49 protein-coding genes, 1 pseudogene and 1 riboswitch (1 of these 51 running past the window's edge) are annotated in these 56,858 nt (G+C 71.8%); of the genes and pseudogenes, 13 read left to right on the top strand and 37 right to left on the bottom strand.

The genetic code is table 11. The features are described from left to right. Positions 1–338, bottom strand: partial view of a proline--tRNA ligase gene (locus AB0F70_RS19140; RefSeq protein ID WP_357451625.1) — the start only. Its footprint begins 1,489 nt before the window's first position; the window shows 338 of its 1,827 coding nt (coding positions 1–338); it begins with the start codon at positions 336–338; its stop codon lies off the left edge, out of view. A gap of 101 nt (positions 339–439) precedes the next feature. Between AB0F70_RS19140 and AB0F70_RS19135 the strand changes: the two genes are divergently transcribed. Next, on the top strand, positions 440–1,378 hold the full coding sequence (locus AB0F70_RS19135) for a DNA-formamidopyrimidine glycosylase family protein (RefSeq protein ID WP_357451622.1): 939 nt from the start codon (positions 440–442) through the stop codon (positions 1,376–1,378). A 99-nt stretch (positions 1,379–1,477) separates the two neighbouring features. Here AB0F70_RS19135 and AB0F70_RS19130 read toward each other — a convergent pair whose 3' ends face one another. The 3 genes from AB0F70_RS19130 to AB0F70_RS19120 all read right to left on the bottom strand — a co-directional run bounded on the left by AB0F70_RS19130 (position 1,478) and on the right by AB0F70_RS19120 (position 4,998). Continuing rightward, positions 1,478–2,437, bottom strand: coding sequence for a GNAT family N-acetyltransferase (locus AB0F70_RS19130; protein ID WP_357451619.1), 960 nt, complete (start codon positions 2,435–2,437; stop codon positions 1,478–1,480). Between the two features lie 26 nt (positions 2,438–2,463). Beyond that, a complete protein-coding gene (gene ispG / locus AB0F70_RS19125) occupies positions 2,464–3,606 on the bottom strand; it encodes a flavodoxin-dependent (E)-4-hydroxy-3-methylbut-2-enyl-diphosphate synthase (protein WP_357451790.1) in 1,143 nt (380 codons plus the stop codon). Between the two features lie 72 nt (positions 3,607–3,678). Beyond that, entirely contained in the window at positions 3,679–4,998 is a 1,320-nt protein-coding gene (locus tag AB0F70_RS19120) for a site-2 protease family protein (RefSeq protein WP_357451616.1), read from the bottom strand. A 137-nt stretch (positions 4,999–5,135) separates the two neighbouring features. On the opposite strand from AB0F70_RS19120, the gene AB0F70_RS19115 reads away from it, so the two are divergent. The 3 genes from AB0F70_RS19115 to thiD all read left to right on the top strand — a co-directional run bounded on the left by AB0F70_RS19115 (position 5,136) and on the right by thiD (position 10,047). Continuing rightward, positions 5,136–7,442 (top strand): hypothetical protein, encoded by a 2,307-nt coding sequence (locus tag AB0F70_RS19115; RefSeq protein ID WP_357451613.1) that lies wholly within the window; start codon positions 5,136–5,138, stop codon positions 7,440–7,442. 105 nt (positions 7,443–7,547) lie between these two features. Then, a complete protein-coding gene (locus AB0F70_RS19110; protein ID WP_357451610.1) occupies positions 7,548–8,957 on the top strand; it encodes an aspartate aminotransferase family protein in 1,410 nt (469 codons plus the stop codon). A gap of 107 nt (positions 8,958–9,064) precedes the next feature. Continuing rightward, positions 9,065–9,161: riboswitch (TPP riboswitch) on the top strand. Continuing rightward, positions 9,151–10,047 carry a bifunctional hydroxymethylpyrimidine kinase/phosphomethylpyrimidine kinase gene (gene thiD / locus AB0F70_RS19105; RefSeq protein WP_357451607.1) on the top strand — a complete coding sequence of 299 codons (897 nt, stop codon included), beginning with the start codon at positions 9,151–9,153 and terminating at the stop codon, positions 10,045–10,047. (Overlaps the previous riboswitch by 11 nt.) 105 nt (positions 10,048–10,152) lie before the next feature. Here the strand turns inward: thiD and dxr are convergent, their stop codons facing one another. Then, a complete protein-coding gene (gene dxr, locus AB0F70_RS19100; RefSeq protein WP_357451604.1) occupies positions 10,153–11,322 on the bottom strand; it encodes a 1-deoxy-D-xylulose-5-phosphate reductoisomerase in 1,170 nt (389 codons plus the stop codon). A 13-nt stretch (positions 11,323–11,335) separates the two neighbouring features. Further along, a complete protein-coding gene (locus AB0F70_RS19095; protein ID WP_357451601.1) occupies positions 11,336–13,135 on the bottom strand; it encodes a RyR domain-containing protein in 1,800 nt (599 codons plus the stop codon). 163 nt (positions 13,136–13,298) lie between these two features. Between AB0F70_RS19095 and AB0F70_RS19090 the strand changes: the two genes are divergently transcribed. After that, positions 13,299–16,331, top strand: coding sequence for a hypothetical protein (locus tag AB0F70_RS19090; protein WP_357451598.1), 3,033 nt, complete (start codon positions 13,299–13,301; stop codon positions 16,329–16,331). Positions 16,332–16,409: 78 nt separating this feature from the next. On the opposite strand, the gene AB0F70_RS19085 is transcribed toward AB0F70_RS19090, so the two are convergent. Beyond that, a complete protein-coding gene (locus AB0F70_RS19085) occupies positions 16,410–17,090 on the bottom strand; it encodes a hypothetical protein (RefSeq protein ID WP_357451595.1) in 681 nt (226 codons plus the stop codon). A 128-nt stretch (positions 17,091–17,218) separates the two neighbouring features. Between AB0F70_RS19085 and AB0F70_RS19080 the strand changes: the two genes are divergently transcribed. Both AB0F70_RS19080 and AB0F70_RS19075 read left to right on the top strand, forming a co-directional pair. Continuing rightward, positions 17,219–19,369 (top strand): SNF2-related protein, encoded by a 2,151-nt coding sequence (locus tag AB0F70_RS19080; RefSeq protein WP_357451592.1) that lies wholly within the window; start codon positions 17,219–17,221, stop codon positions 19,367–19,369. Between the two features lie 55 nt (positions 19,370–19,424). Then, a complete protein-coding gene (locus AB0F70_RS19075; RefSeq protein ID WP_357451590.1) occupies positions 19,425–20,720 on the top strand; it encodes a DUF418 domain-containing protein in 1,296 nt (431 codons plus the stop codon). 22 nt (positions 20,721–20,742) lie between these two features. Here AB0F70_RS19075 and AB0F70_RS19070 read toward each other — a convergent pair whose 3' ends face one another. Next, positions 20,743–21,036 carry a hypothetical protein gene (locus AB0F70_RS19070; RefSeq protein ID WP_357451588.1) on the bottom strand — a complete coding sequence of 98 codons (294 nt, stop codon included), beginning with the start codon at positions 21,034–21,036 and terminating at the stop codon, positions 20,743–20,745. A gap of 128 nt (positions 21,037–21,164) precedes the next feature. On the opposite strand from AB0F70_RS19070, the gene AB0F70_RS19065 reads away from it, so the two are divergent. Together AB0F70_RS19065 and AB0F70_RS19060 are read left to right on the top strand one after the other, a co-directional pair. Continuing rightward, positions 21,165–22,505, top strand: coding sequence for a hypothetical protein (locus tag AB0F70_RS19065; RefSeq protein WP_357451586.1), 1,341 nt, complete (start codon positions 21,165–21,167; stop codon positions 22,503–22,505). A gap of 140 nt (positions 22,506–22,645) precedes the next feature. After that, the gene (locus tag AB0F70_RS19060) at positions 22,646–23,440 is read left to right on the top strand and encodes a hypothetical protein (protein WP_357451583.1); all 795 of its coding nucleotides are present in this window, start codon (positions 22,646–22,648) and stop codon (positions 23,438–23,440) included. A 10-nt stretch (positions 23,441–23,450) separates the two neighbouring features. On the opposite strand, the gene AB0F70_RS19055 is transcribed toward AB0F70_RS19060, so the two are convergent. Further along, positions 23,451–24,260, bottom strand: a complete 810-nt coding sequence (locus AB0F70_RS19055; protein ID WP_357451580.1) for a class I SAM-dependent methyltransferase — start codon at positions 24,258–24,260, stop codon at positions 23,451–23,453. Positions 24,261–24,508: 248 nt separating this feature from the next. Then, positions 24,509–25,807: an MFS transporter gene (locus AB0F70_RS19050; RefSeq protein WP_357451577.1), complete on the bottom strand. Its 1,299-nt coding sequence runs from the start codon at positions 25,805–25,807 to the stop codon at positions 24,509–24,511. 58 nt (positions 25,808–25,865) lie between these two features. Here AB0F70_RS19050 and AB0F70_RS19045 point away from each other — a divergent pair, with 58 nt between their 5' ends. Then, complete coding sequence (locus AB0F70_RS19045) at positions 25,866–26,261, top strand: MerR family transcriptional regulator (protein WP_357451574.1); 396 nt, start codon at positions 25,866–25,868, stop codon at positions 26,259–26,261. Positions 26,262–26,362: 101 nt separating this feature from the next. On the opposite strand, the gene AB0F70_RS19040 is transcribed toward AB0F70_RS19045, so the two are convergent. From AB0F70_RS19040 to rpsB, 7 genes are all read right to left on the bottom strand, one after another. Beyond that, entirely contained in the window at positions 26,363–26,905 is a 543-nt protein-coding gene (locus AB0F70_RS19040) for a DivIVA domain-containing protein (protein WP_357451787.1), read from the bottom strand. A gap of 5 nt (positions 26,906–26,910) precedes the next feature. Then, positions 26,911–28,071 carry a 23S rRNA (adenine(2503)-C(2))-methyltransferase RlmN gene (gene rlmN, locus AB0F70_RS19035; protein ID WP_357451571.1) on the bottom strand — a complete coding sequence of 387 codons (1,161 nt, stop codon included), beginning with the start codon at positions 28,069–28,071 and terminating at the stop codon, positions 26,911–26,913. Continuing rightward, the gene (locus tag AB0F70_RS19030) at positions 28,071–28,913 is read right to left on the bottom strand and encodes a phosphatidate cytidylyltransferase (protein WP_357451568.1); all 843 of its coding nucleotides are present in this window, start codon (positions 28,911–28,913) and stop codon (positions 28,071–28,073) included. The genes rlmN and AB0F70_RS19030 overlap by 1 nt, the downstream gene beginning before the upstream one ends. Before the next feature lie 50 nt (positions 28,914–28,963). Continuing rightward, positions 28,964–29,521 carry a ribosome recycling factor gene (gene frr, locus AB0F70_RS19025; protein ID WP_357451565.1) on the bottom strand — a complete coding sequence of 186 codons (558 nt, stop codon included), beginning with the start codon at positions 29,519–29,521 and terminating at the stop codon, positions 28,964–28,966. Between the two features lie 133 nt (positions 29,522–29,654). Then, entirely contained in the window at positions 29,655–30,374 is a 720-nt protein-coding gene (gene pyrH, locus AB0F70_RS19020) for a UMP kinase (protein ID WP_116677620.1), read from the bottom strand. A 187-nt stretch (positions 30,375–30,561) separates the two neighbouring features. Then, positions 30,562–31,401 carry a translation elongation factor Ts gene (gene tsf / locus AB0F70_RS19015; protein WP_357451562.1) on the bottom strand — a complete coding sequence of 280 codons (840 nt, stop codon included), beginning with the start codon at positions 31,399–31,401 and terminating at the stop codon, positions 30,562–30,564. A 105-nt stretch (positions 31,402–31,506) separates the two neighbouring features. After that, positions 31,507–32,526: a 30S ribosomal protein S2 gene (gene rpsB, locus AB0F70_RS19010; protein ID WP_357451559.1), complete on the bottom strand. Its 1,020-nt coding sequence runs from the start codon at positions 32,524–32,526 to the stop codon at positions 31,507–31,509. 445 nt (positions 32,527–32,971) lie between these two features. Between rpsB and AB0F70_RS19005 the strand changes: the two genes are divergently transcribed. Further along, on the top strand, positions 32,972–33,601 hold the full coding sequence (locus AB0F70_RS19005) for a M23 family metallopeptidase (RefSeq protein WP_357451556.1): 630 nt from the start codon (positions 32,972–32,974) through the stop codon (positions 33,599–33,601). Positions 33,602–33,638: 37 nt separating this feature from the next. Here the strand turns inward: AB0F70_RS19005 and AB0F70_RS19000 are convergent, their stop codons facing one another. Continuing rightward, positions 33,639–34,547 carry a tyrosine recombinase XerC gene (locus tag AB0F70_RS19000; RefSeq protein ID WP_357451784.1) on the bottom strand — a complete coding sequence of 303 codons (909 nt, stop codon included), beginning with the start codon at positions 34,545–34,547 and terminating at the stop codon, positions 33,639–33,641. A gap of 160 nt (positions 34,548–34,707) precedes the next feature. On the opposite strand from AB0F70_RS19000, the gene AB0F70_RS18995 reads away from it, so the two are divergent. Further along, positions 34,708–35,664, top strand: coding sequence for an NADPH:quinone oxidoreductase family protein (locus AB0F70_RS18995; RefSeq protein ID WP_357451553.1), 957 nt, complete (start codon positions 34,708–34,710; stop codon positions 35,662–35,664). Between the two features lie 88 nt (positions 35,665–35,752). Here the strand turns inward: AB0F70_RS18995 and dprA are convergent, their stop codons facing one another. The 19 genes from dprA to smc all read right to left on the bottom strand — a co-directional run bounded on the left by dprA (position 35,753) and on the right by smc (position 56,654). Then, positions 35,753–37,090 (bottom strand): DNA-processing protein DprA, encoded by a 1,338-nt coding sequence (dprA, locus tag AB0F70_RS18990; RefSeq protein ID WP_357451550.1) that lies wholly within the window; start codon positions 37,088–37,090, stop codon positions 35,753–35,755. Then, positions 37,083–38,630: a YifB family Mg chelatase-like AAA ATPase gene (locus tag AB0F70_RS18985; protein WP_357451547.1), complete on the bottom strand. Its 1,548-nt coding sequence runs from the start codon at positions 38,628–38,630 to the stop codon at positions 37,083–37,085. Before AB0F70_RS18985 ends, dprA begins: the two co-directional genes overlap by 8 nt. Further along, positions 38,630–39,061: a YraN family protein gene (locus AB0F70_RS18980; RefSeq protein WP_357451544.1), complete on the bottom strand. Its 432-nt coding sequence runs from the start codon at positions 39,059–39,061 to the stop codon at positions 38,630–38,632. The genes AB0F70_RS18985 and AB0F70_RS18980 overlap by 1 nt, the downstream gene beginning before the upstream one ends. A gap of 204 nt (positions 39,062–39,265) precedes the next feature. After that, entirely contained in the window at positions 39,266–39,565 is a 300-nt protein-coding gene (locus AB0F70_RS18975; RefSeq protein WP_116674488.1) for a DUF2469 domain-containing protein, read from the bottom strand. A gap of 7 nt (positions 39,566–39,572) precedes the next feature. After that, the gene (locus AB0F70_RS18970; protein ID WP_357451540.1) at positions 39,573–40,265 is read right to left on the bottom strand and encodes a ribonuclease HII; all 693 of its coding nucleotides are present in this window, start codon (positions 40,263–40,265) and stop codon (positions 39,573–39,575) included. Beyond that, a complete protein-coding gene (gene lepB, locus AB0F70_RS18965) occupies positions 40,266–40,934 on the bottom strand; it encodes a signal peptidase I (protein WP_357451781.1) in 669 nt (222 codons plus the stop codon). It abuts the gene before it with no gap. A 301-nt stretch (positions 40,935–41,235) separates the two neighbouring features. Next, the gene (gene rplS, locus AB0F70_RS18960) at positions 41,236–41,583 is read right to left on the bottom strand and encodes a 50S ribosomal protein L19 (RefSeq protein WP_116674485.1); all 348 of its coding nucleotides are present in this window, start codon (positions 41,581–41,583) and stop codon (positions 41,236–41,238) included. Between the two features lie 253 nt (positions 41,584–41,836). Further along, complete coding sequence (trmD, locus tag AB0F70_RS18955) at positions 41,837–42,628, bottom strand: tRNA (guanosine(37)-N1)-methyltransferase TrmD (protein ID WP_357451536.1); 792 nt, start codon at positions 42,626–42,628, stop codon at positions 41,837–41,839. A 1-nt stretch (position 42,629) separates the two neighbouring features. Next, positions 42,630–43,205 carry a ribosome maturation factor RimM gene (gene rimM, locus AB0F70_RS18950; RefSeq protein WP_357451534.1) on the bottom strand — a complete coding sequence of 192 codons (576 nt, stop codon included), beginning with the start codon at positions 43,203–43,205 and terminating at the stop codon, positions 42,630–42,632. A gap of 121 nt (positions 43,206–43,326) precedes the next feature. Beyond that, the gene (locus tag AB0F70_RS18945) at positions 43,327–43,566 is read right to left on the bottom strand and encodes an RNA-binding protein (protein WP_116674482.1); all 240 of its coding nucleotides are present in this window, start codon (positions 43,564–43,566) and stop codon (positions 43,327–43,329) included. After that, positions 43,566–43,991, bottom strand: coding sequence for a 30S ribosomal protein S16 (rpsP, locus tag AB0F70_RS18940; protein WP_357451530.1), 426 nt, complete (start codon positions 43,989–43,991; stop codon positions 43,566–43,568). The genes AB0F70_RS18945 and rpsP overlap by 1 nt, the downstream gene beginning before the upstream one ends. A 177-nt stretch (positions 43,992–44,168) precedes the next feature. Further along, positions 44,169–45,290 carry an amidohydrolase family protein gene (locus AB0F70_RS18935; RefSeq protein ID WP_357451527.1) on the bottom strand — a complete coding sequence of 374 codons (1,122 nt, stop codon included), beginning with the start codon at positions 45,288–45,290 and terminating at the stop codon, positions 44,169–44,171. Positions 45,291–45,370: 80 nt separating this feature from the next. Beyond that, positions 45,371–47,008, bottom strand: coding sequence for a signal recognition particle protein (ffh, locus tag AB0F70_RS18930; RefSeq protein WP_357451524.1), 1,638 nt, complete (start codon positions 47,006–47,008; stop codon positions 45,371–45,373). 34 nt (positions 47,009–47,042) lie between these two features. Beyond that, positions 47,043–48,860: an HD domain-containing protein gene (locus AB0F70_RS18925; protein ID WP_357451521.1), complete on the bottom strand. Its 1,818-nt coding sequence runs from the start codon at positions 48,858–48,860 to the stop codon at positions 47,043–47,045. A 19-nt stretch (positions 48,861–48,879) separates the two neighbouring features. Further along, a complete protein-coding gene (locus tag AB0F70_RS18920) occupies positions 48,880–49,218 on the bottom strand; it encodes a P-II family nitrogen regulator (protein ID WP_116674478.1) in 339 nt (112 codons plus the stop codon). 43 nt (positions 49,219–49,261) lie between these two features. After that, positions 49,262–50,578 (bottom strand): ammonium transporter, encoded by a 1,317-nt coding sequence (locus tag AB0F70_RS18915; protein ID WP_357451518.1) that lies wholly within the window; start codon positions 50,576–50,578, stop codon positions 49,262–49,264. A 285-nt stretch (positions 50,579–50,863) separates the two neighbouring features. Continuing rightward, positions 50,864–52,030, bottom strand: a complete 1,167-nt coding sequence (gene ftsY, locus AB0F70_RS18910) for a signal recognition particle-docking protein FtsY (RefSeq protein ID WP_357451516.1) — start codon at positions 52,028–52,030, stop codon at positions 50,864–50,866. A 51-nt stretch (positions 52,031–52,081) separates the two neighbouring features. Further along, a complete protein-coding gene (locus AB0F70_RS18905) occupies positions 52,082–52,621 on the bottom strand; it encodes a hypothetical protein (RefSeq protein ID WP_357451514.1) in 540 nt (179 codons plus the stop codon). 199 nt (positions 52,622–52,820) lie between these two features. Then, a complete protein-coding gene (smc, locus tag AB0F70_RS18900; RefSeq protein ID WP_357451512.1) occupies positions 52,821–56,654 on the bottom strand; it encodes a chromosome segregation protein SMC in 3,834 nt (1,277 codons plus the stop codon). 109 nt (positions 56,655–56,763) lie between these two features. On the opposite strand from smc, the pseudogene AB0F70_RS18895 reads away from it, so the two are divergent. Next, a pseudogene (locus AB0F70_RS18895) lies at positions 56,764–56,858 on the top strand (globin); the annotation flags it as partial.

Genomic DNA, 56,858 nt, shown 5'->3' with positions numbered 1-56,858 from the left:
CCGCCCTTGCGGTCCTTGAGGCGGAACAGGCCGGCGCCGTACTCCTCCCAGCGGCCGGTGGCCTCGTAGGGCTCCCGCGGCAGCAACGCCGGGAAGTGCACCTCCTGGCCGCCGATGGCGACCATCTCCTCGCGGACTATCGCCTCGATCTTGGCCAGCACACGCAGGCCGAGCGGCAGCCACGAGTAGATGCCCGGGGCGGCGCGGCGGATGTACCCGGCCCGCACGAGGAGCTTGTGGCTGGCGACCTCGGCCTCGGCCGGGTCCTCGCGCAGGGTACGGACGAAGAGGGACGACATGCGGAGCACGTCGCCCTGGATGAGGCGTGCGGAAGACATGGGGCACAGCCTATCCGCGCGGGCCGCTGCGGCTCGCCGGAAATTAGGTACCGCAGCGGACAGGCCTTGCCGACGTCCGGGAAGTCTCGGAGGATTGGCCCATGCCGGAGCTGCCCGAGGTCGCCGCGCTCGCCGAGTTCCTGCGCGCCCGGGCGTCCGGGCGCACGGTCGCCGGGGTGGAGGTCGGCTCGATCGCCGCACTCAAGACGTACGATCCGCCGGTCGACGCGCTCGCCGGGGGCGAGGTGGCGGACGTCGCGCGGCACGGCAAGTGGCTGGACGTCGTGGTCTCGCCCGCCCCCGGCAGCACAGCCGGCAGCACATCGCCCGACGGCGCCCCGCTCCACCTGGTCTTCCACCTCTCGCGAGGCGGGTGGGTGCGCTGGACGGACGTGTTGTCGACCAAGCCGGTCCGGCCGTCGCTCGGCGGTTCCGGCCGTGGCGCGGTCCTCGCGCTGCGTGTGCGGCTCGACGACGGTTCCGGGTTCGACCTCACCGAGGCCGGCACCCGTAAGCGCCTTGCGGTGCACGTGGTCCGCGACCCCGCCGAGATCGAGATGATCGCGTCCCTTGGCGTGGAACCCCTCTCCCCGGAGTTCACCACCGACGTGCTGGCCGCCCTGCTCTCGGCGAAGAACCAGCAGGTCAAGGGGCTGCTCCGGGACCAGCGCGCCATCGCGGGCATCGGCAACGCCTACAGCGACGAGATCCTGCACGCGAGCCGGTTCAGCCCCTACAAGCTGACGGGGTCGTTCACGCCGGAGGAGACCGCCCGGCTGCACACCGCGATCGGTGAGGTGCTCGCGGAGGCGATCGCGGCGGCGTCGGGCAAACCGGCCAAGGAGCTCAAGGACGCCAAGCGCGCCGGGATGCGGGTGCACGGCCGCGCCGGGCTGCCCTGCCCGGGCTGGGACGGGACGCCGTGCGGCGACACGGTGCAGGAGGTCTCGTTCGCCGACCGCAGCATGCAGTACTGCCCGACCTGCCAGACGGGCGGCAAGCCGCTCGCGGACCGCCGGATGTCCAAGCTCCTCCGCTGACGCGCAACGGCCTCCCGCACCCACTTCGAGGTCTAAGCCACTCCCTTCTGAATCGATTCAGAGCGGAGTGGCTTAGACCTCGAAGGAGAGAAGAACAGTTCAGAAGAGCACTGTCGCGAACGTGCCCACCTGCTCGAAGCCCACCCGCCGGTAGGCCGCGACCGCCCGTTCGTTGTAGGCGTTCACGTAGAGCGACACCACCGGCGCGATGGACGCGCGCGTCGCCGCGACGACCGCCGCCATCCCCGACTCGGACCAGCCACGACCGCGGAACGCCGGCTCCACCCAGACGCCCTGGACCTGGGCGACTCCCCCGGCGACCGCACCGAGCTCTGCCTTGAAGCCGACGGCGGGCCGCCCACCGTCGTCGGACACCACACGGACGAACGAGCGCCCCTCCGTGATGAGGGCCCGCACCCGCTCGGCGTAGGCCGACCCGCCCGAGGCGACCGGCGAGTAGCCGACCTCCTCCGTGAACATCCGCACGCACGCGGGCAGCACGAGACCCAGCTCGGCGGGCACCGAGCGGCGGACAGTGGGCTCGGGTGCGAGCGACGGCGCCGTCCCGATGGCCATGGACGGCTGGTCGGCGCGCACGTCGCGGGCCGGGGGCCAGTGGAGCGACAGGTGCTCCCAGAGCCCCAGCGCCGCCCACTGCTCCCCCACTATCGACGACGACCGGCGCCCGTGCACACGCGCCAGCTCGGCGAAGGCGGCGACCGCCTGGGCCCGCCGGGCCGGATCGGCGAACGGGATCACCGGCACCAGGTTGGCGCCGGCCCAGCACACCGCCTCGAGCTTTCCGACGGCGGGGAAACCCCACGCCTGACCCGAGGCGGCGCCGAAACCGGCGCGCGCCGCGATCTCCAGGCGGGCGGTGGCGAGAACCGACGAGACCGGGTCGACCGCGCAGACCCGCAGGGCCTGCGCCAGGTCCCCGCGAGTCAGCGGGCGGGCGACATCAGGCCGGTCACGGTGCGGCAGAATGTCCTGTTCGCCCGGTTGAGCAGGCCCGTCGGGGCGCGCTCCGGCGGGTACCGGGGTGCGCCAGCGAGCCATGCTCCGCTCCGTCCTAGATCAGATTCTCAGCCGACCGAGACGACGGGCGGGCCGGCCTGCACATCATTCTCCGGCGTAGGCATCGCATCCGCGATCCGCATCGCCTCTTCGATGAGTGTCTCGACGATCATCGACTCCGGGACGGTCTTGACGACCTCACCCTTGACGAAGATCTGGCCCTTGCCGTTGCCGGACGCCACACCGAGGTCTGCCTCGCGTGCCTCGCCCGGCCCGTTCACCACACAGCCCATGACGGCGACGCGCAGCGGGACGGTCATCCCCTCGAGGCCGGCAGTGACCTTCTCGGCGAGCGTGTACACGTCCACCTGGGCACGGCCGCAGGACGGGCAGGACACGATCTCGAGCTTGCGGGGACGCAGGTTGAGCGACTGCAGGATCTGGTTGCCGACCTTGACCTCCTCGACCGGCGGGGCCGAGAGGGAGACACGGATCGTGTCGCCGATGCCCTTGCTGAGCAGCGCGCCGAACGCCGTGGCCGACTTGATGGTGCCCTGGAACGCCGGGCCCGCCTCGGTAACACCGAGGTGCAGGGGCCAGTCGCCGCGCTCGGAGAGCAGCTCGTAGGCGCGGACCATGATCACCGGGTCGTTGTGCTTGACCGAGATCTTGAAGTCGTGGAAGTCGTGCTCCTCGAAGAGGCTCGCCTCCCAGACGGCGGACTCGACCAGGGCCTCGGGGGTGGCCTTGCCGTACTTGGCCAGGATGCGCTTGTCGAGCGAGCCCGCGTTGACGCCGATGCGGATCGAGACGTCGGCGGCCTTGGCGGCCTCGGCGATCTGCTTGACCTGGTCGTCGAACTTACGGATGTTGCCCGGGTTGACCCGGACGGCCGCGCAGCCGGCGTCGATCGCCTGGAAGACGTACTTCGGCTGGAAGTGGATGTCCGCGATCACGGGGATCTGGGACTTCTTCGCGATGATCGACAGGACCTCGGCGTCGTCGGAGGTCGGGACGGCGACACGCACGATGTCGCAGCCTGCCGTCGTGAGCTCCGCGATCTGCTGGAGGGTGGCGTTGATGTCGGTGGTGGGCGTGGTGGTCATGGACTGCACGCTCACGGGTGCGTCACCACCCACCTCCACCTTGCCGACCTTGATCTTTCGAGTCTTGCGGCGGGGGGCGAGTACCGGCGGGGGTGCTGCCGGCATGCCGAGGCTGATTGCGCTCACGAGATCAGTATCCCTGCTTCAGAAGGTGCGAAACGTACATCGTGTCTGGCATCACGTGATCCGCACCGGATCCACCAGGTCCGCCACGATGAGGACGCCACCCACCCCGAGCAGGATGAGGAAGACCACATAGGCCACCGGCGTCATGCGCGCGACGTCCGCCGGGCCGGGCAGGACCGCACCGCGCGCCCTGGCGAGGGTCCGCTTGCCGCCCTCGTAGAGGGCGTTGATCAGGTGCCCGCCGTCGAGCGGCAGGAGCGGGATCATGTTGAAGGCGAACAGCGCGATGTTGAGGCTCGCGAGCAGGCTCAGGAAGAACATCACGCGGTCGAGGATCGCCTCGTCCAGCGCCCAGATCTCGCCGCTGATCCGCGCGACGCCGACCACCGACTGGACGGAGTCCTGCGCGCGCTCCTCGGCCGTGAAGGCCTGGGTCGCGGCGTCGGCCACGCGGACCGGGAGGGTGGCGACCATGGTGAGCGTCTGCCAGGTCTGCTCGCCCACCGCGGGCAGGACGCTGGAGAGCGGCTGCGGCTCGCGCACCTGGAGCGGGGAGAAGCCCACGAAACCGCCGGGCTGGACGACTGCCTTGCCGTCGGCCCCGATGACCGCTGCGCCCTGCTCGTCCACCACCGGGCGGTCGGTCCTGGCCGGGGTCACCTCGAGCGTGACCCGCTCGCCGTCGCGCAGGACCGCGACCTGGGACGCCTGCCCGGCGGAGTCGTTGATGAGGCCGACCAGCTGCTGCCAGCTGTGCACCTCGGCGCCGCCGAACGCGACGATCTCGTCGCCCGGCTCCAGGCCGGCCGCGGCGGCCGGTGCGGCGGGCTGCCCCTCGCACTCGTCGCCGGACGCGTCGGAGGTGACCGACGCCGGCACGCACTCCGAGAGCTGGGCGACAGTCGTGGAGGTGACCATCGTGCCGTAGCCGACCAGGATGATCCCGATCAGGACGGTCGCGATCACGAGGTTCACGAACGGCCCGCCGAACATCACTATCAGCTTCTTGGGCGTCGAGAGGTTGTAGAACGCGCGGTGCTCCTCGCCGGGACGTACCTCCGCGACGGACGCGTCGCGGGCGTCGGCGACGAGCTCGCTCCAGAACCCGGTGCCGCGGCGCGCGCCGGCCGGCGCGGGCGGCATCATGCCGACGAGCCGCACGAACCCGCCGAGCGGGATCGCCTTGATGCCGTACTCCGTCTCGCCCTTGGTCCGCGACCAGACGGTAGGCCCGAAGCCCACGAAGTACTGGCTCACGCGGACGCCGAACTTCTTGGCCGGGATCATGTGCCCCAGCTCGTGCAGACCGACAGAGACGATGATGCCGAGCAGCAGGACGAGCCAGCCGACCACGTGCGGAACGATGCTCACGGACCGAGACTACGGCACCTGCTGACGCCCTCGAAAGGCGGTGCACGTCTCCCCCACGACGACCACCTGACGCTCACTTTCTTCAGTTTTCATGGTGATTCGTTGAAACATTGGTTACTGATCATTAACCTAACGACATGTCGGTTTCGTCCATCCCTGAGTTCCGGGAGCTGCACGCGCACGGTCCTGGTTCCCTCACGGAGAGCCTCACGTCGATGTTCCAGACGGAGGCCTGGCACGCCGCGGACGGCGACTCCCGGGTCGCCAGGCAGCTCCGCGAGATCGGCGTCGACGTCAGCGCGATCTGGGCAGCCTCCCGCTGGAACATGGGCGGCGACGGCGAGGCGCCGAACCGCCGCCACCCGCTGCCCGGCGACCCGCGCGGCCCGCAGACCGCCGCCGCGCTGACCGCCGTCGTCGGGCAGCCGCGGGCCGCCGCCCTGCTCGGCGTCTACCTGTGGTCGCAGGCGAGCGACGCCCTGCAGTACACCTTCCGGCACGGACGGATCATCGTCCCGCTGCGCGCCTTCGTCGAGACCTGGGCGACATGCCGCGACAGCGCACCCGACGACGTCTGCCGGGCGGAGGGCGACGCCGTCGCCGTGCTGCTGCGCACCCTCATCACCCAGATGCACACCTCGGCCGCCCGCAGCGCGGGCAGCCTGGCCCGGCTGGCCGACGCCGCCGCGCAGGCCGGCGACCGGTGCGGCGACCTGCTCCGGGCCGCCCGCGCCATCCCGGACCCGAGGTCCCCGTTCCGGCGTGCGCTCGTGCCGCAGGCGGTGACCCGCATCCGGTACTTCCGCGCGCTGGCGGAGGCCGCCGGGGCGGCCGACGACGCGATGTCCGGCAAGCCCGCACGGCTCGCCCCCGCGCTCGAGGGGCTGCGGGCCGCCGAGACCGACCGGCACCTCAACTACATACTGGCCAGCGAGCTGCGCGCCTACCGGATGCACCTGACGGAGCTGCATCGCAACCTCGACTCCCCCTGGCTCACGCTCGACCGGCTGCGGACCGTCTACATCTACCCGTTCGGCCTGCGGGACGTCAGCCCCACCGCCGCCGTGGCGGCGATCCGGGAGCTCGCCGACCGCGACGAACGGCCCGAGCTGCTCGGCGTCCAGGCCTTCGCGGTACGGGGTCGCCTCAAGATGGACGACGTCTGGGCGAGCGTCGACCGGGCCGCCCGCCCGTACGGCGGCGTGTCGCTGTCGATGCCGAACGTGCGCCTGGAACAGCCCGACGGTTCGTTCATCGCCGAGCTGTCCTGCGACGTGCGGTTCACCGAGTTCGGCAACCACTACGTCCGGTTCCGCTACTCGGCGCGCGAGCAGTCGCCGCAGCAGGTCCGGGATGCCCGGTTCCGGCTGTCCAACCTGCACGCCGACATCCGGGTGCGCTGGGTCTCGCCGGACGGCGCGCCCGTCGACGTCGACCACGCGGGCAGCCCACCGCCCGAGCGCCTGTTCGACCTCGCCGACCTGCTCCAGCGCGCCACCACCGACCTGGTCCGCGAGGGCACCGAGATCGCCCAGGGGCGTGCGCACGTGGTCACCACCGTCTACGAGGCGAGCCGCGGCCTGGGACCCGCCGCGCCCCGGGCGGAGCGCACGCCGGTCGACATGGGCGACGAGCTGCTCGCCGCGTTCGGCTCGCAGGTGCTGCTCCAGCCGGTCTCGTACGGCACCGCCACGCTGTGCGACTGGACCCTGCGCCAGCGCAACCCCGTGCTGCTGGAGGGGGTGCGGCACCTGGGCGACGTCGTCGCGGTGGCCACCAACTCGACGACCGTCGCCCTGGTCGGCACCGCACACTTCAAGATCTCCCAGTACGGCTCGCTCGCTGAGTTCGTCGCCAGCCTGAACGGGCTGTTCAGCGCGTGGAACGCCACTCTTGCCGACCACCTGCGGATCGTCGCGACGATGCTCGCCGACCACGACGTCAACAACGGCGCCGACCTCGCCGAGCGCAAGGAACGGCTCACCCGCGAACAGCTGCGCCTGCACGAGTTCGCCTCGGAGGTGCGGGCCACGCTGACCACCATCACCTCGCCCACGTTCCTCGCCTCCGCCCTGGAGTCCAGGATGCTGAACCAGCTGCTGCAGGCGGCACACTTCGAGCAGCAGGCTGCGGTGGTCACCGAGCGGCTCCGCGAGCTGCTCCAGGAGCCGATCGCCGCGCGGCTCGCGGCCCTCGAACGCCTGCACGGCGACCGGGAGCGGGCCGCCGAGGCCAAACGCGAGCGCGGGCGCCGTCGGCTGATGGACGGCACACTGTCCGCCATCACCGTGTTCGCCGGTGTCTACGCCCTGATCGGGACCGTCCAGGTCGCGCTGGACGCCGACCTGATCGGCCCGCTGCAGGCGGTCACGGCCACCGCGCTGGTCACCATCGGCGCACTGGTGACGGGCGTGGCGGTATTCAACTGGACGAGGGGGCGCTGACGCACTCCGGCATGCCAGACAGAGCGCTCGGGTAGCCTGCCCGTCTGACGCGTTATGGCCTGCTGGCCAGTCGGCCGCGACGCCACTCCACGACAGGGGAGAACGATGACCGAAGTCCCCGCGCCCACCTCGAGCGCACCGAACATCACGCCGCGCGGAACGGTGCGGGACGACGCCGCCCGTCGTCACCTCTGGGGGCACTTCACGCGGCAGTCCGCGTGGGACTCCGGTGTACCCACGCTGGTCCGCGGCGAGGGCCACCACGTATGGGACGCGCAGGGCCGCAAGTACATCGACGGGCTGTCGGGACTGTTCGTGGTCCAGGCCGGGCACGGCCGCCGGACGCTCGCCGAGGCCGCGGCCAAGCAGGCGGGCGAGCTCGCCTACTTCCCGCTGTGGTCCTACGCGCATCCCCCGGCGATCGACCTGGCCGAGCGCCTCGCCCATCACGCCCCGGGCGACCTGAACCGCGTGTTCTTCACGACGGGCGGCTCGGAGGCGGTGGAGACGGCGTTCAAGCTGGCCAAGCAGTACTGGAAGCTGCAGGGCAAGCCCGGCAAGCACAAGGTGATCTCCCGGTCCGTCGCCTACCACGGCACCACCCACGGTGCGCTGTCGGTGACGGGTCTGCCGGGCCTCAAGGAGCCGTTCGAGCCCCTGGTCCCGGGCGCGCACAAGGTGCCCAACACCAATATCTACCGAGCGGCCGAGGGACTGCGCGACGATCCGAAGGCGTTCGGCCGGTGGGCCGCCGACCAGATCGAGACGCTCATCGAGATGGAGGGGCCCGGCTCGGTGGCCGCCGTCTTCCTGGAGCCCGTGCAGAACGCCGGCGGCTGCTTCCCGCCGCCGCCCGGATACTTCGAGCGGGTGCGCGAGATCTGCGACAAGTACGACGTCCTGCTGGTCTCGGACGAGGTCATCTGCGCGTTCGGCCGCATCGGATCGATCTTCGCGTGCGACGACTTCGGCTACGTGCCGGACATGATCACCTGCGCCAAGGGCATGTCGTCGGGCTACTCCCCGATCGGCGCGTGCCTGGTCTCCGACCGCGTGTTCGAGCCGTTCGCCACCGGGTCCACGAGCTTCGGCCACGGATATACGTTCGGCGGGCACCCGGTCTCGGCCGCGGTCGCCATGGCCAACCTCGACCTCTTCGAGGCGGAGGACCTGACCGGGCGGGTCAAGCGGAACGCTCGGGCGTTCCGGACCACCCTGGAGCGGCTGCACGACCTACCGATCGTGGGCGATGTGCGCGGCGCCGGGTACTTCTACGCGATCGAGCTGGTCAAGGACAAGGACACCCGGGAGACCTTCGCCGGCGACGAGGCCGACCGCCTGCTGCGCGAGTACGTCACTCCGGCCCTCCTCGAGGCAGGCCTGTACTGCCGCGCCGACAACCGCGGCGACCCGGTGGTGCAGCTCGCGCCGCCGCTGACCGTCGGGCAGACCGAGTTCGACGAGATCGAGGAGATCCTGCGGGGCGTGCTGAGCGAGGCCTGGTCCAAGCTGTGACCTGGTCGGGCGGCCGCGCGCTGCTCCGCCGGCCGACGGCGCATGATCGACCTGCTCGTGGACGGACCGCAGCACAGGGCCGGACGGACCGCTGGGTAGGGTGGGGCCGAAATGGCGCGGGGCGCCGGGCACCAGCCCGGCTGAGACGTACCCGTGGAACCTGATCTAGGTAGTGCTAGCGAAGGGACGCCTCATGGGCTCACTCCTGCCCGACGACGCCGTCGTCCGGACCCGGCCGCCCGGACACCCCGCCGTGGCGCTGACGATCGCCGGCTCGGATCCCTCCGGCGGCGCGGGGATCCAGGCCGACCTGAAGACGTTCGCCGCGCTCGGCGGCTACGGCTGCGCGGTACTCACCGGGCTGACCGCCCAGTCCACGACCGGCGTGACCAGAGTGCTGCCCGTGCCAGCCGACATGGTGACCGCGCAGCTCGAGACCCTGTTCGCCGACGTAGCGGTGGACGCCGTGAAGATCGGCATGACGACGGACGCCGCCGTCGCCCGGGCCGTCGCGGCGGCGCTGCGGCACCTGCGGGGCGCCGGGCGCGCGCCCTACGTGGTGCTCGACCCGGTGATGGTCTCGACGTCGGGCCACCGCCTGCTCGCGCCCGACGCCGAGGCCGTGCTGCGCGACGAGCTGCTGCCGCTGGCCGACCTGGTCACGCCGAACCTGCCGGAGGCAGCCGTGCTGCTCGGCGCCGAACAGGCCCGGGACGACGGTGAGGCGGCCGACCAGGCGCGTGCGCTGCTCAAGCTCGGGGCACGGTTCGCCCTGGTCAAGGGCGGGCACCTGGTATCGGCGGAGTCGGTAGACCACCTCGCGGGTCCGGACGGCGTCGTCGCCCTGACCGCCCAGCGGATTCCCACGCGGAACACCCACGGGACGGGCTGCACGCTCAGCTCGGCGTGCGCCGTCCTGCGCCCCCGGCACGACGGGTGGGAGCCCGCCGTACGCATGGCGAAGGACTACCTGACGGAAGCCCTGCGCGCCGCGGACGACCTGCTCATCGGCGGCACCGGCACGACGCCCGGCCCCTGGCACGGCCACGGCCCGGTCGACCACAGCTTCGCCACCCGCACCCTCGGCTGATGGGTCGGTCGATCCACCCCTTCGAGGTCTAGGTTGCTCCGCTCTGAATCGTCTCAGAGCGGAGCAACTTAGGCCTCGAAGGAGAGGGACCGGGAGACGGCAGCGTCAGGCCGACTTGAGGAGCTCCGCCGCCCGGGCGCGGGCCCAGGCGTCGGCCTCCAGGACGCCCTCGACCGAAGCCGCGTCGCCGGCGTCCGTCGTCGCGTGCGCCTCCACCACCGCGGCCACCGTGTCGACGATGTCGAGGAAGCCGATGGCGCCGTCGTGGAACGCGTCGACGCACACCTCGTTCGCCGCGTTGTAGACCGCCGGGTGCGTGCCGCCGGCCTCGCCGACCTGCCGGGCCAGGCGGACGGCGGGGAAGGCGTCGTCGTCCAGGGGGGCGAACTCCCAGGTGGACGCCTGCGTCCAGTCGATGGGCACATCGACGTCGGGCAGGCGGTCGGGCCAGGACAGGCCCAGTGCGATCGGCACGAGCATCCGCGGCGGACCGGCCTGGGCGATGGTGGAGCCGTCGGCGAACTCGACCATCGAGTGGATCATCTGCTGCGGGTGCACCACGACGTCGATCGCGCTGAACGGCAGGTCGAACAGCAGGTGCGCCTCGATCACCTCGAGGCCCTTGTTCACCAGGGTCGCGGAGTTCGTGGTGACCACGCGCCCCATCGAGAAGTTGGGGTGCCGCAAGGCCTGCGCGGGGGTCACGTCGCGCAGCTCGGCGCGCGTGCGACCGCGGAACGGCCCGCCGCTCGCGGTCACGACGAGCTTGCGCACCTCCGACGCCGCGCCCGAGCGCAGCGACTGCGCGATGGCGGAGTGCTCGGAGTCCACCGGCACGATCTGACCTTCGCGCCGTACGGCGGCCTTGACCAGCGCGCCCCCGACGACCAGCGACTCCTTGTTCGCGAGCGCCAGCGTCGAGCCGGCGGCGAGCGCGGCGAGGGTGGGGCGCAGGCCCACGGATCCGGTGATGCCGTTGAGCACGACGTCGCTCCCCCGGCCGGCCAGCTCGGTCGCGGCGCCCGGTCCGGCGAGCACCTCGACGCCGTCGGCACCGGCCTCCGCGAGGAGGGTGGTCAGCGCGGCGCGTGCGGCGTCGTCGGCCACCGCGACGGCGCGCACGCCGAGCGACGCGGCCTGCCGGGCGAGGAGCGGCAGGTCGGAACCGCCGGCGGACAGCGCGTCCACGCGGAATCGCTCGGGGTTGCGCCCGATGACGTCGATGGCCTGCGTGCCGATGGAACCGGTGGAGCCGAGGAGGGTGACGCTTCGCATAGGCCCCATCCTGTCAGTCCTCGGCGGCCTGCTCGGCACGGCCGCGGCCGAACATCCGCCAGCCCTTGACCACGCCGCGGGGGTCCGGGGCGGGCTCGCCGGCGGCCTCCCAGCCGGCGTCGTCGGCGAGCGGGACCACGTGGAGGCCGAAGTCCGCGAGGATCACCGGGATCGCGCGGATGGCGGCGCGGTCCTTCTCGCGGTCCGCCTCCGACAGCTCGGCCCAGGGGCGCAGGTCCGGGTGCAGACGCCGGGCGTCGTCCCGCTGCGGCCCGTAGGTCCAGCCGGCGGCGGTCTTCTCGGCCATCCACCGCTCGTGCTCGTCGACGGCGCGGGCGTCGACCACGGGTTCGGGGATCCGGCCGTGCTCGCCGTCGCCTGCGGGTGCGACGGTGCAGCCCATCTGGCGGAGCCGGTCCGGGATGGCGCGCACCTGGGCCCGGTTCGCCGCTCGGAGGTCGTCGGACAGGTCGACCCACGAGACCATCGCCGGGGTGCTCTCCCAGGCCACGCCGCGGGAGCGCTGGTTGCGCAGGTAGGTCAGGTGGGCGGAGACGGCCATCAGGTCGTAGACGTCGTCGTGCACGAGCACGCCGGGCGCGGTCGCCCTGCGCAGCAGCGTGCCCGGTTCGACGACGTCGAGCCGCCCGCCGAGGTCGTCGAGGATCGCGCCGTCGTGGGTGCCGAACAGGCCTCCGAGGCCCGCGAGGCGGTTGAGGCGGAGCACGACGGCGCCCTCGCCGGCGCGCCAGAGGTCGCTGTCCCGCAGCGCGTGCCGGAGCGCGTCCACGTCGTCGTCATGGCACACGTAGACCCGCTGGGGCGTGCCGATCGCGCGTACCTCGGCGAACGTCTCGACCGGGACGAGCCTGCAGGCCGCCCGCACGCTGGGCCAGCGTGCCCGCAACGCCTGCGCGGCGGCGCGCGCACCGGGGCCGACAAGGGTCACGGTGAGCGGTTCGCCGCCGGACGCGATCTCGACGCTCCGCAGCCGCGCGAATGCGACGACGAGCGCCCTGCCGAACGTGCCGTGCCCGACCACCGAGATGTGCGGCGCGGCGCCGCGGGCGACGGTCCGGTCACGCCGGGCGAGGGACCGGGCGACGAGCTCGCCGAGCGTGAAGAAGTCCACGCCGGGCTGCGGATGGCTCAGGTGCCGGGCCTGCAGGGCCAGCGCGAACTCGGGGTCGCTGACGTGCGCGTTCAGCCGCAGACCGGGCAGGTCGGGATACCGGTCCGCGCGGTTGGCCACGGCCACGGTGAGGACGTTGACGCCGGGCTCGTCAGCCTCGGCCTCGCAGGCGTAGAGGACGGCGGCCCCAGCCACCCCGGCGTTGCGCAGCGAGTCGGCATCGCCCGCCGTGGTCCGCGCGACGGGCGCGCCCCGGGCCGCGAGCGCCTCGGCGATGAGGTCGGCGACCGGCGTGCGCCCGACGACCACCGCGTGCCCCCGCATCCGGCGGGTGCGCATGAGCACGAACTGGTCGGCGAACAGGGAGCGCACCGCCTCGAACACGGCGTAGCCGGTGGCGACCGGGGCGAGGAACCGTGCGGCCTGGAGCTGCCAGGGCAGGTCGCCGCCGTCGTTCGTGGCCTCCGCGCCGAGCACGAAGAGCTGGACGGAGTAGTAGACGACGTCCCACCCGGTGGTGCCCCAGACGAAGTCCGGGGAGGTCCGGTAGATGGAGAAGCCCCACAGGCCCAGTGCGAAGGCCACGCCGAACAGCGCGGTGAAGCCCGCACGCACCCACGACCGGCGCACGCGCAGCCGACTGGGTCCGTCGCTCGGGACGACCAGCTCCGGTGTCGCCATCTCATGCCTTCCTCACCCTGTGCCGCCCGGCCCGGGACCGGTCCCGGGCCGCGCATTTCACCATAAAGGTGACTAGCGTCATGACCAGCGGCGACACTACACACCGGGGACTCATTTCTCCCGGTCCGCGACATTCGCCGAGGAAAGGCTGTGGGGGGCAAGGATGACCGACCGGAGAGGCCGCTTCCTTCGCACCAAACGCGCGCGCCCCGCGCCCCGCACCGACGGGTACGACGCCTTCCTGTCCTACAGCCGCGACTCCGACGGCGAGTTCGCCCCCGCGTTCCACTCGCAGCTCCTCGACTTCGACGACCGCGACGACGTCCGCGACCTGCGCATCTTCCTGGACCGGACCGGCCTGGCGAACAACCCCAGCCTCTGGGGCTCCATCAAGCACAAGCTGGAGCACTCCGACTACCTCATCCTGCTCGCCTCCGAGGGTGCCGCGAGCTCCCACTTCGTGGCCGAGGAGGTGGCCTGGTGGCTCGAGCACCGGGAGCCCGAGACCCTCCTGGTCGCGGTGACCAGCGGCAAGATCGTCTGGGACCGGTCAGCGAACAAGATAGACAAGATCAGCACCACCGCGTTGCCCGCGCCGCTCGCCGAGCGGATCGACAGCGAACCCAAGTGGACCGACCTGACCCGGCTGCGCCAGCGGCGCAGGTTCTGGCGGCGCCACCCGGACCGGGCGACGGCGCTCGCAGAGCTCGTCGCCCCGCTGCGCGGCCCGGACGTCAGCACCGAGGAGATCCTCAGCGCTCACATCGCTCGCCAGGGCTCGACCAACCTGTGGAGCCGCCTCGCGATCGCGGGCCTGCTCGTCATGCTCGCCGTGACCGGCGTCGCGTTCGGATACGCCCTGCGGGAGGCGTCCCGGGCGAACGAGGCGGTGAACGCCAACGCCGCCCACCTGCTCGGCGCGACGTCGCACGTGGTGCACCAGGACGATCCCGCGGTGGCGCAGCTGCTCGCGGTGGAGGCGGTCGAACGCCTCCGGGACGGGCAGACCCGCACCGCGCTGTTCAACGCGGTGACGGCGAACGAGCCCGCCGACCCGTACCTGCTGCGAACCGTCGACGTACCGGAGGAGACGGAGCTCGCCGACGTCGCACCGACCGGCACGGGCATCGTCGGGCGTACCGACAGGGGTGACCTCGTGCGCTGGAACCCGGACGACGGCGAACCCGCCGTCCTGCGCGGTGACCGCACGCCGTTCGGCACGGTGACCGGATCCGGGCGGGCCGGCCCCTTCGTCGCCGGGAGCGCGGACGGCACTGTCGTCGCCGCGGTGGACGACCTCGGCGTGACCGTGGGCCGCTTCGGACCCCTCCCCGAGGGCAGCACGAGCCGCCAGACGCACCTCGACCTGCCGGGCGCGACGGCGGTGGCCATCACCCCGGAGGGCGACACGCTCCTCATCGCGTGGCACGACGCCACCAGCGGCAGGAACCGGATCGGCAGCATCAACCTCGCGGGTCGCGACCTGGCTGTCCTGGAGTCGGACGCCGGTTCCCGGCGGCCGCACGAGCAGCGCCTGGCGTTCAGCGGCAAGGTGGAGACGGAGCTGGCGGTCACGTCCCTCGCCGTCGGCTCCAGTCGCACCCTTGCGGTGGCCGACGCCGCGGCGGACACCCTCGAGGTCCGCAGCGTCGACACCTTGGAGCTGACCCACGCCGGCCCCGTAGACCTGCCCGACGGCGCGGTCCCGTCCCCCTCGCTGAACGACTGGGCGACGCTGCACTCCGACGAGAACGGCACGACGGTCACCGTGCACCACTGGGCCGACGGCTCAGTACGTTCGGCGGACTGCCCGGTGCCCCGCGTCTGGTCCGACCCGCAGGTGGTCGCGATGGACGACGCGACCACGCGGGCGCTGATCGCCACCGACCGCGGGCTCGTCGCGTGCGAGATCGCCGGGGACGCCGACCTGCGGCGGACCTGGCACCTGTCCGGCGTCCAGCGGACCGGCCCGCCGGTCCTGGTCGGGACCGACCGGGTCGCGGCGGCGTCGGACGGCCGGATCGCGCTGTGGTCCACCGCCGACGCCCACGGTGACGTGCCGCTGCCGGACTCGGCGGGTGCGGCGGCGACCGCGGCGGCAGCGGCGGACGCCGGAGATCCGGGCGCGGACGAGGGCCCGGCCGGCCCGACCGCGGTCCTCGCCACGTACCGGGACGAGTCGACGGGGCCGGCGAGCACCGCGGCGTCCTGGTCGGACGGCACCGTGACCATCCACGGGCGCGGGACCGTGACGCTGCCCGCCGACAGCCCGGACGCCGGCCGGCCGCTGCTGCCCGTCTGGCTAGACCGGGACAGCCTCCTGCTCGTCACCCCGGAGGGCGACGCCTACCGGACCGGTGGTGGCACCACCGCCGGCTACGAGGCGGGGTTCCGCGACCTGGTCGCGCCGGGCCTCGACGGGGGCGACCCGGCCTGCGCGACCGTCGTCAGCGCCCAGCGCACACGCGACGACATCCTGCTGGTCGACGCGTGCTCCGGGCTGCACCTGCTCGACGCCGGACTCCAGGAGCGCGCCGTCCACGTGCCGGGCCCCCTGGGCACCACACCGCGGCTCGAACCCGGATGGACGGCGCCCGGCCGGGTCGCCGTCGCCGACGACGGGGGCGAGGTGGCCGTCGCGCCGCGCGACTTCTCGCTACGGGTGGCCGACCTCGACGCCGCGGCCCGGGGCGAGACGGATGTGTGGACGGTGCGCGGCAGCAGCGTGGCGCAGGTGCACATGATCGGCGGCACCGACGGGGCGGACCTGCCGGACCAGCTGGTCACGCTGGGCCTGGACGCGGCGGTGCGCCTGCGTCCGGTCACCGGCTCCGGCGGTCCCGAGGCGCTCGACCTCGCCGGCACCTACGGCGACGTCATGGCGGTGCTGCCCGGGCCGAACCTCGTGGCGCGCAACCGGGGCCCGGCACTGGCGTTCTTCGACATCGAGACCGGCCAGAAGATGGGTGAGCTCGCCACCAGCCTGTACTCACCGGGCGGCAAGGTGGCGCCGGGTGCCGTGCACGCGGCCGACGGACAGCTCCTCGTGGTCCAGGACCACGGTGTCACGACCGGCTGGACCTTCTCGGACGACCAGATGATCGCCCGGGCGTGCGCCATGGCGGGCCGCACCCCCACGCCGAAAGACATGCCGGACGGCGTCACCCTGGCGCCCAACCCGGCCTGCTCGGCCTGAGCCCCCGTTGAGTGCTGGATATTCGCCCCTCCATGACGCACAAGGGGGCGAATGTCCAGCACTCAACGAGGTGTGCGGTCAGGACTCTAGGCGTTTCGCCTCGGTCTCCGTCTCGTCCGCCTCTTCGTCGCGGCCTTCCTTGCGCAGCACGCTGGTGAGCGAGCGCATGGAGGCGGCGGCGTCCGACTTCGCGAGGTCCGAGGACGTCCCGCGCAGCTTGCCCCACAGGTTCATCGCCTCCTCGGCGACCTCCAGCACCTGCGAGCGCTCCTTGCCACCGATCGTCGACGTCGTGAACGTCTCCAGCGCGTGCTCGAGCACCGCGCGCTGCTTGGTCGGGTCGTCGTCGTCCAGGCTCTTGTACAGCTGGACGGCCTCGCCGACGAGCTTCGTCGTCGGCTTGTCCTGCTCCTTCGCCGCGGCCTGGCTGCCGAACGACAGCAGCGCCACGGCGATCTTCGACACGGTGCTGCCGGTCTCGCCGGGCAGCTTCTCCGCGCCCGAGACCACCAGATCGTGCAGCCTGGCGGCCGTGCGGGTCTCGAGGTTGTCCTCGCGCTCCGGTGCGTCTTCCTGCTCCGGGGCCTGCTCCGGTGCCTTGACCTGCTCAGACCCGGCGACCTGCTCCGGGGCCTTGCCACTCTCGGTACCACTCTCGACGGCGACCGGCGCCACCTGCGGCGTCACCTCGGCCGTCGTCTCCCCTGCTGCGGTGACCTGCGCCGCCTGTGCCTGCTGCGGCAGTGCTTCCGTGCTCACTCGTTCCTCCTGTCCACGGTGCGACGAAACTACCAGAACGGGCGTTCAGTCCCGGTATGCACCGCAACAGGGCACGACGGCGTGTGCGGGTACCTCCCAGCGGCACGCACCCAGTACCGTCAGCCGCCATGGAGACCTGGTCACGCGCCGCTTCCCGCGAGCTGCTCGAGGAAGCCCGCACCCGGCACGCCCTGGGCGCGGACACGCTGACCGAGCGCGGTGCGGCCCCCGAACGGGTGCGCGTCGCGTACCGCGCCGCCCGGGACGCCCGGGTGCTGGCGGAGCTGGCAGAGGTGCCCGTCGACCGGATCCGCGAGGTGAGCACCGGACGCGTGCGGGTGGGGCTCGTCGAGGCGGCAGGATTCCGGACCGTGGCCCAGGTGCTGGGCGCCGACGACGAGGAGCTCGACGCGATCGCCGGCGTCGGGCCCAAGACCGCACGCCTGTTGCGCGAGGCCGCCCAGCAGATCTTCGACGCCGTCGACGACGCGCTCACCTTCCGGATCGAGGCCGACCCCGCCGACCCGCTCGCGACCGACCTGGTGCGCGCGCTGCACACGCACGAGCAGGTCGCCCGGTTCTTCGACGCCTGGGGCGAGCGGCTCGACGTCGACATCCCGCGGCTGGCCCGCCTGGCGGAGGTGGGGGCCCTGCGCGGCACCCTCGTCAAGCGGTTCTTCGCCGGCCGCGAGCGCACCGCCGCGGCCGACTCCGCACTGACCGCGCTCCGCGAGACGGTGGACGGGCTCGACAACTCGGGCGTCACAGATGCCCTGCGCCGGCTGGACCGCACGCTGACGGGCACGTCGGACGCGGAGGTGTGGCGGGACTACGAGGCCCGCGCCGCCGCCTACTACACGGCACTCGGTGAGCTCGTGGACCTCGGCGTCGACGTCGAGGCAGCGGAGGGCTACCTGCCTGAGGACGTCGTCGACCAGGTATCGGCCCAGGACCTGGACACCTCGCTCCTGACCGTCTCCCTGCGCGGGTACCAGGCCTTCGGCGCGCGGTACGCGCTGGTGCAGCGGCGCACGATCCTCGGTGACGAGATGGGGCTCGGCAAGACGGTCCAGGCCATCGCCGTGATGGCGCACCTGGCCGCGCGCGGCCGCCGGCACTTCCTCGTGATCTGCCCGGCGAGCGTCGCGGCGAACTGGGCCCGCGAGGTCGCCGCCCACTCCCGTCTCACGGCCCGGGTGCTGCAGGGCGACGAACGCGACGCCGGCATCCGCGACTGGATCGCCGACGGCGGCGTCGGCATCGTCACGTTCCCGCAGCTCGGGCACCTGCGCGCCGCCGGGCTGCCCCGGCCCGCGCTGCTCGTGGTGGACGAGGCGCACTACGTGAAGAACCCCGCCGCGCAGCGCTCGGAGCGGACGGCGGCCTGGTCCGACGCCGCCGAGCGCGTGCTGTTCATGTCGGGTACCCCCATGGAGAACACCGTCGACGAGTTCCGCAGCCTCGTGCGGTACCTCAAGCCCGACGTCGCCGACTCGATAGACCCCGCGGCGGGCCTGGCGGGCGCCGCGGCGTTCCGCCGGTCGGTCTCCACGGTGTACCTGCGGCGCAACCAGGAGGACGTGCTCACCGAGCTGCCCGAGCTGGTCCAGGTGGACGAGTGGGAGCGGTTCGGCAAGCACGACGGCGCCGCCTACCGGCGGGCGGTGCTGAAGCGTTCGTTCGCGGACATGCGCCGGGCGGCGTTCGTCCAGGCCCCCGAGCCGACGGCGAAGCTCGTGCGGCTGCGCGAGATCGTCGCCGAGGCGATGGACAACAACCGCAAGGTGGTCGTCTTCTCGTTCTTCCGCGACGTGATCGAGACGGTGCTGGCCGAGCTGGGCCCGCTCGCGGTCGGTCCCATCACGGGGTCCGTCCCCGCCCGACGGCGGCAGGAGCTGGTCGACGAGTTCACCCAGGCGCAGGAGCCGAAGGTGCTGGTGAGCCAGATCGAGGCGGGCGGCGTCGGGCTCAACATCCAGGCCGCCTCGGTGGTGATCCTGTGCGAGCCGCAGGTCAAGCCGACCGTCGAGGCGCAGGCCATCGCGCGGGCGCACCGGATGGGTCAGGTCCGCACAGTGCAGGTGCACCGGCTGCTGATCGAGAACAGCGTGGACGAGCGGCTCCTGGAGATCCTCGGCACCAAGGCCGAGCTGTTCGCCGAGTACGCGGGCCGCTCGACGGTGGCCGTGGCGCCCGGTGCCACCGACGTCGCCGATGCCGAGCTCGCGCGGCGCATCGTCGAGGAGGAGCGGGCCCGGCTGGTCGAGCCGGCGGCGTAGCCTCGAAAGCTCTCTTTTGCTCGCGGTCAGGCCCCCGGCCTGCTGAGATGTACCCATGTCCACCACTGCCCTGACCCGGGGCCCTGTCCAGGCCGCCGAGCGTTCGCCCGCGCCGGACCTCGCGCGCGGCTTCATGCTCCTGCTGATCGCCGTCGCCAACACGCCCTTCTACCTGTGGGGCAGCGAGATCGGCATCGCGTCGTCGCACCCGGTCGACGGGTCGGCGCTCGACAAGGCGGCCGCCTTCCTGATCATCGTCCTCGTGGACCTGCGGACCTACCCCATGTTCGCGTTCCTGTTCGGCTACGGCATGATGCAGCTCTACAACCGCCAGGTGTCATCGGGCACGTCGGAGGTCGCCGCCCGCAAGCTCCTGCAGAAGCGCAACTGGCTGCTGCTCGCGTTCGGGTTCGTGCACGCGGCGCTGCTGTGGATGGGCGACGTGCTCGGCGCGTACGGCGTGGCCGGCCTGCTCATGGTGTGGCTCTTCTTCGGGGTCAAGGACCGCACCCTGCTCGTGTGGACGTGGGTGTTCGGCGGCCTGCTGGCGATCGCCACGGCCTTCGCGGTGGCGGGCGCGTGGTTCGTCGCGCAGCTCCCGGCGGACGCCGCCATGGCCCAGGGCATCGTCACGGACTTCGCCCCGACGGGCGAGGGGATGACGGCGACGTCGTACCTCGCCTCGATCGGCGAGCGGCTGACGTTCTGGGGCGCCGGCACCGTCGCCCAGGGCGTGTTCATGCTCGTGGTCCCGATGATGCTCCTGCTCGCGTTCTGGGCCGGCCGGCGCCGCATCCTGGAGAACCCGGGTGAGCACCTGCCGCTGCTGCGCCGGGTGGCAGTGGTCGGCATCGCCATCGGCTGGCTCGGTCCGCTGCCGGCCGCGCTCGACCACATCGGCGTCCTGGGGGTGCCCGACCACGCCGCCTGGGTCTTCTACCCCGTGCAGATCCTGACCGGCTTCTTCGGCGGCCTGGGCTACGTCGCCCTGTTCGGCCTCATCGGCCACCGCGTCGCCCTGCGCCGCAGCGGCGCGCCGTCGAACAACCTGTTCGCCACCGACGGACCGTTCGCCGGTGCCGTCCAGGCGGTGGGCAAGCGGTCGCTCACGTCCTACCTACTGCAGTCGGTGCTGTGCGCGCCGATCCTCGCCGCGTGGGGCCTCGGGCTCGGCGAGCACCTCAGCTCGTGGAGCATGCTGCTGTTCGCCGTGGCCGTCTGGGCGCTGACCGTGGCGTTCGCCGTCTGGCAGGAGCGCACGGGGCGGCGCGGGCCGGCCGAGGTGGCGCTGCGCCGGCTGGTCTACGGCCGGCCGGCGCAGCGTCCGGCGCCGGTTCAGCCAGGAGCCTGACCCGCGGACCGAACCCGGAACCTCAGGCCGGGAACGAGTCGACGGCGTCGTCCTCGCCGTCGCCGTCGATGTCCACGGAGATCGTCTGCGTCCCGCCGGCGGTCTCCACCACGACGTCGGGCCGCCCGTCACCGTCGGTGTCGTGCAGCTCGACGTCGGGGACGCCGTCGGCGTCATAGTCCTCGAACTGGGCGTCGACGACACCGTCGCCGTCGGTGTCGGCCACCTCGACGTCGGCTATGCCGTCGCCGTCGAGGTCGAACTTGCCGGGCTTGTCGGCCAGGAACTCGGACACGTCGTTCTCCTTGCTCGTCATCACTCTGGGGTACTTCCCCGATCATGCACCACCGGACGGGCTGCCCGGGCACCGGCCGACGGCCCACGTCCCAAGATTTCTCCTTCTTCACCGCGCGGGTGAAATAGCAAGACGCTTAGATTCAGCACATGCTCAACCAGGTACGCAGGACCCGACGCCGTACCGCGGTGCCGACCGCCAAGACCTGCGCCGTCTTGATCGCCTCCGCTCTGATCGCCTCGGGCCTGGTCACCTCGGGGACCGCCGTCGCGACGGCCACTCCCGGCACCGGCTCAGGGCCGGACGCCGTCGGGCAGGCCTGGTCCGTCGACCTCGCGAGCCGCACCGACGACGACGCCGGGGTGCGCCACTCCGGCGGCGCGCTCCGCCTGGACGCCACCGGCACGTCCGGCAGCTCCACTGTCTCCGACGACGGCAGGGCCGACGGCGGCAGCGTGCACCAGGAGACGTCCGGCCAGCTGATCGCGGAGCCGACGGTCCTCGACTCCCCCGCGAGCGTCATCACCGCCGACGTCGACGCCACGGCCCCGGCAGGCACCTCCGTGCTGGTCGACGTCCGCGGCCGGCTCACCGACCAGGGCCCCGACTCCTGGACGGAGTGGGTGCCCGCGGGCTCCCCGCTCCCCGCGCCCGCCGAGACGGTCCAGGCGCGCGTCACGCTCGTCGGCGATGGCGGCACCGACCCGGCCGTGCGGGAGGTGACGCTCACGCCCGAGGCCCGCCGGTCGCAGTCGCTGCAGGAGGCGGAGAGCGAGGCCGCGCCGGCGGGCAGCGAGGACTCGTACAAGGTGTTCGCCACCCGCGAGGGCCTGGTGGGCGGGACCACCGCGAACGGCCACGTCATCACCTCGAGGGACCACTTCGTCGCGCTGCCGTCCCGGCGCGGGCTGTCGTCGAAGGACTCGGGCAGCTACTCGGTGCGGGTCTGCGCCGAGAGCACCGGGCGCTGCGCGTACGCCCCGGTCTGGGACGTCGGGCCGTGGAACACCACCGACGACTACTGGAACGAGGGTGAGACGCGTCAGTCCTGGTCCGACCTGCCCAAGGGCCGGCCGCAGGCGCAGGCCGCCTACCAGGACAGCTACAACGACGGGCGCGACGGGTTCGGCCGCCAGGTCGCCAACCCCGCGGGTATCGACCTCGGGGACGGCACCTTCTGGGACGCCCTCGGACTCACGGACAACGGCTGGACGACCGTCACCTACCTCTGGACCGGGTCCGGACCCAAGGGGGTCGTCAGGACCCAGGGCGGTCCGCTCACCGTGCGCTCGGGACCAGGCACGGACAACGCCGCCGTCGGACAGGCCGGCAACCACGCGAACGTGGTGATCGAGTGCACCGCCCGCGGCACCAGCATCACGGGGACCTACGGCACCACCGACCTCTGGAACCGCATCGGGCCGGACAACTGGGTCTCGGACGCCTACGTCTCCACGGGCTCCTCAAGCGGGGCGGCCCGCACCTGCTGACGACGTCACCGCCTCAGCCATCGACCATCATCAGGTCTATCCATTGCGTAAAATTTACCGGTATATTACTTCAGATGGCGACTGCTCCAGAAGTAGGTGAGATGTCCTCCTAGAAGGCGCCATCTCGGAGGTGCGTTGCCATGGAACGCTTGACTCGCGGTGGCCTGCTCCTTGTCGCAGTCGGTTCAGTCGCCAACCTCTTGCTCGCCTTCGTCCCGAACCTCCTGGACGACAGGATCACAACGGCGCTCGTCGTCACGATGTCGCTCTTGCTCGTCGGCCTGGGCACCGCATTCGCCCTACGTTTGTTCCGGGACGGGATCGCGCGCGCAGAGCTCCAGCGCCTGCGGGGCATCTCCAAGATCGGCCATGCCCGAAAGGGAACCGACCAGTTCACCGACATCTTCCAGAAGGCGGACCAGACCATCGTCTGCTGTGGCGTCGGGATGACCAAGATCTCGCGCTCACCCCGCGTGGTGGAGCAGGCCGTCGCTCGTGGCGTCCAGGTCCACTTCGTCATGCCTGAGCCCCGGTGGCTCCGGCGGGACCGGACGGGGCGTCGCCTCACAGGCTGGTACTACGGACACACACGATTCGACGTCCTGGTGCTCGAGTCCCACTCGGCACTCACCAACCTCGCCGACAACCTCAACGCGCGGTTCGGAGCAGGCTCCGTCACCATCCACACGCACCGCATGTTCATGCCAGTCAGCCTGACGGTCGCCGATCCCGGCACCCGAAGGGCTGTCGGCATCATCGAGCACCACTACTTCGGCGGCGCGCCGGATGCCCGGTTCTGGCTGGAAGCCAAGCACTACGAGTCCGACAACGGGAACCCCGCGATCCTCGAGATCGTCGTGGCCGCCATCTCGCAGCTCGCCGGGCACGACTTCACCGGAGGGACCGCGGCAGGCACCACGCAGCGAGCCGCATGACACCCACCGCTCAACCGACCGGGACCAGCTCGTCCGATCGCGTCGGTTCCGGAACGCCAGGGTCGGTTGCGGGTACCGGGAGCAACGCTCCCTGCCGGGTTGCCACGACGTCGACCCATCGCTTTCCCGGGACGTGCGTGTCGCTAAAGATCGGCATGGCATCAGCGGGCGTCAAACTGTCGAGCTCAACCGGAGCGCCATACCCCGGCCACGACCACGGGGTGAGGCCGCCCGCACGGATCCGGTCGATGAACTGCGCCGGCGTGTACCGCGTGCGATAGCGACGCATGAGTGTCCCGTCACGCTCGCCCCGCATCGCGTCCTTGAGCGCGAGCGCCTCCTGGCCGTCGGGTTCGGCCGTCGTGGTCAGGTAGGCGATCCCCTCTTCGTTCAGCAGTTCGGCCATCTTGCGGATCGCGAGCACGTCGACGGGTCGTGGCAGGCAATGAACGAAGGCGACGCCCAGGATCAGGTCGAACTGCTCGGAGGCGAAGTCGTGCTCGATGAAGCTCCCCCGCACGGCACGACTCTGCGCATCGGATCCATATACCTGGCGCAGGCGCGCACGCGTACGCTCGACCATCTCGTCGGCGATGTCGATCGCCCACACATCGAATCCCTCGTGTGCCAGGTGCCCCGCGAAGCTGCCGATTCCAGACCCGACGTCGAGCACCCGCACGTCAGACCTCTTGCGGCCAGCGAGCTCGACATGGCGCATGACTGGTTCCAGCCACCGGGCGGCCCAGCTGTCCCTCCTCCGCGCCGCATCGATCTCGTAACTCAACGCGAAGCGGTTGTAGGCCGCACGCTGGCGCGCCATGACGTTCCAGTACAGGAACTCGGAGGGTAGCGGTGCGGCGCCCCTCGCGGCCCACCACCCAACGTCAGTACTCACTCCGCTACGTCTCCACCCAGGTGTGCGGTCGGTCATCGGACGGCTGCTCCAGCCGGACGAACAGGTCTTGTCCGTGCCGCACCAAGCCTAGTCACATGTCGGTGAGTCGGCGCTCGGCAGGAGCCCCTCAACATGTGCCAGTCGTTATGTACCAGTCGTTCGCCCGGGCTCCATCACGCACGGCGGAGCGACAGGGCCAGGCCTACTGCCGCCGCGGCGACCACCAGTGCCGCCAGCAGTGGCAGCGCCGTCACACCCGCGCCGGCCACCACGAGTGACGCGAGTGCGGCGCCGACCGCGATCCCGCCGTTGAACAGCACAGGGATCAGCGCGCCGGCGAACGAGCGTCGCTCGGGCCCGGCCAGCCGCAGGATCAGTGTCTGGGCGACGGGCGGCATGCCGCCCGATACGACTCCCCACGCCACGACGACGGCGATGCCCACCGCCGGATGCGCGTCGACGACGCCCAGTGCCGCCACGGTCAGCGCGGTCGCGGCGACGCTCACGACCAGCGCGGGCGCGGTCCGGTTGCCGAACCGGCCCGCCAGTGCGACTCCCACCGCCGAGGCGAGCCCGAACACCAGCAGCAGCGCGCTCATCCCGCCGGGCAGCGCCTCGGCCGGTGCCTCCGTCAGACGCGTGATGTAGGTGTAGGCGCCGTAGTGGCCGACCAGCACCAGCGCGACGAGCCCCGTCACCAACAGGAGCGGGCCCATGCCGCGTCGGGGCGCCTGGGCGCGCGGGCCGGGCTCCGCACCGTCCACCGTCGCACCCGGCGGGACCTCCGGGGCGGCCGGGACCGCCGCACGCGCGACGACCAGTCGGACCGCGACGGCCCCCAGGACGCCGAGGACCGCGAGAGCCCCGAAGGCGGCCCGCCAGCCGGCGGCGTCGGCGACGAGCCTGGCGATCGGGGTGCCCACGACCATCCCCAGGGTCGCCCCGCCCAGCACCACGGCGACGGCGCGCCCGAGCAGGCGGTCGGAGACCAGGTCGGCGACGTGCGCGTTGGTGGTGGCCCACAACAGCCCGACCGCCGCCGCGCCCAGGATCCGCGCGCCGACCGCCAGCTGGAACGTCGGCGCGAGGGCGGTGAGGGCCGACGAGAGCGCGAGCACTGCCAGCCCGCCGGTGATCACGGCGCGGCGGTCCCTGCCGCGCGTCAGTCGCACCAGCGGGAAGCTGAGCACGACCACGACTGCCGCCCAGACCGATACCAGCATGCCGGTGCTCGACTCGGCGACACCGAGGCCCGTGCTCATCTGCTCGAGCACGGCTGTCGGCAGCATCTCGGCGGTGACCATGAGGAGGTTCCCGGCGCCCAGCACGAGCAGGGACGGCCAGGGCAGGACGTCGGTGGGGCCGGTCGGGGAACCCGCGTCCGGCGGGCCGTCGAGGGCCGGCTGGACGGTTGGTGCCGTGCCTGTTGTCGTGCCTGTTGTTGTGCCTGTTGTTGTGCCTGTTGTCTCCATGTCGGCAACGCTAAAGTTTGACACTGGTGTCAATGTCAAGCCCTACCCGGAGGCAAACATGAAGATCGGTGAGCTCGCCGCCCGGACGGGCGTGACCACCCGCCTGATCAGGTACTACGAGCAGCAGGACCTGCTCGAGGCGGACCGTGCGCCGAACGGCTACCGCACCTATACCGAGAGCCACGTGGAGCGGGTGTCCCGCGTGGCGGGCCTGGTCCAGGCCGGCATACCGACGCGGCTGGTCAAGGTGCTGCTCGACGCCGAGCTCGCCGCGGCCCGTGACGAGCCGACGTGCCCGCGCGAGGTGGCCGAGCAGCTGGCCACGGAGCTGGTCGGCGTCCAGGCGCGCATCGACTGTCTCACCCGGAGCCGGGACTCGATCCGCTCGTTCCTGAAGGCGACCCAGAACGAGGTGCTGCTCCGCGAAGCAGCAGAGCCGGCACTGACCTCCTGACCGAGAGGCAGGCTGGAGCCGACGAGAACGGGGTCGTGTTCCGCTGGAAGCCCAGCGGGAACACAACCCCGTTCTCGTCAACCGGTCCAGGGACCGGAGAGTCACTCGACGCCGAGCAGGACCTCCACCGCACGGCTCAGGAACGCGTCCACCGAGGCCTCGTCGTAGGCGTCCGTGCCGCGCGCGCGCCCGAACGTCGCCGACCGGATGTCGCCAGCCGTCAGCGGCTCCTGCCGGTCGAAGTACCCGATGAGCCGGTCGCACAGGTCGTCGACGTCGTCCTTGTCGTAACCCTGGGAGCCGCGGTCGGCGGGGGCGAACTTCTCGCCGTCGGGCCGACCCAGCCGCCCGTAGAGCGAACGCGCACGCTCGGCGAGCGCGTTCATCCAGGCCTGCTGGCCGTGCGCCGCCGCGTACTCCGCACGCTGCCGGGCGATGAACGCGGCCTCGAGCCGGTCGAGCGCCGCGTCGACCTCATGGGTGTTGTACCCACCACGGGTCAGGTCGAACGTGGACGCCTGGATGTCGGCACTCGTCAGCCGGTCCGCGGTACGTCCCTCGTACGCCTGCCGTGCGTGCTCGAAGAACTCGTCGACCTCGTCCTTGTCGTACCCGGTGCGCATCGCGGGAACGCTGTTGAACATCCCACTCACTCGTCGTCCTCCTCAGCCGCAAGCTGCCCGCAGGCCCCGTCGATATCGCTCCCGCGGGTATCACGGATCGTGGTCGGGATCCCGTGACCGCGCAATCGTGCCACAAACTCGTCCTCGACATCCCGGTCGCTCGCGGTCCAGATCGAACCCGGCGTCGGGTTGAGCGGGATCGGGTTCACGTGCACCCAGCCGCGCCCGCGGGCGTTGAGCTTCTCGCCCAGCAGGTCTGCCCGCCAGCCGTGGTCGTTCATGTCCTTGATCAGCGCGTACTCGATGGACACGCGACGCCCAGTCACCTCGAAGTAGTTCCGCGCGGTGTCGAGCGTCTCGTCGACGCTCCAGCGGGTGTTGATCGGCACCAGCTCGGAGCGCAGGTCGTCGTCCGGCGCGTGCAGCGAGAGGGCGAGCGTCACCGGGATGCCCTCCTTGGTGAGCTTCTGCATCGCGGGGACCAGGCCCACCGTGGAGACCGTGATGTTGCGGGCCGACATGCCGAAGCCCTCGGGCTGCGGCGCGACCAGCGTCCGCACCGTCTCGATCACTGCCTTGTAGTTGGCCAGCGGCTCGCCCATACCCATGAACACCAGGTTGTTCAGCCGGGTGACGCCGCCGGGGATCTCGCCATCGGCCAGCGAGCGGAACGCCGCGCGGACCTGCTCGAGGATCTCCGCCGTCGAGAGGTTCCGGGTCAGGCCGAGCTGGCCCGTCGCGCAGAACGGGCACGCCATGCCGCAGCCCGCCTGGCTGGAGACGCACAGCGTGGTGCGCTTCGGGTAGCGCATCAGTACCGACTCGACCTTGGCCTCGTCGAACAGGTGCCACAGCGTCTTGACGGTGGTGCCGCCGTCGGCCTCCAGCTTGCGCGTGGGGCGCATCAGCTGCGGGAACATCGTGGCCGCCAGGGCTTCCCGTGACTTCGCCGGGAGATCCGTCATCTGCGCGGCGTCACCCGTGTAGTGCGTGAAGTAGTGCGTGGCGAGCTGCTTGGCGCGGAACGCCGGCTCGCCCGCCTCCACGACGGAGGCGACCCGCTCCTCGGGAGTGAGGTCGGCGAAGTGCCTCGGCGGCTTGCCGCGGCGCTTCGGGGCCATCTGCAGCGGGATCGCCGGCGTCTCGTCCGAAGGACGCACGACGGGCTGGGCAAGAGGAGTTTTCATCAGGCAACCACCGAGAGCACGAGATAGACGAAGGGCGCTGTGATGATCATCGAGTCGAGGCGATCCAGCACGCCCCCGTGCCCCGGGAGCAATGAGCCCATGTCCTTCAATTCTAGGTCACGCTTGAGCAGAGATTCAGCGAGATCGCCCACAGTCGCAGTGATTGCGGTCATGACGCCGAGCGCTATCCCGAGGACCGGGCTCTCCCCGAGCCCGTAGACGGCTCCGAGCACGCCCACCGCGGTGGCCAGCACTATCGAGCCGGCCAGGCCCTCCCACGACTTCTTGGGGCTCACCGTCGGCGCGAGCGGATGCCTGCCCAGCGTGGCACCGGCGATGTAGCCGCCCGTGTCGTTGGCGACCGCCAGGAGGATGAACAGCACCACCCGGATCTCGCCGTCGGGCTGCGCCAGCATGAGGACGACGAACCCCGCCAGGAACGGGACGTAGGCGGCGGCGAAGACCGACGCGGCGGAGTCCCGGACGGCGCTGAGGCCGGACCCGTCGAGCGCGCGCCACACCACGGCCGCGGCGACCGTCAGCACGAAGGCCACGAACAGCGCCTCCCCGCCGCCGCGGTACGCGGAGATGATCATGCCTGCGGCACCCACGAGCAGGGGCACCATCGGCAGACGCAGGTTACGGCGCGCGAACGCCTGGCGCAGCTCCCACAGTCCGGCCCACATCAGGAGGACCACGAAGAGGACGAACGGCTCCGGTCGCCAGTACAGCGACGCGGCGACGATACCGAGCAGGCCGAGGCCGACCAGTATCGCGGCGGGCAGGTTACGGCCTGCGCGCGACTTCTTCGGGGCCGGTACGGGCTCGGACTCTGGGCTCACGGCGGTGTGCGCATTGTCGCGCTCTGATCTGTCTCGAGGCGGTGCGGACATCAGACCTCGAGCAGCTCGCTCTCCTTGCTGGAGAGCAGCTGGTCGATGACCTCGACGTGGCTCTTGGTGAGCTTGTCCAGCTCCTTCTCGGCGCGCGTGACCTCGTCCTCGCCGGCCTCGCCGTCCTTGACGACGCGGTCCAGCTCGTCCTTGGCCTTGCGGCGGATGTTGCGCACCGAGACGCGCGCTTCCTCGGCCTTGGTCTTGGCGAGCTTCACGTAGTCGCGGCGACGCTCCTCGGTGAGCGAGGGCAGGACCACGCGGACGACGTTGCCGTCGGTCGCCGGGTTCACGCCCAGGTCGGAGTCGCGCAGCGCCTTCTCGACGGCGGGCAGCGAGCTCTTGTCGAACGGCGCGACCATCACGGTGCGGGCGTCCGGGATGTTGAACGACGCCAGCTGCTGCAGCGGCGTCGGCGCGCCGTAGTAGTCGACGGTGATCTTGCTGAACATCCCCGCGTTGGCGCGACCGGTACGGATACCGGCGAAGTCTTCCTTCGCGACCTCGATCGCCTTCTCCATCTTTTCCTCGGCCTCGAGGAGGGTCTCGTCGATCACCACTGCTCCTTCATTCGTCTACGGGTGGTGCCGGGGCCACTCTACGGACACTTTGCCCGGCTACCGAAAGGATCGCGCGTTTCCCGGAGCCCGGGTCGCGCTGGGTTCAACGCGAGCTGATCCGCGCAGGTGATCAGCGCGAGGTGATCAGCGTCCCGATGGGCTCGCCCGCCAGGGCGCGGGTCACGTTGCCCTCGCCCTCCATGCCGAACACCCGCATCTGCACATTGTTGTCGCGGCACATGGCCAGCGCGGTGTCGTCCATGACGCCGAGCCGGTTCACGAGCGCGTCCGTGTACGTGAGGTGGTCGAGCTTCTTGGCGTCGGGGTTGCGGCGCGGGTCGGAGTCGTAGACGCCGTCGACGCCGTTCTTGCCCATGACCACCTGCTCGCAGCCCGTCTCCAGAGCACGCTGCACCGCCACGGTGTCGGTGGAGAAGTACGGCATGCCGGCACCCGCGCCGAAGATCACGACGCGACCCTTCTCCAGGTGCCTGATCGCGCGCAGCGGGATGTACGGCTCCGCGACCTGACCCATGGTGATGGCGGTCTGCACGCGCGTCTTGACGCCTGCCTGCTCCAGGAAGTCCTGGAGGGCGAGGCAATTCATGACAGTGCCGAGCATGCCCATGTAGTCGGCGCGGGCGCGGTCCATGCCCGCCACGCTCAGCTCGGCACCGCGGAAGAAGTTCCCGCCGCCGACGACTATGGCGACCTGGATGCCGTCGCGTACCGCCACGCCGATCTCCTTGGCCATGCGCCGGACGACGACGGCGTCGAGCCCTACGCTGCCGCCGCCGAATGCCTCGCCCGACAGCTTCAGGAGCACACGCCGGGCGGGCTTGCCCTCCATGTCCACCGCGAAGTTTTGAGTCGCCTCGTCGCTCACTGGTCCGTCACCCTTCGGTCATCACTACCGGGAAGCTGGCTCGTGCCCCTGACGGAGCCCGGAGTGCGCGCCGGTCCCCGTCAGGGGTACCGACCCGCCTATGCGTCGGCCCGGCCCGCGCCGAAGCGCGGACCGGGCCGACCAAGCTGCGTCAGGAACCGACGCGGAAACGCACGAACGCGGACACGGAGCCGTTCGCGGCGGCAACGTGCTTGCCGACGGTGGTCTTCGAGTCCTTGGCCAGCGGCTGGTCGACGAGCACGACCTCCTTGAAGAAGCCGTTCAGGCGACCCTCGACGATCTTGGGCAGCGCGGCCTCCGGCTTGCCCTCGTTCTTCGAGGTCTCCAGAGCGATCGCACGCTCCTTCTCGACGACGTCCGCCGGGACGTCCTCGCGCGTGAGGTACTTCGGGGCCAGCGCAGCGATGTGCTGCGCGACGTCCTTGGCGACCGAAGCGCCGGCCTCGTCGGTGACGACGAGGACACCGATCGACGGCGGCAGGTCCTTGGCCGTCTTGTGCAGGTAGGTCGTGACCTTCGGGCCCTCGACGCGCGCGACACGACGCAGGACGATCTTCTCGCCCAGCGTGGCGCCCTGAGCGGCGATGAGGTCGGCGACGGTGCCCTCGGCGGACGGGGCGGCGGAAGCCGCTACCTCGTCCGAGGCGCCGGCGGCGGCCACTGCCTCGAGAACGGCCTCGGCCAGCGCGATGAACTTCTCGTTCTTCACGACGAAGTCGGTCTCGGCGTTCAGCTCGATCATCGTGGCGACCTGGCCGGCAGCGGTGTCCTCCACCTTGACGGCCACGAGGCCCTCGGAGGCGGTGTTGCCCTCACGCTTGGCGGCGCGGGCGAGACCCTTGGTGCGGATGATCTCGATGGCCTTCTCGGCGTCGCCGTCGGCGGTGTCGAGTGCCTTCTTGACGTCGAGCATGCCGGCGCCGGTCCGCTCACGCAGCGCCTTGATGTCAGCGGCGGTGTAGTTCGCCATTGTTCTGGTCCTCCGTGCAGTCGTGTTGTTCGTGGGAGGTCGTAAGACCCGAGAAACGGTGCGCTGACCGGGTCCGGACGAACCGGACCCGGTCAGCGCAGCACGTCACTTCTCGGTCGAGGCCTCTGCCTCGGCGGCGGGCTCGGCGACCTCGGGGGCGACCTCGACGGCCTCCGCAGCGGTCTCGACGGGCTCGGCGACCTCGGGGGCAGCGGCCGGAACGACCTCGGCTGCCTCAGCGGCCTCGACGACCTCGGCCGGAGCGGCCGGGGTGGCGGCCTCAGCGGCCTCGGCGGACGCCGCGGCAACGGTGCCCTCGGCGGTCTCCGCCGGGGTCTCGACGGTGCCCTCGGAACCGGCGAGGAGCTCGCGCTCCCACTCGGCGAGGGGCTCGGCGGCGACCTCGGCCTCGGCACCGGTCTTGTTACCACCGGAGTGACGCTGCATGAGGCCCTCGGCGGCGGCGTCCGCGATCACGCGGGTGAGCAGCGTGACGGAGCGGATCGCGTCGTCGTTGCCCGGGATCGCGTAGTCGACCATGTCGGGGTCGCAGTTGGTGTCGAGGATCGCGACGACGGGGATGCCCAGCTTGCGGGCCTCGTTCACCGCGAGGTGCTCCTTGTTCGTGTCGACGATCCAGACGGCCGAGGGGACCTTGGCCATCTCACGGATACCGCCGAGCGTGCGCGCGAGCTTGTCCTTCTCGCGGCGCAGGACCAGGAGCTCCTTCTTCGTGAGGCCCGAGGCCGCCACGTCGTCGAAGTCGATCTCCTCGAGCTCCTTCATCCGCTGAAGGCGCTTGTGCACGGTGGTGAAGTTCGTGAGCATGCCACCGAGCCAGCGGTGGTTCACGTAGGGCATCCCGACGCGGGCAGCCTGCTCGGCCACCGGCTCCTGTGCCTGCTTCTTGGTGCCGACGAAGAGGATCGAGCCGCCGTGGGCGACCGTCTCCTTGACGAAGTCGTAGGCGGTGTCGATGAAGCCCAGCGACTGCTGGAGGTCGACGATGTAGATGCCGTTGCGCTCCGTGAAGATGAAGCGCTTCATCTTCGGGTTCCAACGGCGGGTCTGGTGTCCGAAGTGGACACCGCTCTCGAGGAGCTGGCGCATGGACACGACGGCCATGACACGTCCTTTCGGCGCGGCCCGAGATCGACCCGGGTCCTCCGCACACATTTCAGGCGGCACAGGACTGAGAGCCCTGACCGCGGTTTGGGTTGGATCGGCACCACATAGCTTCGGTGCCCCTGGCGTCACGTCGTGCCCGACGCCGACCCTGTGGGCCGGACCGCTGCCGGACGCGACTTGATGTGACGCGCGTTGTCGATCGAGTGCTCCCCCTGCCGGGCCAACAGTCAGCCAGGCTGTCCGTCTGCCGGATCGGGAGTGCATGCCGGTCGCGGGTGGAAGTCTACCCGACCAGCCCTTGCAATGAGGACCCGGTCGCGGAGACCCTCGCCACGAAGATAACGGGCGGTGAGCGCGACCACAGGCAGGCCCCGCGCTCACCTGTGCACAGGCGGCAGTCCTCTGGCTCCCGGAGGTGCCGACGCCGGTTGATGCTCGCGGCATGAGACAACTTTTTGCTCCCGCCGGCCGCCACGCCCCCGGCCGGCTCGCCACGACGCTCCTGACCGTGCTGCTCACCGTCGTGCTCGTCGCACTCTCCGCTGCAGTGCCCGCCGCCGCGCTCCGCTCGGGCCCAGACGTCGGGCTGCTGACGGGCGTCGACACCGGCGAGCCTGCGGCCGGCGCTACCGGATACGTGGCGCCCGTCGCCGGGGTGGACCCGCCGTCCGGGGTGGTCCACCCGTTCGACGCACCCGAGCACGAGTGGGGAGCCGGACACCGCGGTGTGGACCTGGTCGCGTCCGAGGGCGCGGGCGTGCGCTCCCCCGGGCCCGGCGTGGTGACGTTCGCGGGACAGGTCGCACGGCGCGGGGTCGTCGTCGTCACGCATCCGGACGGGCTGCGCACCAGCCTGGAGCCGGTCACGGTCTCCGTGCCGGTAGGGACCGCCGTCGCCGCGGGGTCGGTGATCGGTGTGGTGGAGAGCGGCCGAGCAGACGGCGGAGGCACGACGGCGAACCACTGTGCGCCACGGTCCTGCGTGCACTGGGGCGTGCGGCGGGGTGAGCGCTACATCGACCCCTTGTCCCTGCTGGACAGACCGCAGATCGTGCTGCTGCCCGACCGCTGACCACCCGCCCGGGGACGCAGGTCCAGAAGAAGGATGGTCAGGCGCGCGGGAACGCCTGCGCATAGACGCTGCGCAGCCGCTCCGCGTCCACGTGGGTGTAGCGCTGCGTGGTCGCGAGGTTCGCGTGGCCCAGCACCTCCTGCACAGCGCGGAGGTCCGAGCCGCCCTGCAGCAGGTGGGTGGCGGCCGAGTGCCGGAGCGCGTGCGGCGCCACGTCGTCGACCCCGGCCTGGGCCGCGAGGCGGTGCACCGCCTCGCGCACCTGGCGCTGGCCCCAGCGCCCGCCGCGCTCCCCCACGAGCAGGGCGTCACCGGTCGTGGCCGTCACGAGCTCGGGCCGGCCGTCGGTCAGCCAGGCCTCCACGGCGCGCGCCGCCGGGATGCCGAACGGCACCACCCGCTCCTTGCCACCCTTGCCGAGCACACGCACGAGCCGGTCCCGGGAGTCCACGTGGACGACGTCGACGGACACCAGCTCGCCCACGCGGATGCCCGCGCCGTACAGGAGCTCGGCGGCGACCCACGACCGCAGGGCCGCCGGCCGGTTCGCCTCGTCGGCTTCGTCCGCCGCGGCCCGGGCGCCGTCGAGCAGGCGGCCCGCCGCGTCCACGTCGAGCACGGTGGGCAGGGTGCGCGGCACCTTGGGGCTCGCGAGGCGTGCCGACGGGTCCACGGGGATCAGACCCGAACGATGCGCCCAGCGTAGGAACGCGCGGGCGGAGGCGCCCCGGCGCGCGAGCGTGGAGCGGGCGAGCCCGCGTTCGGACTGGGACGCGAGCCAGCCGCGCAGGAGCGTGAGGTCGATGGCGTCGAGCCGCGTGCTGCCGTGCCGCATCGCGTACCGGAGCAGGTCTGTCACGTCCGCCACGTAGGCGCGACGCGTATGGGCGGAGTGCCCGCGCTGCGCGTCGAGGTAGCTGCCGAACCGGGACACGGCGTCGGACATGTGCTCGGGTAGCCGAGGCAAGCCGGACAGGTCGGTAAGGTCCACGTTTGCCAGTGTGCAGCTCCCGTCCCGTGCGCGGAAGCAGGCGCGCCGCCTTTTTCGCCCGGGCCCACGAGGTCTGCGAGTATGGCTGGTCCGACGAGCACAGGAGGACGCAAAGATGCGTGCTGTACAGGTGACCGAGTTCGGCGGGCCCGAGGTGCTGCATGCCGCCGAGGTACCCGAACCGACGGCAGGGCCGGGACAGGTGCTGATCGATGTCACGCGGATCGGCCTGAACTACGCCGACACGCACCAGGTGGAGAACTCGTACCAGACACCGACCAGGCTGCCGTTCGTCCCCGGCGGCGAGGTGGTCGGGCGCACGCCCGACGGCAAGCGGGTCGTCGCGCTCCTGACCGGCGGCGGCGGATACGCCGAGCGTGCGGTCGCCGAGGAGGCGATGACCTTCCCCGTGCCCGACGGCGTGGACGACCTCACGGCGCTCTCCATGCTGGTGCAGGGCACCACCGCCTGGATCCTGCTGCGCAAGAACGCCCACCTCGAGCCCGGCGAGTCGGTGGTCGTGCACGCGGCGGCCGGCGGCGTCGGCACGATAGCCGTGCAGCTGGCCAAGGCCTGGGGTGCCGGCCGGGTCGTCGCGACGGCGAGCAGCGACGAGAAGCGCGCCCTGGCCCTCGAGCTCGGCGCCGACGTCGCCGTGGACTCCCGCGCGGACGACATGACCGCGACCCTCATCGACGCCAACGGGCGCCGCGTGGACATAGTGCTCGACATGGTCGGTGGGTCCACCACCGACCAGAGCATCGCGGCGCTCGCCCCCTTCGGCAGGCTGGTCTTCTACGGCATGGCGGGACGCACGCCACCGAAGCCGATCGAGCTGCGCAACCTGCTCGGCCACAGCACCACCGTGGCGGGCATGTGGCTCCCCCACGTGTTCCGGCTGCCCGGCGACCTCTACGGCACCGCACTGACCGAGCTGTTCGACCTCGCGCAGGCCGGCGGACTCCGCGCCGTGGCGGGCGGCGAGTACGCCCTGTCCGACGCCCGCGCGGCGCACGAGGCCCTGCGGTCGCGGGGCACCGTGGGCAAGCTGCTGCTCGACCCGACCCGCTGAGCCCGCCGCCCCGCCCTGCCCCGTGCGCCGGTCCGGCGACCGGCCCGGCGCACGGGGCAGGGCGGGGCTCCGCCGGCACCTCAGCGTCTCAGCGCCTGCGCCAGCCTCCGTCCTTCTGCTCGGCCAGGCCCATGAGCTCCAGCAGCCCGAGCGCCCCCGTCGTGTCGCCGAGCGCGAGGCCCGCCGCGCGGGCGATCGACCGCTCGTGCGCCGCTTTCCGCACGGGTAGCGCGTCCAGCACCGCCTTGCCCGCTGCGTCGAGGTCGTCGCCGGGCCGGGTCTCGCCCCGGCGTTCCGGCGCGCTCTCGCCCACGTCCCCGACCAGCTCGGCGGCCTCCGCGGCATCGGTGACGCATACGGCGGCGCCCCGCCGCAGGAGCTCGTGGCAGCCTGCGGACGCCATCGACGTGACCGGCCCGGGCACTGCCCCCAGTGGCCGGAGCAGCCCCGCCGCATGGTTGGCGGTGGACAGCGCGCCGGACCGGACCGACGCCTCGACCACCACGGTGCCCGAGGTGAGCGACGCGATCAGGCGGTTGCGCTTGAGGAAGCGCTGCTTGCCCGGTACCGAACCCGGCGGCACCTCGCTCACCACCGCACCCTGCTCGATGGTCCGCCGGAGCAGGTCGGTGTTGCTCGCCGGGTAGAGCCTGTCGACACCACCCGCGAGAAAGGCCACGGTCGGCGCCCCCGACACCAGCGCACCCCGGTGCGCCTCCGCGTCGATGCCGTTGGCGCCGCCAGAGACCACCGTGAACCCGCGGTCGGCCAGGCCGCACGCCAGGGTCCTCGTCACGCGGATGCCGTAGTCCGTGCAGGCCCGCGAACCGACCAGGGACACCGAACGTCCCGCCAGGCGGGCCAGGTCGGGGTCGCCCCGCACCCACAGCGCCAGCGGACCGCCCACGCCCAGGTCGGCGAACCCGGCCGGCCAGCGCGGGTCGTCCGGGGTCAGGAACGTGCCGCCGTACCGGCCGAGCACCGCGAGCTCGCCCTCGGGATCCAGCCGTTCGAGCCGGGGCGCCCAACGCAGCACGGCGGCCACGACCAGGCCCGCCGCACGTGCGCCCGAGGTGGCTCCGGTGAGCCCAAACCCTTCGGCAACGGGCCCTTCGGCAGCCGGCCCGAGCAGGCGCCCGGGTACATCGGCCCGGCCGGCCGCGACCGGTCCAGGTCCGCGGACCGGCACGGCGTCCAGCGCTCCGCCTCCGCCGATCCGCCGGAGCGCCGCACCCGCCCGGTCCGGGGACCGGGCCGCGTCCACCAGCCAGTCGAGCGCGGCGACGGGGCCGAGGTTGCCCACCAGCGCACCGGCCACCGGATCCCCCGGCTCGGCGATCCGGCTCCACGCGGCCCGGGCCAGCACCGGATCGCCCGCGTCGAACCTGAGGCCCGTGCGGGGCAGGTCGAAGAGCGGCTCACCCATGGTCACCCCCGGTACGCAGCAGCAGCGCGTTCCCGATGTCGGACACCGTCGGCGCGGCACGCCCCGCCAGGTCCGCGATGGTCCACGCCATCCGCAGCACCCGGTCGACGCCACGCAGGCTGAGCCGTCCGTCGGTCATCGCCCGCTCGATCGGGCCGAGCAGGCCCGGGTGCGGCCGGAGGAGGTCGCGCAGGAACGGCCCGGGCATCTCGGCATTGGTGGACCACGGCGTGTCGGCCAGCCGCACCCGTGCGGCCTGCCGCGCGGCGAGCACCCGGGCGGCCACCACCGACGTCGGCTCGGACGTTCCCTCCAGCCGCTCCACGCGGTCGACCGGCTGCACCTCGACCTGCACGTCCACCCGGTCCAGCAGCGGGCCGGACAGGCGCGCGAAGTACCGGCGCCGCGCCGTCGGCGAGCAGCTGCACTCGAGCCCCTTGCCGACCGCCAGCCCGCAGGGGCAGGGGTTGGCCGCCAGCACGAGCTGGAACCGCGCCGGGTAGCGCGCCGCGCCGCCCGACCGGTGGATCACGAGTTCACCCTGCTCCAGCGGCTGGCGCAGCGTCTCCAGCACCTTGCTGCCGAACTCGGGCGCCTCGTCCAGGAAGAGCACCCCGCGATGCGCCCGCGAGACCGCACCCGGCCGCGGGATGCCAGACCCGCCGCCCACCACCGCGGCCTGCGTGGCCGTGTGGTGCGGGTCCTCGAACGGGGGCCGGCGGATCAGCCCTCCGCCCGGGTCGAACGTGCCCGCCACGGAGTGCACCGCCGTGACCTCTACCGCCTCGCGGTCGGTGAGATCGGGGAGTATCCCCGGCAGGCGAGAGGCCAGCATGGTCTTGCCTGCTCCCGGTGGCCCGACCAGCAGCAGGTGATGACCGCCGGCGGCCGCCACCTCGAGGGCCGCACGCGGCCGCTCCTGCCCGAGCACGTCGGCCAGGTCGCCCGGCACGCGGGCGGCCAGCGCGGTGCGGGTCGGCCGCACGGTCACCACCTCGCGCACCAGCTCGGGCGGCCCGCCGTGCAGCGCCACCACCTCGGCCAGGCTCGCCGCACCCACCACGCGGGCGCCCGGCACCAGCCGCGCCTCGTCGAGGTCCCCGGCCGCCACCACGACGTCCGGATACCCGGCACTCACCGCCGCCGCCACCGCCGGCAGCACCCCGCGCACGGGTTGGAGCCGCCCGTCGAGCCCCAGCTCGCCCAGGTGCACCATCCGGTCCAGGCCCTCCCGCCGCAGACCCGCGGACGAGGGCCCCTCGGCCCCAGCCAGGATCGCGACGGCGATCGCCAGGTCGTACGCGCTGCCCTGCTTGCGCAACGACGCGGGCGACAGATTGACGGTGATCTTCTTGACGGGCCACTGCAGCCCCGTGCTGGTCACGGCCGCCCGGACCCGGTCGCGGGACTCGCTCAGCGCGGCGTCCGGCAGGCCGACCAGCGTGAACCCGGGGACGGACGCCGCGAGGTGCGCCTGTACCTCCACCACATGCCCCTGCATCCCGACGAGCGAGACCCCTCGCGTGGTCGCCGTCCCCATCAGGCCACCGACTCGAGGTGCTCGACGACCGCAGGGCCCTGGGGCTGCAGCGTCACCGCTACCACGTCGATCCGGATCGACCCGAAGCGCGTGCGCACGTCCGGCAGCACCGGAACCGGACTGCCCGGCAGCGCCTCCTCGGCCAGCCGCGCCGCGGCGAGCCGCTCCCGGAACACGGTGAGCCACTGTCCGGTCAGCCGCTTGATGCGCGCCAGCTTCCGCGCCGTGACCGCCTCCGCGGGGTGCCCGAACCCGTGGCCCGACCGGGTCTTGACCTCGATCACCACGAGCACGTCATCGTCGAGCGCGACGATGTCGAGCTCCCCGTCCTTGCCTCGCCAGTTGGTGTCGAGCACCTGCCAGCCGCGCGACACCACGTGCCGCAGCGCCACGCGTTCGCCGTACCGGCCTACGCCGTCCTTCTTCGCCATCGCGTCCACCTCCGTGACCAACCTTGGTCACGGCAGGGGCCGCCCGGCGGGGCGCATCGGGCCGCCTGTGCACAGATCGACGTTCCACAGGCTCGGCGTCGTGCACGGAACGGCGCGGTCTCGTCAGGCGGGTCTGTGCGCGCCCGCGACGAGTTTCAGCAGAGCACTAGTTTCGACAGAGCCACGAGCTCGAGCCGAGCCGCGTCAGAGCGACAGCTCCGCCTTCGCCAGCTCCTCGACGTTCACGTCCTTGAACGTCACCACGCGCACCGACTTCACGAAGCGCGCGGAACGGTAGACGTCCCACACCCAGGCGTCGGCGAGCCGCAGCTCGAAATACACCTCGCCCGCCGCGGACCGCACCTGCAGGTCCACCTGGTTGGCGAGGTAGAACCGGCGTTCGGTCTCCACCACGTAGGAGAACAGGCCCACCACGTCCCGGTACTCCCGATAGAGCGCGAGCTCCATCTCCGTCTCGTAGTTCTCGAGGTCTTCGGCGCTCACGACGACATCATCCCACCGACGCCGCAGTTCCGGGCAGGTTCCAGGATCTGCGGTGCTGCGGTGTCGGCCCGTGCAGCCCCAGGGCGTCCATGTGGGCCTTGGCGCTGTACCCCTTGTTCTGGTCCCAGGCGTACTCCGGGTGCCGCTGAGCCAGCTCGACCAGGATCCCGTCCCGCTCCACCTTGGCCAGCACGCTGGCGGCAGCCACGGACGTGCAGGTCATGTCTGCCTTGATCAGCGTCCGCACCGCGGGGTCCCGTACCGAGTCGTCCGGAGCGTCCGCCGCAGCGAACAGGTCGAGCGACGGCGTGGAGAGCCAGTCGTGCTTTCCATCCAGCACGACGACGTCGACGTCGCCGCACATCAGGCGCACCTGGGCGAGCGCGCGCCGGCCGGCCAACCTGAGGGCCGCGATGATCCCGACCTCGTCGATCTCGGCAGGACCCGCGTGGCCAACGCCCCAGGCCACCGCCCAGCCCCGCACGGCAGGCGCGATCGCCTCGCGCGCGGCCGGCGTCAGGAGCTTGGAGTCGGCGACACCCTTGGGCCCGGTGCGCGTGGCGGCGTCGACCACCACGACGCCCACGCTGACCGGGCCCGCGAGGGCGCCACGCCCCACCTCGTCCATGCCCGCCACGAGGCGGGCGCCGGAGGCGAGCAGCGCCCTTTCCTGTCGCAGCGTCGGGACCGCGCGGACCACCTACTTCTCCGCTGGAGGCGCGTCCGGAACACCGGCGAAGACGTCGCTGGGGTTGCTGTGCCAGTTCAGCCGGTCCAGCGGCCACACGGTGGCGAACGCCGTCCCGACCACGTTGTCGACGGGGACGAACCCGCCGCCGGGCTTGCCGCGGTTCTTGCGGGAGTCCTGCGAGTTCTGCCGGTTGTCGCCCATCACCCAGAGCATGTCCTCCGGCACGGTGACCTCGAACTGGTCCTCGCTCGGGATCGACCCTGGCTTGATGTACGTCTCGTCGATGGGCGTGCCGTTCACCGACACACGTCCCTCGGCGTCGCAGCACACGACGGTGTCACCGGGCAGCCCGATCAGGCGCTTGATGAGGTGGTCGCCGGTGTCCTGCGGCAGCAGGCCCACGGTGGTCAGGAACGACACCATGCCGTCGCCGACCGGTCCACGCTCCGGCGGCACGTACGGCGGCAGCCAGTCCCCCGGGTCCACGAAGACGACGATGTCCCCGTGCTTCAGGTCGAACGGGCCGGGTGTCAGGCGCGACGCCATCACGCGGTCGCCCTGCGTCAGCGTGTCCTCCATGGACGCGCTGGGGATGTAGAACGGCTGCACCAGCAGCGTCTTGATGAGCCACGACAGGATCAGCGCGCTGACGACGATGATCCCGATCTCCCGGAGCATCGCCACGAAGCCGGACTGTTGCTTTCTCGGTTCACGACCGTGCGCGGCTCCGCCCTGTCGATGCGCCCCGCTGCTCTCCCACGGTTCTGCTGCGCTCAAGGGCGTCCCATCAATAGGGGTGGGCGGCGCCACCCGGTCGAAACTCGTCACGGGGGTAACTCTGTCACCTCGGAGCGTCTGCAGCGAAATGGCTCGCGAGCGCACACGACCCCTGTCTGATATCAACACAGACGCAGGTCACGCACGACGACGGCCGCCGCCCTCGAAGCTGAGGACGGCGGCCGATGCTTTGACGCAGGCGTCAGTTGTCGCGCTTCTCGCGGATCTTCGCCTTCTTGCCGCGCAGGTCGCGCAGGTAGTAGAGCTTCGCGCGACGGACGATGCCGCGGCTGACGACCTCGATGGACTCGATCGACGGCGCGTGCAGCGGGAACTTGCGCTCCACGCCGACACCGAAGCTGACCTTGCGAACAGCGAACGTCTCGCCGATCCCGCCGCCGTGGCGGGAGATGACGACGCCCTGGAACGCCTGGACGCGAGAGCGGTTGCCCTCGACGACCTTGACGTTCACCTTGACGGTGTCGCCGGCGCGGAACTCCGGGATGTCGGACCGCAGCGAGGCTGCGTCGATCATGTCGAGCTTCTGCATTGTTCTCTCCGGGCCTGCCACAGGTCAGGCACGAATATCGTGGGCCCCGCGTCGGCCTGCTGGCCGTCGGGTCCCGGAAGGTTGTGGATGCTGGTGCGGCTTTACCCGGTCAGGGGCGGTTGCCCGCCCCGGCCGTCCCCTGTGGCAGAGACCTGACCGGCGACGCACCGAGGGGTAATTCTGCCACACGCACGTGCGAACCGGCTCCCGGAGCAGGTGTGACGTCGGGCGGGGACGTCGGGCGAGGACCGCGTCAGGCCCGGGTCAGCCCGTCGGCGCCGTCCGGGCCGCGCACCCAGCCGAGCTCCGCGAGCAGTGCCAGGTCGTGCTTGTCCAGGTTCGTCACGGAGAGCGCGGCGATCATGTCCGGCCGCAGCCGTGCCGTCCGCTCCAGCGCGCGGTCCCGGCGCCAGCGCTCGATCTTCGCGTGGTGCCCCGACACGAGCACCTCGGGGATCTCGAGGTCCGCCCACGACGGCGGCTTCGTGTACACCGGGTACTCCAGCAGGCCCGCGGCCCCGTGCGACTCCTCCACCAGGGAGTCCGGGTTGCCGACCATGCCGGGGATCAGCCGCGCCACTGCCTCGATCATGACCAGCGAGGCCACCTCGCCGCCGTTGAGCACGTAGTCGCCTATCGACAGCTCGTGCACAGTGATCCCGGTGTCCCGGTAGTGCTGCGCCACGCGCGCGTCGATGCCCTCGTACCGTCCGCACGCGAACACGAGCTGCTCCGCCGACGCCAGGCTCTCGGCGTGCCGCTGCGTGAACACCTCGCCCGACGGCGTGGGGACGATCAGGTGCGCGCCCGTCGCACCGGTGTCCAGCACCTCGTCGATCGCGAGGCCCCAGATGTCGGGGCGCATGACCATGCCTGCGCCCCCACCGAACGGGGTGTCGTCGACCGTGCGGTGCCGGTCGGCAGTCCAGTCCCGCAGGTCGTGCACCCGCAGGTCCAGCAGGCCGCGCTGCCGCGCCTTGCCCACGAGCGACAGGTCGAGCGCCGCCAGGTAGTCAGGAAAGATGGAGATGACGTCGACGCGCACGTCAGTCGTCTTCCCGGTCGACCGCGTCGACATCATCAGCACGGTCGACGATCGCGGCGTCGGCGTCGCGCGCCAGCAGCCCGGCGGGCGGGGTCACCACTACGCGACCACCCTCGACGTCGACCACCGGCACCATCGCCAGGACGAACGGGACCAGCGTGCGAACGGTACCGCCGTCGGGCAGGGACTCCTCGATCAGGAGCGACTCGTGCGCCGGCATGTACTCCAGGGAGATCACCTTGCCGACCACCGTGCCGTCCTCGAGCTCGACGCGCAGGCCCGCGAGCTCGTGCGGGTACCAGGCGTCCTCCTCCTCGGAGGCGTCCGCCTCGATGACGAGCTCGGTCCCGCGCAGGTTCTCGGCGGCGGTCCGGCCGCTGATCTCGGCGAACGTGACCAGCCACCGGCCCTGGTGCTCGCGCGCGTGCGTCACGGTCAGCGGCCCGACGTCGGCCGGGACCGTCTCGAGCCGCTCACCTATCGCGAGCCGGGTCTCCGGGTCGTCCGTGCGCACGTCGAGGGCTACCTCGCCCTTGAGCCCGTGCGCCTTGCTGACGCGGGCGACGGTCAGCTGCATGTGTCTCCTCGAAGAGTGAAGGTTGGGGGTCTCGACAGGCTCGACCAACGGTTCAGCGGGAACGACGAGGCCCGGTCCACGTTCGGACCGGGCCTCGTCGTCGTGCGGAGCAGGCGAACGCTCAGCGCCGGTCGACGTCCACGACGTCGACCCGCACCGGGCCCTCTGCGGCAAGCGCACCGATCACGGTGCGCAGCGCGCGAGCCGTGCGACCACCTCGGCCGATGACTCGGCCGAGGTCGTCGGGGTGCACGCGGACCTCGAGCAGGTCACCACGGCGCAGCGTCTTCGCGGAGACGCGAACGTCTTCCGGGTTGTCCACGATGCCGCGCACCAGGTGCTCGAGGGCCTCCGAGAGCATCAGGCCTCGTCGCCCTCGGCCGGCGCAGCCGGAGCCTCGGCGGCGACAGCAGCAGCCTTCTCGGCAGCCCTGGCCTTGGCCTTCTCGGCATCGGCGTTGACGGCCTCGATGGCGGCGGTCGCGTCGACCTTCTCGCCCTTGACGCGCAGGGTGCCCTCGGCGCCCGGCAGGCCCTTGAACTTCTGCCAGTCACCGGTCACCTTGAGCAGAACGGCGACCTGCTCGGTCGGCTGTGCGCCGACGCCGAGCCAGTACTGTGCGCGCTCCGACTTGATCTCGATGAGCGACGGCTCCTCGGTCGGGTGGTACTTGCCGATCTCCTCGATCACACGACCGTCGCGCTTGGTGCGCGAGTCGGCGACGACGACACGGTAGTACGGGGCCCGGATCTTGCCGAGGCGCTTGAGACGAATCTTGACAGCCACGAAGTGGTATCTCCTGTTGAATGGGATGGTCCGAGCACCGCGACGTGGGGTGAAGCGGTGGGTAGAACCGAGACACGGTCTGACCAGATGAGAGGGGTCCGGGCACACCGAGTACCTGCACATTGTGCCAGACGGCGAGACGCGTCACCAACCGCGTGTGCGTCACACCCGCACGGGTCAGCGCGCCGTCGGGTAGACGGTGCCGCGCAGCACCACCGCGGTGGGGTGACGCAGCACCTCGATGTCCACGCGCGGGTCCGCCGGGTACACCACGAGATCGGCGCTGGACCCCTCGACGACGGCCCCGAAGCCCAGGTAGTCGCGGGCCCGCCAGGACGCCATCGCCACGACCTCCGCCGCCGGGAGGCCAGCTGCCACCAGCTCGGCGCACTCGTCGGCGATCCGGCCGTGGGAGATGGTCCCGCCCGCGTCGGTGCCGACCAGGAGCCGCACGCCCGCCTCGTGCAGGTCACGCACCTGCTGGTAGCGGTTCGCGTACATGGCGCGCATCCGCTCCGCGTACACCGGGTACTTGCCGTCGGCCTGCGCCGCGATGCTCTCGAACTGGCCGACCTGCAGCAGGGTCGGCGTCACGGCGATCCCGCGTTCAGCGGCCGCCGCCATGTGCTCGGCGGTCATGCCGGTCCCGTGCTCTATGCAGTCCACCCCGGCGGCCAGCAGCCCGTCGATGGTCTCGGTGGCGAAGGCGTGCACGGTGACCCGGGCGGCCTCGGCGTGCGCGACGGCGACCGCCTCCTTGAGCAGGTCCTCGGGCCACAGCGGGCGCAGGTCGCCGTCGGCCCCGAGGGACCGGTCGATCCAGTCGCCCACGAGCTTGACCCAGCCGTCGCCGCGTCGGGCCTGGGTGCGCACCGCCTCGGGGAGCTGCTCCGGCGACTCGAGCTCGAGGCCGTAGTTGCGCAGGTACCGCTTGCGCAGCGCCAGGTGCATGCCCGAGCGCAGCAGGTGCGGCAGGTCGCCGCGATGGTGCACCCAGGCGGTGTCCAGGGGCGAGCCCGCATCGCGGATCAGCAGCACTCCGGCGTCGCGGTCGGCCACTGCCTGCTTCTCGGCCTCCTCGACCGGGACGACGCCGTCCGCGGCCAGCCCGATGTGGCAGTGCACGTCCACCAGGCCGGGCACCGCCCAGCCCTCCAGGATCTGCATGTTGGTGCCCTGCGCCGACGGGCGCGTCAGGCTGACACGACCGCCGCGGACCCAGATCTCCTCGGCCTCGCGGTCGTCACCCAGCAGGATGCGCCCGCGGATCGCCGCGGTCGGACCTTCCAGCGCAGACATGCGGCTCCCTCGTTCTCCCCGGCCATGTTCTCCCAGAACGTGTTCTCCCCCGGCTCAGCCCGTGAGATCACGGGCGACCGTCACCGGCCCAGGAACTTCTCCAGGCCGGGCGGGAGCTCGATGCTGCTGAGGTCGGGCGCCTCGTCCTTCTTGGGGGCGACGCCGAAGGCCGAGCCGGCCGGCGCCGACGGGGTGGTCGCGGGTCCACCGCCGAGCGCGCGCTGCATGGCTTCCTGCTCCTGCTGGGCGCGCTTGGCCGGGTTCCCGGACTTGCCCTTCTTGCCCTTCTTCGGCGGGGGCGTCTTGCCACGCGACTTCTTGCCCATGCCCATGCCGGGGCCGCCGGGCATCGCGGGCATCCCGCCGGGCCCCATGCCGCCGCCCTTGGACATCTGCCGCATCATCTTCTGGGCGTTCTCGAACCGCTCCAGGAGCTGGTTGATGGCCGTCGTCGTGGTGCCGGAACCCTTGGCGATCCGGGCGCGGCGCGAGCCGTTGATGATCTTCGGGTTCTCACGCTCGGCGGGCGTCATCGAGTGGATGACCGCCTCGATGCGACCCACCTCGCGCTCGTCGAACTGGTCGAGCTGGTCGCGCATCTGGGCCATGCCCGGCAGCATGCCGAGCATCTTCTTCATCGAGCCCATGTTCTTCAGCTGCTGCATCTGGACCAGGAAGTCCGCGAGCGTGAAGTCCTGCCCGCTGGCGACCTTGGCCGCCATCTTCTCGGCCTCGCCGGCGTCGAACACCTTCTCGGCCTGCTCGATCAGGGTGAGCACGTCACCCATGTCGAGGATGCGGCTGGCCATCCGGTCGGGGTGGAAGACCTCGAAGTCCGTCAGCTTCTCGCCCGTGGACGCGAACATGATGGGCCGGCCGGTCACCTTGGCGACCGAGAGGGCGGCACCACCGCGCGCGTCGCCGTCCAGCTTCGAGAGCACCACACCGGTGAAGTCGACGCCGTCGGCGAAGGCCTTGGCGGTGTTCACCGCGTCCTGGCCGATCATCGCGTCGATGACGAACAGGACCTCGTCCGGGTTCACGGCGTCGCGGATGTCCGAGGCCTGCTGCATCAGCACCTCGTCGATGCCGAGGCGGCCGGCGGTGTCCACGATCACGACGTCGTGCTGACGCTCCTTGGCGTAGGCGACGCCGTCCCGCGCGACCCCGACCGGGTCACCGATCAGCGGCGCGTCGGCCGCGGGGTCGTCCGCCACCGAGGTGTTGCCCGGGTGGGGCGCGAACACCGGCACGCCGGCACGCTCGGCCACCACGGTGAGCTGGGTCACGGCGTTCGGGCGCTGCAGGTCGGCGGCGACCAGCACCGGCGTGTGCCCCTGCCCCTTCAGCGCGTGCGCGAGCTTTCCGGCCAGCGTCGTCTTACCGGCACCCTGCAGACCCGCGAGCATGATCACGGTGGGGGGCGTCTTGGCCAGCGTGAGCGGGCGCGTGGCCCCGCCGAGGATGTCGACGAGCTCCTCGTTGACGATCTTGACGACCTGCTGGGCAGGGTTCAGCGCACCGGAGACCTCGGACGAGAGCGCGCGCTCGCGCACCGCGGCGGTGAACTCGCGCACCACGGGCACCGCGACGTCGGCGTCGAGGAGGGCGCGGCGGATCTCCCGCACGGTCGCGTCGATATCCGCCTCGGAGAGACGGCCCCGCGCGCGCAGGTTCTTGAACGTCGAGGTAAGCCGGTCGGACAGGGAATTGAACACGGGCACAGCCTAATCGACAGGGGTCACCGGTCGTTCATCCGGGCAGCAGTGCGCGGGCCCGCTCCGTGAGCCCGTCCACGAGGCTCGCCCGCCAGCCCGTCCAGTGCTTCGGGCCCAGGGACGTCGTGTCCGCCTCGGTCAGGGCGCGCAGCACGTCGAGCAGGTCGCGCCGGTGGTCCACGGCGTCCAGGAGGGTGGCCAGCGTTGCCGGGTCGTCGGGGTCGGCGGTGGTGGCCAGGTCCGCGAGCGTGAGGTGGTGCCGCACGAGCCGCGTGACGTCGTCGACCACCTGGGGCGCGAAGCCGGCGCGCGTCAGGATGCCCGGCACCAGCCGCGCCCCCTCCACGGAGTGGTCGGCCGCGCCGCGCACCTTGCCGATGTCGTGCAGCAGCGCGGCGAGCAGCAGGAGGTCGCCCGACGTCGTCCCAGGGTGCCCGCCGGTGCCGGACGCCAGCTCCGGCAGGTGGCGGCGCAGCTTCGCCGCCACGGCAGCCGTCTCGACGAGGTGCCGGTCCACCGTGTGCCGGTGGATCGCCGCGCGCTGCGGCCGGTTGCGCACGTCCGCCCACTCCGGGATCCAGGAGGTGACCACCCCGGCGAGGTCGAGCGCCTCCCACACCGGGACCTGCGCCTGCCCCGCGGCGAGCAGCGCGAGCAGGCTCTCGCGCGCGGCCGGCGGCCACGGTTCGGGCAGGGGCGGGCACTGCTCGAGGCTCCGGATGGTCACGGGCGACAGCACGAGCCCGGTGCGCGCCGCCGTCGCCGCGGCCCGCAGGGGCAGCAGCGGGTCCTCGGCCGGGCGCGTCCCGACGCCGAGCACGAGCTCGCCGTCGTGCTCCACCAGGCCGTCGCCGACCGAGCGGAGGCGCGGAGGCGTGCGCCGTCCGCGCACCCACAGGGGTTTGCCCACGCCCACCGGGCGCGACAGGGCCTGCCGCGCGCCGCGCACCGTCATGTCGAGCGCATAGGAGATGACCCGGCCCGCCTCGGCGAGGCTCGCCAGCAGCTCGTCGCCGTCGTCGTACCCGGTGAGCTCGGCGACCTCCTCAAGATCGGCCAGCAGCAGGCGGCTGGTGCGTCGCCGCGTGACCACCTGCAGGGTGTCCCGCACGTCGAGCAGGTGCGTGTAGGAAGCGTCCACCGCGCCGTGCGGACGGTCGGTGAGCCACGTGGCGGCGAGCGCGGACAACAGGACGGCGTCGCGCATGCCGCCGCGCGCCTCCTTGAGGTCGGGCTCGATGAGGTAGGCGAGCTCCCCCGCGCGCTGCGCGCGGTCGCGGGTGGACGAGATCAGCTCGGGCAGCCGCCGCCGCGCGGCGGCGCGCCAGTCGGTGAGCACGGCAGAGGCGGCACGGTGCACGACGACGGCGTCGCCGGCCACCGCACGCACGCTCAGCCAGCCGATCACCGCCGGGAGGTCGCTCGCCGCGACCTGCCGGGACTGGCTCAGGGAGCGCACCGCGTGGTCGATGTCCACGCCCGAGTCCCACAGCGGGTACCAGAGGCGTTCGGCAACCTGCTGCAGCTCTTTCGGACCGTGGGTCCGCCCGTCGTGCACGAGCACGAGGTCGAGGTCGCTCAGGGGCCCGAGCTCGCCCCGACCGAGGCTGCCGACCGCAGCCAGGGCGATGCCCGACGGATCCACGTCCTTTGTCGCTTCCGCGAACAAGGAACCGAGCCGGTCGGTGACCCGCTGCCCGACGGCGGACCGCCGGGCGAGGCCCGAACGGCCCGGACCGGTCAGGTCCGCGGCGATGGTGAGGAGCTCGTCGCGGAGGCCCCGCACCCCAGCGGTGGGGTGCGGGGCCTCCGGCTGCTCCCTGGCGCCCTCGGGCGCCGGGTCACTGCGCATACGTCGGCGAACGCTCCCGTCAGAGGGCGGAGTCGCCGTGCTCGCCGGTGCGCACGCGGGCGACGTCGTCGACCGTCACGACCCACACCTTGCCGTCACCGATCTTGCCGGTCTGGGCAGCGCCGACGATCGCGTCGGTCACCGCGGTGACGTCAGCGTCCGTGACCAGGACCTCGATGCGGACCTTCGGCACCAGGTCGACGGTGTACTCGGCACCGCGGTAGACCTCGGTGTGGCCCTTCTGCCGGCCGTAGCCGCTGGCCTCGCTCACGGTCATACCGCGAACCCCCGCACCCTCCAACGCCGTCTTCACGTCGTCGAGACGGTGGGGCTGGATGACACCCGTGACGAGCTTCATGCGCGTACCTCCTTGAGAGTCGGTTGCTGCACCGCGGTCACGGTCAGCGCACCTCGGTGATCGTAGAGCCGGAGTTCTCGTATGCGGTCTCACCGTGGACGGCGAGGTCGATACCGCTGACCTCGGCCTCCTCGGAGATGCGCCAGCCCAGCGTGAACTTGAGGGCGAAGGCGATGATCGCGGTGACGACGGCGCTGAAGATGACGGCGACGAGCGCGGCGACGATCTGGGTGATCAGCTGCGTGAAGCCACCGCCGTAGAACAGGCCGTTCAGCGCGCCCTCCGGGTACCAGACGCCGTAGGACGCTACGGCGTCGGCCTCGCCGGTGGCGAAGAAGCCCAGCAGCACGGTGCCGACGAGGCCACCGACCAGGTGCACACCGACGACGTCGAGCGAGTCGTCGAACCCGAACTTGAACTTCAGGCTGACGGCCAGGGCGCAGAGGATGCCGGCAACGGCGCCGATGGCGATGGCGCCGAAGCTGTCGACGGCCGCGGCGGCCGGGGTGATGGCGACCAGGCCGGCCACGACGCCCGAGGCGGCACCGAGGGTGGTGGGCGCGCCGTCACGAAGCTTCTCGGTGGCCATCCAGGCGAGCATCGCGACGCCGGTCGCGACGAGGGTGTTCAGCCAGGCACGGCCGGCGGTGCCGTCGGCGGCGAACTCCGAGCCGGCGTTGAAGCCGAACCAGCCGAACCAGAGGAGGGCGGCGCCGAGCATGACGAACGGCAGGTTGTGCGGGCGCATGGCCTCGGTACCGAAGCCCTTGCGCTTGCCGATGACCAGTGCCAGCACGAGGCCGGCCACACCGGCGTTGATGTGCACCACGGTGCCGCCGGCGAAGTCGATCGGGACCGAGAGGGCGGTCGCGACGGGGCCGTCGGCGCCGAGCAGGCCACCACCCCACACCATGTGCGCGACGGGGCTGTAGACCAGCGTGACCCAGAGTGCGGCGAAGACGAGCCAGGTGCCGAACTTGACGCGGTCGGCGATCGCGCCGGAGATGAGGGCGACCGTGATGATCGCGAACGTCGCCTGGAATGCTGCGGCGACCGTCGCCGGGACACCGGCGGCGAACATCAGCGAGTCGGCGTCGGTGATCGCGAGGCCGAAGTAGTCGGCGGGGTTGCCGATGATGCCACCGATGTCGGAACCGAACGTCAGCGAGTAGCCGTAGAGCACCCAGATCAGACCGGCCACACCGATCGAGCTGAAGCTCATCATCATCATGTTCAGGACGCTCTTCCCGCGCACCATGCCGCCGTAGAAGAACGCCAGGCCAGGCGTCATCAGCAGCACGAGCGAGGAGGCGGTGATTATCCAGGCAGTGTTTCCACTGTCCAGAGCAAACTCTTCCATCAGGTGCCTCTCTCCCCGGACCGGTCCTGTTGACTCGGCCCACCGCGACTACCGTCGCGGGATGCGGTTACGCGCGACCTGCATCGAGGTTACGGATGCGTGACGCAGGCGGGGAGAATGTAAACGTCTGATTTCGCGCCTGGCTTGGGCGAATTTTCGGACCGAACCGTGATCGGATCGTCATTTCGTGGCTATGCGTTTGTAACGTCCCGATCACATGACATTCTCACCTATTGGACAGTCAGCCATTGTCGCCTACTCCGCCGCGCAATTCCTGACGAAAGATCAGCCCAGGATTCCGTCGACGAACTCCTCCACGTCGAACGGCGCCAGGTCGTCCGGCCCCTCGCCCAGGCCGATCAGCTTGACCGGGACGCCGAGCTCCCGCTGCACCTGGACGACTATGCCGCCCTTCGCGGTGCCGTCCAGCTTGGTCAGCACGATGCCGGTGACACCGGCGACCTCCGCGAAGACGCGCGCCTGGGAGAGGCCGTTCTGGCCCGTGGTCGCGTCCAGCACCAGCAGCACCTCGCTCGGCGCGGCGACCTTGCTGGAGACCCGCACGATCTTGCCGAGCTCGTCCATGAGGCCCGCCTTGTTCTGCAGGCGTCCGGCGGTGTCCACCAGCACCACGTCGATCTTCTCGTCGCGTCCGCGCGCTACCGCCTCGAACGCCACCGACGCCGGGTCGGCGCCCTCGCGGTCGGAGCGCACGGTGGGCACGCCCACCCGGTCACCCCAGGTGGTGAGCTGGTCCGCCGCCGCCGCCCGGAAGGTGTCGGCGGCGCCGAGCACGACGCTGCGGCCGTCGGCCACCAGCACCCGGGCGAGCTTGCCGACCGTCGTCGTCTTGCCCGTGCCGTTCACGCCCACCACGAGGGTCACGGCGGGCAGGTGCGTGCCGTCGGCGGCGGTAGTCGGCTCGGTCCGCAGCGTGCGGTCGAGGGCCGGGTCCAGGAGCGCCACGAGCTCGGAGCGGAGGAGGTCGCGCACCGCGGCGGGCTCCCGCACACCCAGCACCCGGACCTTGGTGCGCAGCGCCTCCAGCAGCTCGGTGGTTGGACCAGCCCCGACGTCCGCGAGAAGCAGTTCCTCCTCGATCTCGTCCCAGTCGTCCTCGGTGAGCGAGTCCCGGGACAGGACGGACAGCAGCCGGGCACCCAGGGGCGAGCCGGAGCGCGCGAGGCGGTCGCGGAGCCGCACCAGGCGGCCGGCGGTGGGGGCAGGCGTCTCGACCGACGCTTCGCGGGTCGGGCTTGGTGCCTCGCGGGTCGGACTGGTCGAAACCTCAGGCTCGACCGCGACCTCCGGCTCCCGTTCGGCCGTCGCCCGGCCGCCACCCTGGTCCTGGGTGCGCCTCCGTCGTCGGGCCACGAGGACGCCGGCGATGCCGCCGCCACCCGCGAGCACGACGACGGCAGAGATGATCTCGATCCAGGGAAGCTCGTTCACGCCCCAGATTCTTCCATCCCGCGGACGGCGGTGCGGGCAGTTCCGTCAGGCCTAGCTTGCGGCCTGGGCCGGACCTTCCTCCGCAGGCGACTCCTGCGTGACGGGCCGGACGGGACGAACGGTCCGCACGGGCCGAACCGCCTGGAGCTGGCCGGGTACCAGGTTGGTGGGCTTGAGCGGCACCGGACCGAGCGGTACGTGCAGGGTCTTCTGCGCCTGGTCGCGTGCCCGGTTGAGCACGTCCGTCAGCTCCTCGGCGTCGACGTAGCCAGGCTTGGACTCGATGGTCGCGGCGAAGAACTCCGACATACCCATGTCCACCGGCTTGCTGTCCGGCTTGGCCGCAGGAGGCTTGCCGACCCACACGGAGGGCGCGCCCACCGCATGTGTCGCTACCGCTGACGCCCCGAGGCGGCGGCCGTCCTTGCGCCGCTTGGCGTCACCACGAAGATGTGCGATGCCGGACCGGAACCACTGGAGGAACGAGAACTCCTCGCTCCTGCTCGAGGGCGCGTCCATCTGGCTGGCGACGACGAAGACACTGACCGCCAGGACCAGGCACACCACGAGCAGAATGACCGACCACCACATGGGCCCATTGTGGCGTGTCTTGTCCGGTCTCGCCGCGCAGAGCGCCACGACACGCCGCGCGACACGCGCAATTTCAGGAGGAGAAATCCCTCACACCTGGCGTTTTGCTGCCGAGGGGTGCCGAATTTCACCCCCTGGGCGGCTCAGGCTCCGGCTCAGGCTCTACCTATACCGCCTGAGCCTGCGGTTCCGCTCCGGTTCAGGCGGTGACGGTCTCGCGGTCGCCCATGCGCTGGCTGATCAGAGTCGTGACGCCGTCGCCCCGCATCGTCACGCCGTAGAGGGCGTCCGCGACCTCCATGGTGCGCTTCTGGTGCGTGATCACGATGAGCTGGCTGTCCTTCTGCAGCTCCTTGAAGATCTCGATGAGGCGGCCGAGGTTCACGTCGTCGAGCGCTGCCTCCACCTCGTCCATGATGTAGAACGGGCTGGGCCGCGCCTTGAAGATCGACACGAGGAACGCCACCGCCGCCAGCGAACGCTCACCGCCCGAGAGCAGCGAGAGCCGCTTGACCTTCTTGCCGGCCGGGCGCGCCTCGACCTCGATGCCCGTGGTGAGCAGGTTGTCGGGCTCGGTGAGCGTCAGCTTGCCCTCACCACCGGGGAACAGCCGGGGGAAGATCTCGAGGAACTTGGCCGCAGTGTCCTGGAACGCCTCGGCGAACACCTGCTGCACCCGCTCGTCGATGTCGTCGACGATCTGGAGCAGGTCCTCGCGCGACTTCTTCAGGTCGGCGAGCTGGTCCACCAGGAACTGGTGCCGCTCCTCCAGGGCCGCGAACTCCTCCAGCGCGAGCGGGTTCACCGCGCCGATCCGCGACAGCGCCTTCTCCGCCTTCGCCAGCCGGGCCTCCTGCTCCTCGCGGACGTAGGGGACCATCCGGTCGGGCTTCGGCTCGGTGGGCTCGGGCTCATCGCCGGCGGCGGCCTCGCCCTCGGCCGGAGCCTCCTGCGGCTCGGCTCCGGCCGCCGCGATGATCACAGCGGTCGCCGCTGGGTCGTCGGGCCGAAGACCTGCCTCGTGCAGCGCACGCGTCCGCGCGATGAGCGCGTCCTCGCGCGCCGCCGCACCGCGCGGCAGCGTGGGGTCCCCCTCGTAGCGGATGGGGTTGCCCTCGTCGTCGCGCTCGACGACGGCGCGCCGCTTGCGCCCACGTACGGCTGCGTCGCCCTCGTACACCGGGACCGGCTGGTGCGGGCCGAACTCCTCCATGAGCACGTCGGGGTCCATGCCCAGCTCGTCGGAGGCGCGCGACTGGAGCTGCTCCAGGCGCAGCACCTGCTGCGCGCGGGCGACCTCGTCCCGGTGCGCGACGTCGGTGAGCTCGCGCAGCTGGCCGGTCAGCGACTCCACGCTCCCCCGTACGGCGAGCAGCTGCTCCGAGCCGGCGGCGCGGGCCTCTTCCGCGGCCGCCTTGTCGGCCACCGCACGGTCCAGGGAGCGCGCTATCGCCTCGAGGGCAACCGCCACGGCCTGCTGCACCTGCATCGCGCGTGCTGCGTCGTTGCGGCGCAGCTCCTCGCGCTCCGCGGCCTGCGCACGGGCCTCGCGCTCCTGCTCGGCGGCCGCCGTCAGCGCCTGCGCGCGACCCGACACGGCACGCGCCCGCTCCTCGGCGGTCCGCAGCGCCAGCCGGGCCTCGGTCTCGCGCGCCCGGGCCGCGGTGGCGGCCGCCGCGGCCTCGTCCCGCTGGGCCTGCACGTCGTCGATCGAGCCCTCGCCGTCGGCGGGCTCCTCCTCGGCGATCGTCATGCGCTCGACGAGCGCCTCGAGCTCGATCTCGTCCTCCGCGCGGCGCGACTGGGCCTGCTCCAGCGCCGCGCGGTGGCGGTCCGCCTCCGCCTGGGCGGCGCGCGCGGCGGCACCCAGCGACCCGAGCTGCTCGGCGGCAGCGGCGCGCGCGGCGTCGGCCTCCCCGAGCCGGGCGAGCGTCTCGTCGTACCGTTCCTGCGCCGCCGTCCGCTCGGTCCGGGCGCGCTCGAGGTGCGCGGTCCCGTCGGTCTCCCGGGCCGCGGCCTCGTCGCGGGCGGCCTTGGCCTCGTCCAGCGCCGACTGCAGGTGCAGCACGCTCGGCGCGGCCGCCGAACCGCCCCAGGCGCGCGCGGCGCCCAGCAGGTCGCCTGCCCGGGTCACGGCGACCACTGGCTGGTCGCGCACCAGGGCCCGGGCCCGGGCGAGGTCGTCCACGACCACCACGTCCCGCAGGATCGTCAGCAGCGCCGCCGACGCCGGTCCGGCGACCTGCACGACGGAGGTCGCCCACCGGGCTCCGGCGGGAAGGTCGACCGCCGGGCGGTCGGCGTCGACCGTCGCCGGGCGGTCCGAGCCGACGACCAGGCTGGCGCGTCCTGCGTCCTCGTCACGGAGGAGCCGCAGCGCGTCCACCGCCTCGTCGACGCCGGCGACCGCGACGGCGTCCGCCACCGGGCCGAGCGCGGCGGCCACCGCATCCTCAAAACCTGCCTCGATCCCCAGCAGCGCGGCCACCGAGCCCAGGACACCCGCCTGGTTGGCGGCCAGCAGCGTGCCGGCGCCGTCCTTGCGGTCCAGGCTCAGCTCCAGCGCCTCGACCTTCGCGGCCGCGGAGCTGCGGTCGCGCTGTGCGGTGGTCACCTGCTCCTGGAGGTGCCGCACCTCGGCCTTGGCGAGCTCGAGCACGCCCGCCGCCGCCTCGTGCGCGACGTCGAGCCCTTCCGCGCCGTCCTCGCCGCCCACGCCGACCTCGGTCTCGAGTGCCCCGAGCTCGCGCGATGTGCTCTCCACCCGCTGCTCCGCCTCGAGCAGGGCCTCGCGCAGCCGGTCCAGCTCGGACTGCGCGGCCTCGACCCGGCTGCGCCGCGCGGCGACCTGGCCGGCCAGGCGGGCAAGGCCTTCGCGGCGGTCCGCGGCGGCGCGCAGCAGCGCGGCGTGCGAACGTTCGGCGGCCTGCGCGGCCGCCTCGGCCTCGGCCCGCGCGTCGACGGCGGTCTCGACGACCTCGTGGGCCATCTCGACCTCGGTGACCAGCTCTTCCTCGCTCGCGCGGGCTCGTGCCGCCTGCGCCTCGAGATCGTCGGGGTCCTGACCCTGACGGGTCGGCTCCGCGGTACCCAGGAGGCGAGCGCGCTCGCCGGCCAGGGACTGCAGGCTGCGCAGGCGCTCGCGCGTCTGGGACAGCGCGAAGACCGTGTCACCGGCCTGGTTGACCTGCTGCGACTCCGCGGACATCGACGCTTCGAGGCGGGCCAGCATGCCGCGCGCCTCGGTGAGCGCCGCCTCGGTCTCGGCCTGGCGCTCCTTGAGCGACCGTTCGTCCGCGCGCTCCTGCTCGAGCTGAGCGGTGAGCTGCGCGAGGTCGTCGGCGAGCAGGCGGGACTTCGCGTCGCGCAGCTCGCGCTGCACGGTCTGCGCCTTGCGCGCCGCCTCGGCCTGCCTGCCCAGCGGGCCCAGCTGACGACGCAGCTCGGCGGTCAGGTCGCCCAGGCGCGCGAGGTTGCCCTGCATCGACTCGAGCTTCCGGAGCGCCTTCTCCTTGCGCTTGCGGTGCTTGAGGACGCCGGCGGCCTCCTCGATGAAGCCGCGCCGCTCCTCCGGCGTCGCGCGCAGGACGGCGTCGAGCTGGCCCTGCCCCACCACGACGTGCATCTCGCGGCCGATGCCGGAGTCGCTCAGGAGCTCCTGGATGTCCAGCAGGCGGCAGCTGTTGCCGTTGATCGCGTACTCGGAACCGCCGCTGCGGAACAGCGTGCGGGAGATCGTGACCTCGGTGTAGTCGATCGGCAGCGCGCCGTCGGTGTTGTCGATCGTCAGGGCCACCTCGGCGCGGCCCAGCGGCGCGCGGCCGGTCGTGCCGGCGAAGATGACGTCGTCCATCTTGCCGCCGCGCAGCGACTTGGCACCCTGCTCGCCCATGACCCAGGAGAGCGCGTCGACCACGTTCGACTTGCCGGAGCCGTTGGGGCCCACCACGCAGGTGATGCCCGGCTCCAGCTCGAGGGTGGTCGCCGACGCGAAGGACTTGAATCCCCGGAGCGTGAGCGTCTTGAGGTGCACGCGGTGAGCCTAACTGTGACTTGGTACCGAACGCCGGACGTACGGCGGGTATACGCCGAAGTAGTCATCTGGCGAAGTAGACGTGCAGCGAGGTAGTCAGCCAGCGTGTATGTACCCCGAGGAGGACCTGGGGCCCGCCAAGGAGCGGTTCACGTTGTTCCTCGAGCAGTACTGGGGCGGTCCGGGCACCTACTCCGAGCAGCG

It is taken from the genome of Promicromonospora sp. NPDC023805, from assembly GCF_040639635.1.
In the GTDB taxonomy this organism is placed as follows: domain Bacteria; phylum Actinomycetota; class Actinomycetes; order Actinomycetales; family Cellulomonadaceae; genus Promicromonospora.
The sequence above is the reverse complement of the archived record's forward strand: the minus strand, read 5'-3'. Positions and strand labels throughout refer to the sequence as shown.

What these genes read in the sequence shown, in the direction of transcription:
- AB0F70_RS19135 (WP_357451622.1), top strand. Translation starts at nt 440, where the DNA reads ATGCCGGAGCTGCCCGAGGTCGCCGCGCTCGCCGAGTTCCTGCGCGCC.
- AB0F70_RS19130 (WP_357451619.1), bottom strand. Translation starts at nt 2,437, where the DNA reads ATGGCTCGCTGGCGCACCCCGGTACCCGCCGGAGCGCGCCCCGACGGG.
- ispG (WP_357451790.1), bottom strand. Translation starts at nt 3,606, where the DNA reads ATGCCGGCAGCACCCCCGCCGGTACTCGCCCCCCGCCGCAAGACTCGA.
- AB0F70_RS19115 (WP_357451613.1), top strand. Translation starts at nt 5,136, where the DNA reads ATGTCGGTTTCGTCCATCCCTGAGTTCCGGGAGCTGCACGCGCACGGT.
- AB0F70_RS19110 (WP_357451610.1), top strand. Translation starts at nt 7,548, where the DNA reads ATGACCGAAGTCCCCGCGCCCACCTCGAGCGCACCGAACATCACGCCG.
- thiD (WP_357451607.1), top strand. Translation starts at nt 9,151, where the DNA reads ATGGGCTCACTCCTGCCCGACGACGCCGTCGTCCGGACCCGGCCGCCC.
- dxr (WP_357451604.1), bottom strand. Translation starts at nt 11,322, where the DNA reads ATGCGAAGCGTCACCCTCCTCGGCTCCACCGGTTCCATCGGCACGCAG.
- AB0F70_RS19095 (WP_357451601.1), bottom strand. Translation starts at nt 13,135, where the DNA reads ATGGCGACACCGGAGCTGGTCGTCCCGAGCGACGGACCCAGTCGGCTG.
- AB0F70_RS19090 (WP_357451598.1), top strand. Translation starts at nt 13,299, where the DNA reads ATGACCGACCGGAGAGGCCGCTTCCTTCGCACCAAACGCGCGCGCCCC.
- AB0F70_RS19080 (WP_357451592.1), top strand. Translation starts at nt 17,219, where the DNA reads ATGGAGACCTGGTCACGCGCCGCTTCCCGCGAGCTGCTCGAGGAAGCC.
- AB0F70_RS19075 (WP_357451590.1), top strand. Translation starts at nt 19,425, where the DNA reads ATGTCCACCACTGCCCTGACCCGGGGCCCTGTCCAGGCCGCCGAGCGT.
- AB0F70_RS19070 (WP_357451588.1), bottom strand. Translation starts at nt 21,036, where the DNA reads ATGACGAGCAAGGAGAACGACGTGTCCGAGTTCCTGGCCGACAAGCCC.
- AB0F70_RS19065 (WP_357451586.1), top strand. Translation starts at nt 21,165, where the DNA reads ATGCTCAACCAGGTACGCAGGACCCGACGCCGTACCGCGGTGCCGACC.
- AB0F70_RS19060 (WP_357451583.1), top strand. Translation starts at nt 22,646, where the DNA reads ATGGAACGCTTGACTCGCGGTGGCCTGCTCCTTGTCGCAGTCGGTTCA.
- AB0F70_RS19055 (WP_357451580.1), bottom strand. Translation starts at nt 24,260, where the DNA reads ATGGCGCGCCAGCGTGCGGCCTACAACCGCTTCGCGTTGAGTTACGAG.
- AB0F70_RS19050 (WP_357451577.1), bottom strand. Translation starts at nt 25,807, where the DNA reads ATGGAGACAACAGGCACAACAACAGGCACAACAACAGGCACGACAACA.
- AB0F70_RS19045 (WP_357451574.1), top strand. Translation starts at nt 25,866, where the DNA reads ATGAAGATCGGTGAGCTCGCCGCCCGGACGGGCGTGACCACCCGCCTG.
- AB0F70_RS19040 (WP_357451787.1), bottom strand. Translation starts at nt 26,905, where the DNA reads ATGTTCAACAGCGTTCCCGCGATGCGCACCGGGTACGACAAGGACGAG.
- rlmN (WP_357451571.1), bottom strand. Translation starts at nt 28,071, where the DNA reads ATGAAAACTCCTCTTGCCCAGCCCGTCGTGCGTCCTTCGGACGAGACG.
- pyrH (WP_116677620.1), bottom strand. Translation starts at nt 30,374, where the DNA reads ATGGAGGGCAAGCCCGCCCGGCGTGTGCTCCTGAAGCTGTCGGGCGAG.
- tsf (WP_357451562.1), bottom strand. Translation starts at nt 31,401, where the DNA reads ATGGCGAACTACACCGCCGCTGACATCAAGGCGCTGCGTGAGCGGACC.
- rpsB (WP_357451559.1), bottom strand. Translation starts at nt 32,526, where the DNA reads ATGGCCGTCGTGTCCATGCGCCAGCTCCTCGAGAGCGGTGTCCACTTC.
- AB0F70_RS19005 (WP_357451556.1), top strand. Translation starts at nt 32,972, where the DNA reads ATGAGACAACTTTTTGCTCCCGCCGGCCGCCACGCCCCCGGCCGGCTC.
- AB0F70_RS19000 (WP_357451784.1), bottom strand. Translation starts at nt 34,547, where the DNA reads ATGTCCGACGCCGTGTCCCGGTTCGGCAGCTACCTCGACGCGCAGCGC.
- AB0F70_RS18995 (WP_357451553.1), top strand. Translation starts at nt 34,708, where the DNA reads ATGCGTGCTGTACAGGTGACCGAGTTCGGCGGGCCCGAGGTGCTGCAT.
- dprA (WP_357451550.1), bottom strand. Translation starts at nt 37,090, where the DNA reads ATGGGTGAGCCGCTCTTCGACCTGCCCCGCACGGGCCTCAGGTTCGAC.
- AB0F70_RS18985 (WP_357451547.1), bottom strand. Translation starts at nt 38,630, where the DNA reads ATGGGGACGGCGACCACGCGAGGGGTCTCGCTCGTCGGGATGCAGGGG.
- AB0F70_RS18980 (WP_357451544.1), bottom strand. Translation starts at nt 39,061, where the DNA reads ATGGCGAAGAAGGACGGCGTAGGCCGGTACGGCGAACGCGTGGCGCTG.
- lepB (WP_357451781.1), bottom strand. Translation starts at nt 40,934, where the DNA reads ATGCTCCGGGAGATCGGGATCATCGTCGTCAGCGCGCTGATCCTGTCG.
- rplS (WP_116674485.1), bottom strand. Translation starts at nt 41,583, where the DNA reads ATGCAGAAGCTCGACATGATCGACGCAGCCTCGCTGCGGTCCGACATC.
- rimM (WP_357451534.1), bottom strand. Translation starts at nt 43,205, where the DNA reads ATGCAGCTGACCGTCGCCCGCGTCAGCAAGGCGCACGGGCTCAAGGGC.
- AB0F70_RS18945 (WP_116674482.1), bottom strand. Translation starts at nt 43,566, where the DNA reads ATGCTCTCGGAGGCCCTCGAGCACCTGGTGCGCGGCATCGTGGACAAC.
- AB0F70_RS18935 (WP_357451527.1), bottom strand. Translation starts at nt 45,290, where the DNA reads ATGTCTGCGCTGGAAGGTCCGACCGCGGCGATCCGCGGGCGCATCCTG.
- AB0F70_RS18925 (WP_357451521.1), bottom strand. Translation starts at nt 48,860, where the DNA reads ATGCGCAGTGACCCGGCGCCCGAGGGCGCCAGGGAGCAGCCGGAGGCC.
- AB0F70_RS18920 (WP_116674478.1), bottom strand. Translation starts at nt 49,218, where the DNA reads ATGAAGCTCGTCACGGGTGTCATCCAGCCCCACCGTCTCGACGACGTG.
- AB0F70_RS18915 (WP_357451518.1), bottom strand. Translation starts at nt 50,578, where the DNA reads ATGGAAGAGTTTGCTCTGGACAGTGGAAACACTGCCTGGATAATCACC.
- AB0F70_RS18905 (WP_357451514.1), bottom strand. Translation starts at nt 52,621, where the DNA reads ATGTGGTGGTCGGTCATTCTGCTCGTGGTGTGCCTGGTCCTGGCGGTC.